Here is a 46,877-nt window from a genome sequence, read left to right on the forward strand (position 1 = left end):
CGGTTGGATTGAACACGGCGCCATAGAGGACGATCGACGCCCCGGTGCTGGCCCGCGATCCCTCGGTCGCGACCGGGCGGATCCTGCGCGTCTCGGCGGCCCTGACCGATACGGAGGTCCAGGTCGACTCGGGCTTCACCGGGGCGTCGATCGTCCTCTATGGCGCCGTGTTCAATCCAACCGATACCCCGGCGGATGTGGTCGTGGTGGTGCGCGGCCCGGACGCGCCGGTGCGACTGGTGCGCAAGTCGCAGACGGCGGGGGTGTGGCTGAACAGCCGGCCCGTCCTGTTCGAGGGGGCGCCGGGCTTCTACATGACGTCCTCGACGCGGCCGCTCAGCGACATCGCCAATTTCGGCCAGCTGCGACGTCTGGGCGTGGGGCTGGACCACCTGCGCATTGCCGCTCCCGAGGAACGCAGCACGGTGACGCGCTATGGCGTGCGCGATGTGGTCGTCAGCCGTCTGGGAGAGGACTATCTGGACTGGCGCCGCGCCGTGATCCGGCTGCGCGAAAAGGAAGGCCTGTACGCCGCCGATCCGCAGGGCGTGCGCTTCGTCGACGATGGTCTGTTCCGGGCCGAGGTGGTCCTGCCGACCAGCGCGCCGACCGGCACCTACCAGGCCGAGGTCTGGCTGTTCCAGGACGGCGAACCCGTCTCCAGCGCCGAGCTGGAACTGACCGTAGAGAAGGTCGGCATCGAACGGGGCATCTATGAATTCGCCCAGACCCGGCCGTGGACCTACGGCATCCTCTGCGTGATCCTGGCCGCCTTCACCGGCTGGACGGCGTCACGGGTGTTCAGGCGGAACTAGGCCCTATCCGCAGCCGCCGCGGCTGTTCACCGGGCCGATCTCGTGGCGGGCGCTGGTCGCGTAGGCCGACTGGTAGCCGATGACGCTGGTCTGACCCGGCGGGACCATCACCCAGGACTGTCCGACGACGCGCGCGCAGATGGTCTGATTGTGGGGATTATAGGCCCGGTGCACGATCTGGGGGTTGCCGAGCACGGCATCCTCTTCCCGGTCGGTCATAATCGCGACGCCCTGCATTTCATAATAGTCGAGCCGCTCGGACATCATGGTGGCTTCGCAGCCGGTCAGAAGCCCACAAGCCGCCACGAAGGCCGCTAGGTACACGCGCTTGATCATTGCCCATCTCCCCGCAATATCCTGAGTTTACGCGGCAAACCGGGGCCGGCAAGACCTTGGCGCCTACCGCCGGAAGGCGTTGGCGATGGCGGTGGGGTCGTTGCCCAGCACGCGGCCGCGCGGCGCGGCCCCATTGCAGGCGATATCGCGGATTTCGCCAGCCGGCGAGGTCGGGTCGACGGGGCCCCATTCCTCCTGGCCCGGCGTGTTTCCGGCGACCGTGCCGTCGGCATAGAAGCCCGTGCCATAGGTGATGCGGGTCGTGTTGTTGGCGCAATTGACCTCGGTGGCCATGGCCATGTGCGAGATATTCCCGGTCGTGGCCATCCGCTCGCTGGTGATGGCGATCAGCGAGGTCGCATAGGCGATGTCGCCGGACCGGCGGAACGAGCCGCTGGCCAGGAACAGCAGGCTCTCATTGTTTTCGCTCAGCACGGTGTAGGGCCCGCCGAGGGGCGGCGTCTCCTGCGCCTGGGCCGGGACGGCGGCGGCGAGGCAGGTGCCGAGGGCGATCAGGCTGAGGCAGGCAGAACGGCGCATGGATAGCTCTCCGGATAAGCGGTCCGGGAAGGCTAGCCAGCCCGCCGGGCGCGGGCCAGACCCTGACCCACAGCGGTCAGGTTCCGTCAGTCCTATCTTCAGGTCGCCGCGAACTCGCTGAGCGCATCCATGACGGCGCGGTTCTGGTCGTCGGTGCCAATGGTGATGCGGAGCGCCTCGGGCAGGCCGTAGCCGCCGACGGGGCGGACGATGATGCCCTTCGAGTTCAGATAGGCATTGGCGGCGTTGCACTGGTCCACATCCTTGAAGCGGACGAGGACGAAATTACCGGCGCTGGGCAGGACCTCGAAACCGAAGCCGCGAATGGCCTGGGTCAGGCGCGGACGCCAGGTGTGGATCAGCTCGCGCGAGGCCTGCTGGTGGGCCTCATCGCCGAGGGCTGCGACGGCCGCTTCGATCCCGGCGACCGAGACGTTGAAGGGCAGGCGGATGCGGTCGACCGCCTCGGCCACCTTCAGCGGGGCATAGCCGTAGCCGATGCGCAGGCCGCCGAGGCCATGGATCTTGGAGAAGGTGCGGGTGACGACGATGTTCTCGCTGTCGCGGGCCAGATCGAAACTGGTCTGCCAGTCGGACTCGGTGACGTATTCGGCATAGGCCTCGTCCACGACCAGAATGACGTCCGAGGGCAGGCCCGCGTGCAGCTGGCGGATTTCCTCGGCGGTGTTGTAGCTGCCGGTCGGGTTGGACGGGCTGGAGACATAGACGATGCGGGTGCGCTCATCGACCTGGGCCAGCAGGGCCTCGGGCGTCGCCTTGAAGTCGGGCTCGGGCGCCAGCTTGACCTCGGCCTGGTTCGCCTTTGCCGAGATCCGGTAGGCGAGGAAGCCGTACTGGCCCGAGACGATGTTGTCGCCGGGCGTCAGATAGGTCTGGTTCAGAAGCGCAAAGACCTCGTCCGAACCGTTGCCGAAGATCAGCCGCTCGGGCTCGAGACCCATCTTGTCGGCCACCGCAGTGCGCAGTTTCGCTGCCCGGCCGTCGGGATAGATGTGGATGCCGCTGACCGCATTGGCATAGGCCTCGCGGGCCTTCTCGCCAGCCCCCAGCATGTTCTCGTTGGACGACAGCTTCATCGGCTCGGCCACGCCGTCGATCTTCGACTTGCCGCCGACATAGGGGGCGATGTCCAGAATGCCGGGCTTGGGCGCGGGCGTCCGGGCGGGGTCCTGGGCGTCGGTCATGAAGTCCTCGCGGAAGGGAATCTCAAAAGAGGGGAGCGGCGCCGATCACGCCGGTCAGGGTGCCGGGCAGGCCAGCCAGCCGCCCGTCGTCGGCCTGCACATAGCCCGCGATCATCATCAGCTTCAAGCCGCCGGTCGCGATGAGGGGCGCCGCAGCCAGGCCGTTGAGGCCGAGCGTCTCGACCAGACGCGGCGCGGGCAGGGCGGAATCAGTGACCCAGAAGGTGCGGTCGTCGCCGGTCGGCTCGGGCTGGCCTCGCGCGATCATCAGCGACTGGGGCAAGAGGGCCGAACTGTCGGGCAGGGCGCCGACGACGCGGACGTCGGGCATGGCCAGCAGCCGACCCCACCAGGCTGTGACCCCGGACAGGTCCATCAGCACCCGGGCTCCGGCGGCAGCCTGCTTCAGCCCGTCCTCGGCCTTGTCCAGCCGCTGGAAGCCCAGGCCGAACCGGTCGGCGGCCAGCAGGGCCGAGAGCCCGCCATGGACATGCAGCGGACCGCGCGCCTCACCCTCCAGCCGCCCGAGCACGGCGTGCAACGCCGCGCGACGTGCCGGGGACAGGTCGGCCAGCCTGCGACGCAGGTCGGCCAGGGTCTCGCCGTCGCGGGACAGCGGCGCCTGTTCACTCAGGGCTTCGATCAGGCGGTCGAGGGAGGCTCGATCCATCAGAACAGGCGCGGCGCGGGCGCCAGGGTGAAGGGGCCCAGCCAGGTGCGACCGTCGCGGAACTCCAGCACCAGCGACACCGGCGCGCGTTCGGCCACGGCGGCGGCCCCGGCCGCGGCGGTGGCCTGGGCCCGGTCGACCATACTGTCCTCGGTGGTGGCCAGACCGGCAAGGGCGGGCGCCGCGCGCTCGGCCCGGACGCTCAGTCTGCCGGTCAGGCGACCGTTCTCATCCGCAGACAGGGGGCCACCGGTCAGCAGGGCGCGGCTGTCGCCCGACTGCATCTCGACCCGCACATTGGAGAAGCGTCCGCCCGCCTCTGTCCAGGCGTCGAACACCCCGCCCCGGTCCATGCCGGTCAGGGCACCGGCCCGTTCCAGGGTGACCTCGGTGCGCACGCTCAGGCGGCCCTGACCGGTCAGGCGATCAACGGGACCGTCCCGGCGACCGCGCCCGTCAACCATTTCGAACAGGACGTCGAGGTCGTCGGCGGCAGGCTCGGGGGCTGCGGCATCCGTCGGCCTGCGGGTGGCCGGGCGAGCCTCCAGCGACAGGCGTTCGGCGGCAGAGATGGGGAAGGGCTCACCCCCCTCTTCGGCCAGGAAGGTCGGTTTGATCAGTTCGACCGCCATCTGCGGCCAGGCCTCGGAGATGTCGCGCGCACTCATGCGGATGGCGTCGGCGCGCACGAAGACGCGGCCCTTGTCGCCGCGCAGCACGGTCAGGCCGTCGGTCGCGATCACCATCCAGTGGAGCGGGGCATAGGCATTGGCCTCGGCGATCAGCTCGGGGGCGCGGGCGCCATGGCCCGAGGGGGCGACCACTGTGACGTCCCGAATGTCCAGTCGGGCGCGGAAGGGCCAGCCGCTGATGCCGATCTTGCCGTGACGCACGTCCCAGCCGGATTCACGCAACACCTCGGCGCGGGCCAGCACCTCGCTTTCGATGCGCTGGGTCAGCACGAACCACCAGCCGGTCCAGGCGACCAGCAGGCCCAGCGCGATGAGCAGCGGCAGATAGAGACCCAGTCGGCTGTGCGACCGGGCAGGGGTGTCGGCGGTCATGCGGTCGTTCCGTGTTCGTCTGGTCCGAGGAACCGCGAAAGGGTGGCGACCGCTTCGGCCAGTTCCATACGCTCAACCTCTACACCGGGGGGCAGTCCGCCGAAAAGGCGGGTGGGGCAGGCGGCGTCGAGCATGACGAACACTCCCTTGTCATCGGCCCGCCGGATCAGTCGTCCGAACGCCTGGGCCATGCGCCCCCGCGCCAGGGCATCGTCATAGATGCGTCCTCCGCCAGAACCGTCCACCCGGGCGAACCGTTCCCGCCGGGCCCGGTGCAGCAGGTCGGGCCGGGGCCAGGGCACGCGGTCGAACACCAGCAGGCGCAGCGACCGGCCCGGTACGTCCACGCCGTCCCGGATGGCGTCGGTCCCGAGCAGGCAACTGTCCCGCTCGGTGCGGAACACATCGACGAGGGCGCCCACGTCCAGCGGATCGATGTGCTGGGCATAGAGGGGCAGGCCCGCGCGGCCCAGTTCCGGGCCCAGCAGGCCATAGACGGCCTTCAGCCGGCGGATGGCGGTGAACAGGCCCAGCGCCCCGCCGCCCGAGGCGAGGAACAGGGCGCGCATGGCGGCGGCCGTGCGGCGCGGATCGTCGCGCGGCACGTCGGTCACCACGATCACCTTCGACTGGGCGGCATAGTCAAAGGGGCTTTCGACCTTGAGCGTGCGGGCCGGCATGTCCAGCCGCCCCGTGGCCGAGCGCAGCCGCGCCAGATGGAAGGGGTCCTCGCCAAAGTCCGGATCGGTCAGGGTGGCCGAGGTCACCAGTACCCCGTGCGAGGGGCGGATCACGGTTGCCTCCAGCGGCTGGGTCGGGTCGACCCAGTGGCGGCGCAGGGAGACGTCGGACAGCCGGCCAAAGGCGCTCTCGGCCGCCAGCCAGTCGACGAACTCGGGGTCGCCCGCTGCGTCTCCCGAGGCCAGGTCGGTCAGCATGGCCCGCCACGAGGGCAGGGTCATGCGCGCGCGCCGGTCCAGACCGCGGAGGGCCCCCTCGATCCGCGCCCGGGCGCCGCCGTCCAGGGTCTCGGCCTCCTCGTCCAGCACATCCTCGAGATGGCGCGACAGGGCCAGCAGCGGCGCCTCGACCGCCGCCAGGGCCTCGGCGGCCCTGGCTGCAGCAGCGGCCAGTTCGGGAATGGCCGGGCGGGCGGCGCATTCCATCCCCTGCTCCTCGGCGCCGCCCCGCGGATCGGCCCGGGCACGCAGCTGCTCCAGCGCGATAGCGAGGAATTGTTCGACCGGACCGCTGGGGCCGCCAGAGTCCGCGCCCCTCAAGATACGCGTCTGGACGCCTTCGCCCGGCAGACGGCTGGCGGCGGCCAGCACATCGCCCAGCGCCTTGCGCGCGGGGCCGTCGTCGCCGATCAGATCGCCCAGCCGCTGTTCCAGCCCCCGTCCCCGGCGCGCGCGTGTTTCCGGCCCCCGGATCCAGCGGCGCAGCTCGGCCGCCTCCTGCCCCGACAGGCTGGCGGAAAAGGCACTGTCGGCCGCCTCGAACAGATGGTGGCCCTCGTCGAACACGATCCGCTTGAGGGCGGCGGTCTCGCTGTCGCCGGCGCCCGGACGGGCCGCGCGCGCGCCGTCGAAGGCGGCTTGCACCATGACCAGCGCGTGGTTGGCGATTACCACATCGGCGTGGCGTGCGGCCCGCACCGTCTTTTCGACGAAGCAGCGGCGATAGTGGGCACAGGCGGCGTGTATGCACTCGCCGCGCCGGTCGACCAGATTGGCGGGCCAGGGCTGGTGCGCGGCGGGGGCGGCATAGAGGCCGGGCAGCCAGGCCGGGAAGTCGCCCCCCGTCATGTCGCCATCGGCACAGGCCCCGGCCCAGCGCGCGACCAGTCCCAGACCGATCACATCGCCCGCGCCCAGCTGGGCCTGCTGCACCATCTCCTGCAGATTCAGCAGGCAGAGGTAGTTTTCGCGCCCCTTTCTGACCACTACCCGCCGCCGGGTCTGGCCGGGATGGTCGGGCAGGGCCAGGCCCTCGCGGGCGATCTGGCGCTGCAGGGCGCGGGTATAGGTCGAGACCCAGACGGTGCCGTGGTTGCGCTCGGCCCACAGACCGGCGGGCGCCAGATAACCCAGGGTCTTGCCGGTGCCGGTGCCCGCCTCGGCCAGCAGGGCGCGCGGCTGGTCCTTCTGGTCGCGCGGGGAGAAGGCAAAGGCGGCCTCGGCGGCGTAATCGGACTGGGTGGGGCGCGCCTCGTCGAGACCCAGCCCCTTAAGCATGTGGTCCAGCCGGATGCGGGCGCTTTCGCTGTCGACCGGGTGCGAGCCCGCCTCGCCGCGCGGCGCGACCTCCTCCCATTCCGACAGGCGGTTCCAGACGTCGAGCCCGGTGCCCGGCTCACGCCGGTCGCGCGGATTGCGCCCCGCAGCCACCAGCCCGGCACGCAGGGCCTGATCGACGCGCTCCCCCCAGCTCCAGCCCGCGCGGGAGAGGGTGCCATTCAGCGTCAGGGCCGCTTCAAGGTCCGGATAGTCCGCCGCCGACAGCTCGGCCAGCAGACGTCCGGCGACCGAGCGCAGGGCCGTGGCCTGGGCCACCGCCCCGACCGGTTCGTCCAGACCCAGCGCAATGGCCAGCCCCGTGGGGGTCGGCGCACAAAAGCGCGCGGGCCGCACGAAGACGAACAACTCCAGCACATCCAGCAGGTGCGCGGCCCGCGGCGGCGCCTCCAGCCCCAGCCGCCGCGCCGTCAGCCCGGCATGGGCGACCAGCACCGGCGCCGGACCACAGAACAGCCCCTCGGCCGCCCCTCGCCCGATCGCCCGCGCGCCCTCGGCATCCGCCACCGCCCCCGCACCCGGCGGCGTCGCCAGCGCAGGCGGCAGGTCGAGGACCAGCGACGAGGGAGGGGCAGCAACCGGGGACACCGCCCTTCCTTACCCCTGCCCGCGCGGAAACGGAACGGGAACGGGATACAGTTCTCGTCATCCTCTGCCTCGACCAGAGTATCGGTCGTGGCAGGCCCTTGCCGCACGAGGACCTCTGGCTCAGGCTGTCTGTATGGAGCCGAAAACACGACCCCCTCGCATGAGCCGACTCCTCTTCCTTGCAGGAGGGGGCGTCATCCTGATCGTCCTCACGCTGCTTTGGTGGTGGCCCGCTATCGGAGCATGGCTGGACGTGGACACTTGCCTCGACCGTGGCGGGCGATGGAATGAGGTCGAGCGGACATGCGAGGGTGTGCGTCCCTAACCCCTCGCCATCCGGGCATCGTCGATGTTGGCACAGTTGTCATCCCGGACGCCCCGGGAGGGGCGATCCGGGACGGCGGTCCGTGCACTCCATCCCTCCCGGAAATCGCCTTGGCGATTATCCGGGAGACGCTCTCGCCCGATCTTCCCGTCTCCCGGACAGACGTTCCGTCTTCCGGGAGCGGCGGTTCAACGCCCGACCGTCCCGGATAATCGCTGGAGCGATTTCCGGGATGACAACTCACAAATTTCACCCGCAGCGCCGCCCCCTCCGACCCGCCGCTTCGCGGCGCGCCACCTCCCCCATGAGGGGGGAGGAGATGAGAGGGCGACGCCGTCGATCTCCGCGCCCCCTCGCTGTGTCCTCCGTGGCTTTTCTTCGCTGTGTTCGCTGTGATGAACCTTGGACCGCCCGGCCCGGCACGCCCCCGTCCGTTTCTGACGCACCCGCGTGCCACCGTCGGCGCCATGATCACCCCCGCCCTCCCGGACGCCCCCGCCGACGACCTCTGGACGGTTGCGCGCGAGGCCTTTCAGGCCGGGGCGACGGCGCAGCGCGTGTGCCGCGAGCTGGGCATTTCGCCCACCACCTTCTGGAAGCGCGCCTCGCGCGAGGGCTGGCTGCGCCGCGACCAGCCATCCCCTCCACCCCCGATCGACCCGGGCCGCGCCGTCGATGATCTGGCCACGGCTATCAACAAGGTCTGGCGCCGGATCTGCATGGCCCTCGATGCCGGCGATGCCCTGGCGGCCGTCCGCTGGACCCGCATCCATAGCCAGCTGAAGGCCAACGCCCTGGCCGAGGCCCGCGCCGAGGCCGCCGACCGCCGCCACGCCGGCCACACCCTCAGCCTGAATGCCCTGCGCACCCGGCGCGAGCCACCCCGCGCGGCGGGCATCCCGGCCACCCCGGAGGCAAAAGTGGAGAAAGGGGAGTCTGTTTTTCCGAACTCTCTCTCCCCCGATCGCCCCCCAGGCCATGGCGGCGATCCCTGACCTCACCCCTTCAGCATCAGGGCGTCGTCGATCTCGCTGGCGCGGATGTAGGCGGGGCGCGCGCGGAGGCGTTCGGCGTAGGGAATGAAGGCCGCGCGCTCGGGCAGGGACTTGAACATCAGGCCCCAGTTGATCTGGGCCCCGACATAGACGTCGGCCGCGCTGAACCGGTCGCCGAGGATCCACGGGCCCGGACCCGAGACGGCGGTTTCAAGCGCATCGACCATGGCGTCATAGCTGCCGTAGCCCACGGTGCCGGCCTTGTCCGCAGGCGGCAGCAGGCCGAGTGAGTTGGCGGTGACGGCGGCCTCGAGCGGGCCGGCGGCGAAGAACATCCAGCGCAGGTATGTGCCGCGCCCGGCCTCCTGCGGACCCGGCGCCAGTCCGGCTTCCGGGAAGCGGTCGGCGAGGAAGGTGCAGATGGCGGCACATTCGGTGACCACCTCGCCGTCGCAGACGATGGCGGGCACCTTGCCCATCGGGTTGATCGCCAGATATTCGGGGGCTTTCATGGTGGTGCCATAGTCCAGCACCTCGGTCCGGTAGGGTCGGCCCACCTCCTCCAGCATCCAGCGCACGATGCGCCCACGCGACATGGGGTTGGTATAGAAAACGATCTCGTCGGCCATGGCGTCCTCCCGGGTTTTCGACAGCCTAGTCCGGGATTGGGGGGCGCGTCACGCAACCGTGGTTTCGCAATATGGCAAAGTCGGGGATAGTTGCGTCATGACTCGCCCTGACAGGCCACTGGCGCTCGGTCGCCTTGAAATCTGGCGCCATCCCTGGCCGGTGCGGGTGACCCACTGGGTCAATGTCGTCTGCGTGGTCTTCCTGCTGATGACGGGGCTGCAGATCCTGCGGGCGCATCCGTACCTGTACTGGGGCCTGGCCTCGACCTTTGACGATCCCTGGCTGAGCATCGGCACCATTCCCGGCTGGATGACCTTGCCCGGCTATCGCGATCTGGCGACCGGCCGGAACTGGCATTTCTTCTTCGCCTGGATCTTCGTCGCCAACGGCATGATCTATCTGTTGTACATCCTGTTCTCCGGGCGGCTGGCGCGGATGCTGGAGCCCAGCCGGGCCGAGCTGGCGCACCTGCCCGACAGTGTCGTGGAGCACGCCCGGCTGAAGTTTCCGGAAGGCGAGGCGGCCCGGACCTATAATGTCATCCAGAAGCTGACCTATCTGATCGTGCTGCTGGTGGTGCTGCCGATGATGCTGGTCACGGGGCTGGCCATGTCGCCGATGATGAATGCCGCCATCCCGGAGCTGCTGCCGATCCTGGGCGGGCGACAGTCGGCGCGGACCCTGCACTTCATCGCGGCCACGGGCATCACCACCTTTGCGGTCGTGCATGTGCTGCTGGTGTTCCTGAGCGGGCCGGTGAACAATCTCAGGGCCATGATCACCGGCTGGTATGTGATCCGCACCGATCCCGAACCTGAGACCGAAAGGGAGACGTCCGATGACCGCGATCCGTCCTGACCGTCGTCACCTGTTGCTGGCCGGCGGGGCGCTGGCCCTGTCCGGCTGTGACCGTCTGGTGCGGAATGCCGAGGCCCAATGCACGGTCAAGAAGGCCGAGCAGGTGTCAAAGCGTACCCAGCGCGCCCTGGCCCGCGACGCCCTGGCGCCGGAGTATCAGGAAAAGGACATCTCGAAGGACTTCCGCGCCAATGGCTCGGTCGATCCGGCCGATGCGGAATATGTGGCGCTCAAGGCCAATGGATTCCGCGACTATCGCCTGATCGTGGACGGGCTGGTGGAGACCCCGCTGGCCCTGTCGCTGACGGACCTGCGGCGCATGCCCTCGCGGACCCAGATCACCAAGCACGACTGCGTCGAGGGCTGGACCTCGATCGGCAAGTGGAAGGGCGCGCGCCTGTCAGCCGTGCTGGACCGCGCGCGTCTGAAGCCCGAGGCCAAGTTCGTGGTGTTCCACTGTTTCGATGCTCTCGATCAGACCGAGGACGGCGACCGCTACTACGAAAGCATCGACATTCCCGAGGCCTATCACGAGCAGTCGATCCTCGCCTATGAAATGAACGACGAGATCCTGCCCATCAGGCACGGCGCCCCGATCCGGCTGCGGCTGGAGCGTCAGCTGGGCTACAAGATGGCCAAATACATCAAGCGGATAGAGGCCGTCGAAAGCTTCGCCCACATCGGCCGGGGCAAGGGCGGCTATTGGGAGGACCGCGGCTATGAATGGTATGCGGGGATTTAGGGCCCGGGGCCTCCTTCTGGCGGGGCTGGTCGCCCTGTGGCCTACGGTGGCTCTGGCCCAGACTGCGACTGATGCGGCGCCCCGGCCCCCGCTGTGCGAGGGCGCCGTCACCCGTCTCGGGCCGCCCCCTCGCCCTGCGCCTGCTCTCGACGTCTGGCCTGCCTCCACCTTCGGGGTGACCGGGCGGGAAGACGATGCCCTGGACGATGTGCTCACGCGCGCCGCAGGTGCCATGGGGGCCGAGTCGATGGGGGCCGCCGTGCTGGACGCCGACGGCCTGTGGTCGGGTCGCACCGGGGCGGAGGACTCCCCCCTGTTCTGGTGGGCCAGCGCCGGCAAGCTGGCGGTCGCCGTTGCGGTGCTTCAGCTGGTCGAGGAGGGGGCGGTGGCGCTCGACGACCCGGTCTCGCGCTGGGTCGAGGAGGTGCCGCTGGGCGAGCGCATCACCCTCGGCATGCTGCTGGACCACACCTCGGGCCTCTACAGTTCCAACGAGGCGGCGTCGGTCCGGGCCGATCCCCGCTTCCGGACGCTCGACGAACTGGTCGCCGTCGCGCGCGACGAGGGCAGCCTGTTCTGTCCCGGGCAGGGATGGCGCTATTCCAACACCAACTACTGGCTGCTGGGCGCGGTACTGGAGGCGGTCGAGGGGCAGCCACTGGACCAGATCCTGACGCGCCGGATCGTCAACCGGGCCCGCCTGTCCGGCGTGCGGTTCGTGACACCGGATGATGCCCTGTCCGATATGCAGCCCCTTCCGCCGCCGGACGAGGCCCGGGGCGAGGTGGTGGTGCACCCGGCCTGGGTAGGGGCCGCCGGGCCCATGCTGGCGACGCCCGAGGGGGCCGTCAGCCTGCTGCAGGCGGTCCTGACCGGACAGCTGCTACCGCCGGAGCGGGTGCGGACCATGCTCGACCAGCCCTGGCCGATGTTCGATCAGCCGATGGCCTATGGGCGCGGCCTGATGATCTATGAGGTGCCCGAGCCCGGCCGGCCGCTGACCTGGGTCGGTCATTCCGGGGGCGCGAGCGGGGTCAAGGCCGCCATGGTCTGGTCGCCGGTGGATCAGGCCTATGCCGCGGTGGTGCTGACGGGACCGGGGTCGGCCGAGGCAGCGGCCAATGCCCTGTTGCGGACACGCGGCCGCCGCTGATCTCGCGTGCAAGCCGTTGCACGCGGAGCGGAATTCCCCTCTAGATGCGTCGTGCGATCGGGGGATCGCGAGGGGGTAACATGCGCAGGATCGGAACGCGGCTTGCCGTACTGGCGGGGGTGCTGGCCCTGACGGGGTGCAAGATGGGCCCCGACATCACGCCGGCGAAAATGGTCCAGATTCCGGACGCCGAAAAGATGCGGGCCGCCTATCCGACCTTCGCCCGGATCGCCGGGATCGAAGGCAAGGTCTGGATGCGCTGCGCCTATACGACGGCGGGCACGCTGGAACGCTGTCGCAAGCGCGGCGTCGCGCCCGAGGGGCTGAATTTCGACAAGGCGATTCCCTTCCTTCTGGCCGAGTATCTGGTCGAGCCGCAGACAATCGACGGCAAGATCGCGCCGGGCGAGATCGACTTCGTCATCCATTTCGCCCCGCCGTCCGCGCCGCCCGCCTGGACCGGCGATCCGGTGACGGACGACGAACTGCGCTCGGCCCGTCGGATCGTGGCGGCCCAGCTGGCGATGGTGGATCGCTACGGCGAACGGGGGAATGCACACCGGAGCGTGGCCATCGACCGCTATCAACCTGTGGCGGACATGCTGGATCGGGCTTTCACCGCAGAAGGGGATGCGCGCAATGACGCCATGGCCCGCGCCCTGGTGCAGGCCATGACCCCCGAGGAAAGGCGCAACTTCCGCCGCGGCGGATTTGGCGGGGCGTCGACCTATGAAATGGAGACGGTCAGTCCCGAGCTGTTCGCGGCCAATGCCCGTATCGCCGAGCGGATCCGCACCGAATACTGCGCGACCTATCCCTGCGCGGCGACCCGGCCGGGCACCTAGTCCTCGACCGTTTCCTTGCGGCGCTTGACCATCAGGTCGAAGCTGTCCCAAACGCCGTCGGCCCCGTGCCAGGATCCGCGGGTCGCGGCCTTGGAATATTCGGTGGCGCGGGCCTCGAAGAAGTTGGCGTGCTCCACACCCGACAGCAGGGACTGCAGCCAGGGCAGGGGGTTCTCGCGCCGGCCGCCGTACAGTTCGGGCAGCTGCAGCTGGCGCAGGCGCCAGTCAGCGATGAAGCGGATGTAGGCCTTGATGTCGTCCGGCGTCATGCCGTTCACCGGACCCATTTCGAAGGCCAGGTCGATGAACTTGTCCTCCATGTTCACGACCGTCTCGCAGCACTGCACGATGTCGTCGGCGACCGCCTTGGTGACCGCACCGGTTTCCTTGTTGAAGGCGTGGTACAGCTTGATGATGCCTTCGCAGTGGAGGCTCTCGTCACGCACCGACCAGCTGACAATCTGGCCCATGCCCTTCATCTTGTTCTGGCGCGGGAAGTTCATCAGCATGGCGAAGCTGGCGAACAGCTGAAGCCCTTCCGAGAAGCCGCCGAACATGGCGAGCGTCCGGGCGACGTCGGCGTCGGTCTCGACCCCGAACTGGCCCATATAGTCGTGCTTGTCCCGCATGGCCTCATATTCCATGAAGGCGCCGAACTCGCTCTCGGGCATGCCGATGGTCTCAAGGAGCAGGGCGTAGGCCGCGATATGGATCGTCTCCATATTGGCGAAGCTGGCCAGCATCATCTTGACCTCGGTCGGTTTGAACACCCGACCGTATTTCTCCATATAATTGTCCTGCACCTCGATGTCCGCCTGGGTGAAGAAGCGGAAGATCTGGGTGAGCAGGTTGCGCTCGGCGCTGTTGAGGTTGGCCGCCCAGTCCTTGCAGTCCTCGCCCAGCGGCACTTCCTCGGGCATCCAGTGGACCTGCTGCTGCTTCTTCCACATGTCGAAGGCCCACGGGTAGCGGAACGGCTTGTAGGCGGCCGAGGGTGTCAGCAGGCCGGGCAGGTCGTCGGCGGAGCGGGCGGGCGTGATCGGGCTGTGGGCGTTCATGCGCGTCTCGTGCACTGGAGGCAGGCGGAAGGATGAGTCCGCAGAATGCGCGGCCTCACGCGCCCTGCCAAGAGGGGTCGGGGGCGGATATTGTGATTGTGATCGCGGCAGCCCCCAAATCTTGTGGTTAACCGGCCCCGCCTGGGGATTGACGGGCATTTCCCGGCTTCGCGCCTTGAGCGAGAAATGTAAACAAGCCATCTGGACTAGAAATATGGCAAACCGCGGTTATAGTTCGCTCGTGGGGGGAATTGGGCGACGACTGAGGCTCGGCTCTTCCCGCGTTATGGACATTATGTCCGCACAGGGAGGCTAAACACATGAAAAAACTGAAGTTGCTGGCGCTCGGCGCCACCGTGGCCATGGGCCTGAATGCGGCGGCAACTGCGCCGGCGTTGGCCCAGGCCGAACCCATCCTCGGGCAGCTGACCCTGTTCGGCACCGACTGGTGTCCGCGCGGCTGGGCCAAGGCCAATGGCGCCCTGCTTCCCATCTCGCAGAACGCCGCACTGTTCTCGCTGCTCGGCACGACCTATGGCGGCAATGGACAGACAAACTTCGCCCTTCCGGATCTGCAGGGCCGTGCGCCGGTCAGCTACAGCACCAACATGCCGATCGGCCTGGCGACAGGCAGTTCTACGGTCACCCTGACGGTCAACCAGATGCCGGCCCACAACCACCTGGTCGCGGCCTCGTCCCAGGGCCCCTCTACCGGCAACCCGTCAGGCGGCAGTCTCGCCACCTTCCCGCCCGCTCAGCCGATCTATTCAAGTTCGGGGACGACCCCGAGTGTGCCGATGAATGCGCAGATCCTGTCGCATACGGGCGGCAGCCAGCCGATCAACGTCCAGAGCCCGATCCTGGCGATGAACTGGTGCATTGCCACCGTCGGCATTTTCCCCTCGCGGCCCTGAACAGGAGGTTGGCATGAACATCATGCTCAAGACGACGGTCGCGGCCATGATCGGTGCCGTGGCCGGGCTGTCGGCCCTGACCGGCCCGGCACGGGCCCAGGAGCCCATCCTGGGACAGCTCCAGCAGTTCGGCACCTACTGGTGCCCCGAAGGATGGATGCGGGCCAATGGGCAGCTTCTGGCCATCGCCGGGAATGAAGCCCTGTATTCCCTGCTCGGGACGACTTACGGAGGAAACGGTACGGTCACCTTCGCCCTGCCGGACCTGAGAGAGCGGGCCCCGGTTAGCCAAAACGGTCAACTGCCGATCGGCGCCATGACGGGTCACAGCCAGACGACCCTGATCTCGGTGAACCTTCCCAGCCATACGCACCAGATGCGGGCAGATGCGTCAGCGCCCGCGACCAGTGAACCGAACGGCTCGATGCTGGGCACATTCACTGTGCCTGTCTACGCTCCGTCCACGGCGCCGCTGGCGATGGTCATGCATCCGCTGATGGTTCAGCCGACGGGCGAAAATCAGTCTGTTTACACCCAGAGCCCGATCCTGGCGACCAACTGGTGTATTGCCATGGAAGGCATCTACCCGCAGCGCCCAGACTAGGCCCGCGCGAGTCCAACCTGACCCCGCCGGGCTGCCACCGGCGGGGTTTTTTCTAATCAAACAGCAGCACCGCCAGGCCGGTGAGGGCGAAGCCGAGGGCTGCGGCAATCCGGATCCATTTCAGGGGCAGCCGTTCGGCCGCCGTCTCGCCCAGCAGGACAGCGGGGGTGTTGGCCAGCATCATGCCAAGCGTCGAGCCGATTACCACCGGGATCAGGGCCTCGAACCGAACCGCCAGGGCGGCGGTCGCGATCTGGGTCTTGTCGCCCATCTCCAGAATGAAGAAGGCGGCGGTGGTGGTCAGGAAAATCCCGCGCCAGGTGGTCTCGTTCGGGGCCGGCCGTTCTTCAAGCGTGTCCGGGATCAGGGTCCAGGCGCCGAATGCGAGGAAGGTCAGGCCGATCACCCATTTGAGCCACGGTCCCTCGGCAAAGCTGGCCAGCACCGAGCCCGCTATCGCGGCCACGGCGTGGTTGGCGATGGTCGCGACGAGGATGCCGCACAGGATGGGGACAGGTCGTCGCCATGCGGCCGCCAGCAGGACGGCAAGCAGCATGGTCTTGTCGCCGATCTCGGCCAGGGCCACGAGGCCTGTTGATACGCCCAGCGCCTCCCAGAAGGGCGCTCCACTCAGCAAATGCATCGATCATCACTCATGCGGGGGCGACGGGCAGACCGACGGTCATCGCGGACGCCCCCGCATGGTGCGCCCCGCGATGCCAGCGGTCTTGTCAAACAGCTCCGCGACCTGAAGGTCCGCCGAAGCCCCGCACGCGCCATTCCCTCCGGGCGAGGGAAAGTGTGTTGACGCGCGCCCCACTGCGGTGTGGGCGACTACTCCCCGATGACGAGGCGGCTCCCTTACGCGTCCGCCTCCGAGTCTGCAAGCCGCGCCGCGCGACGGCGACCGTGCCGCTCCAGCGCCCAGGCCGCCAGCCACAGGCTCATGGCCCAGGCCCCGCCGACGCACCAGCCGGCCAGTACATCCGACAACCAGTGGGCGCCCAGATAGACCCGGGTAATCCCGACGATCAGCGCCAGGGTTACAGCCGAGCCCAGTACCCAGGCCTTCTCCCGGCGGCGTTTCAGGCCCTGGGCCACCAGCGTGCCGAGGCTGAGGTAGAAGACGGTCGACAGCAGGGCATGACCCGAGGGGAAGCTGGCATTCAGGGTCTCGACCACCTGATAGGTCGCCGGCGGGCGCTCGCGCTCGAACACGGCCTTCAGGCCTTCGCTGAGACCCACGGCGCCGATCAGGCCGACCACCAGCCGGAGGGCCGCGCCGCGATGCCGCTGCAGCAACAGATAGCTGACGGCCAGCAGCGTAAAGAGCGAGAGCACCGAAATGCCGCCAAGGGAGGTCAGGTCGACCGCGCCCTCCTGCACCCACCAGGGGCCGATCGGATCGTCGGGGTTGCCGGGCGCGCGCAGGGCGGACAGGACCCAGAGGTCCAGCGCATGGTCGCCTTCCTCGGACAGGTCCTCGGCCAGTTCGAGGAACATCAGGCTGCCCAGCGCGATGATCAGGAAGGCGCCGAGCGCCGCGGCCTCGGTGCGAGCCAGATGGAGGACACGGACGGCAAGCGGGGGCAGATGATCCGCCAGCCGGCGGCGCATATCGGACAGGGTCATCGTCGCCAAACGGCCAAGGTTGGGCGCTGTTCCGGCGACGCTTTGGGGTGATCACGATTTCGTGAATCTGGGGAGGCCGTCACCCGGCTGTCACGGGCCTTTCCACAGTCGCCGACAGCTTGCCCCCCGATTCGTGAAGAATGTGATCGTCAAGCCCGTTGACGGGTCGTTAGCTATATGTGCCCCATATGTGGCGTCAGGCCCTGCTTCGCACACTACATCGTGTGTCACCGCAGGGGGCGCTGTTGCATTGGCATTCGGGGATAGACAGACATCATGGCTGGCGGAGAAGCTTTGAAAGCGATGGAAATCCAGACGGTTGAACCGGGCCAGACGCCCGATCGGCCGCATCTGAAAGTGGTGCCGTCCATCGTTCTGGATCGCTCGCGCGACGCCCTGCTGACCGAATTCGGCAAGAAGACGCTGGAGGATCGCTATCTGCTGGCCGGAGAGAGCTATCAGGACATGTTCGCGCGGGTCGCCAATGCCTTCGCTGACGATGCCGAACACGCCCAGCGCATCTATGACTATATGAGCCAGCTGTGGTTCATGCCGGCGACGCCGGTGCTGTCGAACGGCGGCGCCAATCGCGGCCTGCCGATCTCCTGCTTCCTGAATGCGGTGGGCGACAGCCTGGACGGCATCCAGTCGGTGTGGAACGAGAACGTGGCCCTGGCCTCGAACGGCGGCGGCATCGGCACCTACTGGGGCGGCGTCCGCTCCATCGGCGAGAAGGTCAAGGGCGCGGGCCAGACCTCGGGCATCATCCCTTTCATCCGCGTGATGGACAGCCTGACGCTGGCGATCTCGCAGGGCTCGCTGCGCCGGGGCTCGGCCGCCGTCTATCTGGACGTGCACCACCCCGAGATCGAGGAGTTCCTCGAAATCCGCAAGCCGTCGGGTGACTTCAACCGCAAGTCCCTGAACCTGCACCACGGCATCAACATCACCGACGCCTTCATGGAGGCGGTCCGCGACGGCCGGACCTTCGACCTGATCTCGCCCAAGGACCAGGCGGTCATGAAGACCGTCGATGCCCGCGGCCTGTGGCAGAAGATCCTTGAGATCCGCCTGCAGACGGGCGAGCCCTATCTGATCTTCTCCGACACGGTGAACCGCCAGATGCCGCGTCACCAGCAGGAGCTGGGCCTGTCGGTCAAGCAGTCCAACCTGTGCTCGGAAATCATGCTGCACACCGGCCGCGACCATCTGGGCGTCGACCGGACGGCGGTCTGCTGCCTGTCGTCGGTCAATGCCGAGACCTTCCTCGAGTGGAAGGACGAGCCGCGCTTCATCGAGGACGTCATGCGCTTCCTCGACAATGTGCTGGAAGACTTCATCCGCCGCGCGCCGCCGGAAATGTCGGCCGCCGTCTATTCGGCCAAGCGCGAGCGTTCGGTGGGCCTCGGCCTGATGGGCTTCCACTCCTTCCTGCAGGCCCAGGGCGTGGCGTTCGAATCCGCCATGGCCAAGTCGTGGAACATGCGGCTGTTCAAGCACCTGCGCCGCGAGGCCGACAAGGCCAGCCGCCTGCTGGCCGAGGAAAAGGGCGCCTGCCCCGATGCCGAGGAGCGCGGCATCATGGAGCGCTTCAGCCACAAGCTGGCGATTGCCCCGACGGCCTCGATCTCGATCATCTGCGGTGGCACCTCGGCGGGCATCGAGCCGATCCCGGCCAACATCTACACCCACAAGACCCTGTCGGGCTCGTTCGCGGTCAAGAACCCCTATCTGGAAGAGGTTCTGGAGGCGAAGGGTCTGAACACGGATGCCGTCTGGAATTCGATCCTCGAGAACGAAGGCTCGGTCCAGCATCTGGACGCGCTGACCGAGGACGAGAAGGCCATCTTCAAGACCGCCTTTGAGCTGGACCAACGCTGGGTGGTCGAACTGGCCGCCGACCGTACGCCGGAAATCTGCCAGGCCCAGTCGGTCAACCTGTTCATCCCGGGCGACGTCGAGAAGTGGGACCTGCACATGCTGCACTGGTCGGCGTGGGAGCGGGGCCTGAAGTCGCTCTACTACCTGCGCTCCAAGTCGGTGCAACGGGCGGCCTTCGCCGGCTCCGAGGACAAGGCCGAGCAGGACGTGGATCCGAACCAGCCCGACCTGTTCTCCGTGGCGCGTACCGATTACGACGAGTGTCTGGCCTGTCAGTAGGGGGCCTCCGGCCCGTAGGGCGGGAACGCGAAGGCGTTCTTTTCCGTTAGGCTGACAGAAGGCCGTCGCCGAAAGATCATTTGTCGGGCGCGGTCAGATGTAGCATGCTCCCCTGCACCATTGCGGAGGGGCACGGTGAGGGGCCTGTGAAGCGATCGACGTCCATACTGGCGGGCATTGTCCTGGCCACCGGATTTGGAGGAACCGCCCTGGCTCAGGCGGCCCCTTCGACGACGGCGTCGCTCAACGCTACGGACCCGTGGGAAGACAGCTGGGAAGCCCAGCGCCGTGACCGCGAAATCACCACCCGCCTCAACTCCGATACAGCCTATACCGCCCGGGTTCAGACCGTGACCGCCGGTGCCTATGTGCCGGAGGCACGCGCCATCGACGTGCGCCCGCTCGAGATCGAGCGTGGATCGCCCTGGGTCGCCACCTCGCGCGAGGTCTGGCGTGAAACCGACAGCTATACCGAGAGCCTGCGGGTCGATAGCGCGGGCACATTGCGCCGGGCCGACGGCGGGCCGCTGCCTCCGGGTGCCGGCGATGCCGTGATGGTCGACGATGAGCGCTATGGCGTCAGCTACCGCCGGGGCTGGCCGTCGACGCTGGGCTATACCGCCTCCGGACTGGAAGTGACCCTGACCCCCCACGCCGGGGTCGGCATGACGCCGCTGGGTCCCATGGCCGAGGCGGGCGCGACCCTGTCGATCGGCTCGGACGTCGAGCGGATGGTGCCCGAAGGCCAGGAGGTCTTCGGTGATCGCGCCCGCTGGTATCTGTTCGCGGCGGGTTCTGGCCGGGCTGTTGGCTACAATTTCGCCCGGACGCGCGACGGCAACTTTGCCCGCTCGGGATACAGCCACGACTCGGGCGCCTTCCTGGGCGATGCCTCCATCGGCGTCGCTTACCGCCGCGGGGATCTGCACAGCTCGGTCGGACTGGTTTATCGCGAGATCGAGCCGGGTGGCATGCGCGACATGAGCGACGGCATCGAGGCCGATGTGTCCGAAGGCATGGTGGCCTTCCAGCTGTCGATCAAGCCCGACTGGTGATCCGCTAGCGGATCCTGCCTGCGATCACGCCCTCGCGCCGGTCGTCGGCTCCGCCGTCCCAGGCCCATCCCTCAGGCCCCAGCCGCCACACGCCGCCATGCAGGCCGGAATTCTCGCTGGCATTGGGCCGGAGCCGCAGCTCCTGCGCGGCCAGTGCGCTTTGGAGCTCGGGCGAGAACCGGTCCGTATCGGCGCCCAGACCGCTGCCCCGCGCCACCAGATTGGGCTGGTCGAAGGCGTCCTGGACCGGCAGGCCCCAGTCCAGAATGCCGATCAGGGCCTTGGCATTATAGGCCAGGATGGATGATCCGCCGGGTGAGCCGAGGCCGCCGACCAGTCGGCCCTCACGGTCCAGGATGATCACCGGCGCCATGGACGACCGGGGCCGCTTGCCGGGGGCCACCGCATTGGCGACGGGCCGGCCCAGATCGTCGACCGCCTCGAACGAGAAGTCGGTCAGCTGGTTGTTGAGGAAAAAGCCCCCGCTCATGCGGCCCGAGCCGAACACGCTTTCGACCGTGGTGGTCATGCTGACGGCATTGCCCCACTGATCGACGATAAAGAAGTGCGAGGTGCCGGCCGGCTCGGTGGTCGCATCGGCCCCGGTCGCTGTAACCCCGGGAGGCAGGCCCGGTTCGGCCACGCCCGTCAGGGTCGGCACCAGGGCCGCGCGTTCGGCCACATAGGCCGGATCCAGCAGACCCGCGACCGGCACGTGGACGAAGTCCGCATCGGCCACATAGCGATCCCGGTCTGCATACATCAGCCTCTGCAGGCGGGCGAAGGCGACCCAGGCGGGCGCCTGATCCGGTCCGGCGTCGATGTCCGGCACATGCTCGGCCATGGCCAGCAGCTGCAACAGGGCCACCCCGCTGGAGGGGGGCGGGGGTACGCAGATCACATAAATGCGGTAGGGGCGGCACAGAGGCTCGCGCACTTTCGGCTCATAGGCGGCCATGTCGGCCAGGGTCAGACCGCCGGGCCGGGGAGACGCAGCCACCGTCTTGACGATGCCCTCGGCGATCGGCCCTTCATACAGGGCGCGCGGCCCCTGATCGGCCAGTATGCGGACCGTTTCGGCATAGGACGGATTGACCAGCCGGTCGCCGGTCGTCAGGCGCTGCCCGTCCGGCCCGATAAAGTACGCATTGGCCCACTCGGTGCGGGCCTGTCCGCGCGTGGCTGCCATATAGCCGCCCAGCCGGGGACTGATGATGAAGCCCTCGCGTGCCAGACGCTCGGCATCTCCGAACAGGTCCTTCCACGCCAGACGCCCGTGGTCGGCATGGGCCACGCCCAGCATGGCCACCGCCCCGGGCACACCGGTCGAGCGCCCTGACATGACGGCATCGGGGAAGGGCAGGGGACGACCGTCCTGCCAGAACAGATCGGGCGTGGCCGAGGCCGGGGCCGTTTCGCGGCCGTCATAGGCAGTGACCGCGCCCGTCTCGGCATCGAACCACATCATGAAGGCCCCCCCGCCCAGGCCGGACGACTGGGGCTCCACCAGCCCCAGAACGGCCTGAACGGCCACGGCGGCGTCCGCGGCCGTGCCGCCTCGATCCAGCACCGCCATGCCTGCGGCGACCGCAAGGGGATTGGCGGCCGAGACAAAGGGCCCGACCGCGCGGGGCACTCCGGCGCTGACCGGCGCGACCGGCGTGACCTCGACCGGCGCCAGCGGCGCGCAGCCGGCAACTGTGGCCGCGACGAGAGCGCTCCCGGCGATGATCAGGGCGCGCAGGGTATTTACGGACGGGAACAGCGACATGGGCGCGGGCGATCCGGAACAGCCGCGGGAAAGGGGAGGTCCCCGCCTGATCCATTTCGGCCGCCTGCCCGACGGCGGCAACCCCCGGCGGTCAATTCTCCGGGCCGGACATGAGATCAGGGTCTTGCGTCCGCGAAACCGAGCGGCTAGAGAACCGCCCCTGTCCCGCAAGGGGCAGATGCGCACCCGTAGCTCAGCTGGATAGAGCACCAGACTACGAATCTGGGGGTCAGGAGTTCGAATCTCTTCGGGTGCGCCATTTTTCTCTGCCGGACGTCACAGTTTGTATGGACTCAGACGAGGGCGCTTCCCCACGAAGATCCGGAAGCTGCTCCATACGCGGTGCGCGACGTTCCGGATTGAGCAGCCGGGCTTCGGGAAGATCGACGACGGCGTTTCACGCCTGTGAGTGGCAACCTCAAGGCTTGAGCAGTCCGCCTCATCCCTGCGTGCCTTGGCCGAATAGGCGCAGTCGCGATACTGGCCGCGGCTGCGTCGTCGCCTCGCGTGAACCGGCTCTAGTCAGCATCAGTCTTGCGCTTCAGCTTGACGGAAATGCTGGCCGTCGCGCCCGCCTCGGCGATGAACAGCAACTCACCCTTGGCGCTCAAGGTGAACCCGATAGTGATCTCTTCGGCGGCCCACTCCCGAGCCTTCCCGCCGATGGTCGAACTGAGCGCCAGGAGGTGCTCAATGGTCGCCTCCCACTGCTCCATGACCTTGGTGCTGACCTTCTCGACCCGCCGCCCGGGAATCCACTGCAGCGCATGGTCCTCTAAATTCGGATCGTAGGGCCGGGCCGGCGTGGCCGACTCGGGCACGAAAAGCGAGATTTCCCAGTCTTTGTCATTCTCCACCATGCTTGCCTCCCTATCGATATGCTGTGACGCCGAGCGCGTAGAGCGCCTGCTCAAAGTTCAACGCCCTTCCCGCAAGACCGGTGGGGACTGCCGGTGTTGCGAGAGCGCCGAGATAGATGCCGACGGCCTCGTTCGTCGTCGTCTTCACCAGCGCGCCCGAGTCCCCATGGGAGAGTGCCTCATCCAGGAACACTTTAATGTCGTACGATCTGACGGAGACCATATGCATGTTGGTCTCTACCTCTGTCACCGTGCGCGGCTGCGAGCCACTCTTGCATTCGACCGTCACCCGATGGCCGGCCGCGGCGAAGCGTCGGGTGGATAACAGGGTGGGCGGCTGCGGCGGTGCATCGGTAAGGACGAATGCGCAGTCCACGTGAGGAAAGCAGGAACGCATGAGCCGACCCGCGGCACCATTCTCGAACGGCACAGTTCGACCCGGCCCCATCGTCCTCACGACATGACCAGCAGTCATCACGCCCCACAGACCCGTGGTGTCGCACCTCGCCCAAGCTGCCGACGTTCCGAGCGCCGGGTGTATCGGATGGTGATCTTCGTAAATGGCCTCACGGAACCTGAGTGGAACCGTAGTTCTCAGGCGTGGGAACCGGACCTCCGCGGCGTGCCCCCGGATCACCTCGGTTCCCGGCGGCAGGTGCAGCACCAGGCCGAAGCCCTTGTCCTCGGTGTCGGGATCGAACAGGCCGATCGCCAATGGATCGCGCAGAAGTTGCAGCGGATCATTGAAGGGCCAATAGGGATAGTGCCGCCAATCAACCTCGACCTGATTGAGCCGTAGCTCGTTGGCGATCGCGTATGTCCAGCGCGTACTACGCGCGATTAGCGCTTTACTTTCAATCTCATCGCGCTCAATCCAGCCCTTAATCTCCTCGTCGACTTCCGGCGGCACGTGTTCAGCGGGCGGCTCCTGCTCCGGCAGGACCCTGCGAAGATAGTCGTCTGAATAGTTCATGGCTCCTCCCCCCACCGCTCAGGAATGTAACCCAAGGTGAAGCCGCAGGGAATGGGCCGGTCCGGAGTGGCGCGACGGCGACTTAGGGACCTCAGCTTTATGGACATGGCCCGTCGTAGAACTGCTGCCTCCCCCGCCGTGGCAGTGTCAGGTGAACCGGTTCTTGATCAACGCGCCCACCTGAAGGTAGCTGAGTAATTCTCGGTATCACCTGCGGCGTCGCGCCATTTTCTCTCCGACATATCCGGTACCGCCACGACCCACATCCGTGGACGGAGCGCCACTCCGCCGAATTGATCCATCTCAATGCGTGGCCTGAGGCGAGGCGCGATGGGACGGGCATGGTCATCCAGCTCTCACCCGAACGGCTTGCGGCGCCCACGCCGCGCTACACCAGCTATCCGACGGCGGTGCAGTTCACGGAGGCGGTCGGCGCGGCCGAGAGCGGCGACTGGATCGCCGCCTTGCCCGAGGATGCCGACCTGTCGCTCTACGTGCACATTCCGTTCTGCGGCGCGCTCTGCTGGTACTGCGGGTGTTCGACGACGGTGGTGAATACGCCGGGGCCGATCGCGGGCTATCTGGACGCGCTCGAGGCGGAATTGCTGACCGTGGCCGACCGGCTGGGCGGGCGGCGACGGGTCGTGCACCTGCATTGGGGCGGGGGCTCGCCCAACAGTCTGTCGCCGGAGCAGATCGAGGATCTGGCCGCGCGCCAGCGGCTGCTGTTCGATGTGGCCGAGGGCGCCGAGTTCGCGGTCGAGATCGACCCGCGCTTCATGGATGCGGCGCGCGCGGCGGCGCTGGGCCGGGCCGGGGTCAACCGCGTCTCGATCGGGGTGCAGGACTTCAGCCCCGAGGTCCAGGCCGCCATCAACCGCCACCAGTCCTTCGCCACCACACGTCAGGTGGTCGACCAGCTGCGTCAGGCCGGGATCGGCGCCCTCAACATCGATCTGGTCTATGGCCTGCCCCACCAGACCGAGGCGCGGCTGGCCGAGACCCTGGAGCAGGCGCTGGCCCTGTCACCCGACCGGCTGGCGGTGTTCGGCTACGCCCACCTGCCGCAGCGCATCCGGCACCAGCGGCTGATCCCGGACGACACGCTGCCGGGGCATGAGGCGCGCCTGCGGCTGGCCGAACTGGCGACGGCGCGCCTGCTGGAGGCGGGCTATGTGCGGATCGGGCTGGATCATTTCGCGCGGCCGGACGACACGCTGGCCCGGGGCCCGGTGCACCGAAATTTCCAGGGCTATACGACCGACCCGTCTGATGCCCTTATCGGCTTTGGTGCCTCGGCCATCAGCCGCCTGCCGCAGGGCTATGCCCAGAATGCCACCGCAGTCGCCGACTACCGGCGCCGGATCGCCACCACGGGCCTGGCCACCGCGCGCGGCGTGGCCCTGAGCGAGGACGACCGGATGCGGGCCCATGTGATCGAACGGCTGATGTGCGACCTCACCTATTCCGCCGCTGACGTCCGCGACCGCTTCGGGCCAGCGGCCGACCGGTTGCTGCCGATCGTGCGGGGCATGGATGATCTCGAGGTCGAGGGGCTGATCGTGCGCACCGCCGATGGATTCCAGGTGCCGGAAGAAGCGGCCCCCTATGTCCGGATCGTCTGCGCCCGCTTTGACGCCTGGCTGGCCGCAACGACTGTGCGGCACGCTCCGGCGGTCTAGGCTGGACCTCTCGGCACGGCTGATCAGGTCCCGGGCTGGATGTAGGGGATGCGGGCGAACCATGCCCGCTCGGCGCCGCGGGGGTCGTTTTCCATCCGGGGCGGTCGGTCCAGCATCAGGGTCTCGCGTCGCTGGAGCGAATAGGGCGTCCAGTCCGGCAGACTGCCGCCGTTCGGATCGCCCGTCGCGGCATAGCGGGCGACCATCGCGCCCATGATGTCGGCCATGCCCTGGGCTTCCGGCCCGATCGCGCCAGAGCCCTCGGCGGCGAGGGTGTCGAATACCAGCGGAATGTCCGAGGTGTGAAAGGCACCGGTCCGCCCATTGGGCAGGCGTGCGGGCCAGTCCAGCTGATAGACATGCGCCGGTCGGCCCTGACGGGCGCGTTCCTCGGCCTCGATCACGGCGGCGCGCCAGGACCGGCCGGCCGTGGTGGCGCGGATCAGGACCTCGTCGGGCGACATCTGCGGATAGAGGTCGCGATAGAAGGCGATGACCTGCTCCGGGGCGACGTCGATGCGCAGCTGGGCCGGGGTCAGGCGCGCGGGCAGGCTGTCCCAGGTCAGGCCCTGATTGGCGGGGTCATTGCCGAGGAAGGCGAGGGTCTCCTCGCGCGTATTGCCGATGATCATGGGAATGTCGGCCGAGAGGGGCGGGGCGTCGGGATAGAAGGGATGGCGGGTCAGCACCCGGTCGTCCATCACGGGGCCGAAATAGAGGCCGCCGCCCAGAACGGGGTCCTCGGCCCGGGTGGCCTCGACCAGCTGCTCGACCGGCAGGGACCGCAGGCGCCGGATGTCGGTGGGGCGAAGATCAAGGGCGTCCAGCCAGGCCTCGGCCCGGCGCGTCGCGTTCAGGGGGCCCGAGGCTGTGACCTGCTGGCCGCTCATGGTCATGACCCGGTGGAACAGGCCGCGCGCCTGTGGCATGGCCATCAGGGTCGCGATCTTGGCGCCACCGCCCGACTGGCCGATCAGGGTCACGCGCGACGGGTCGCCGCCGAAGCCCGCGATAGCGTCGCGCACCCATTGCAGGGCCAGCACCAGATCCAGCTGACCCAGATTGCCGCTGTCCTCGAACCCGGCCAGCCCCTGGTCGGCGGCCAGACGCGCCAGATAGGCATAGCCCAGCGCATTCAGCCGGTGGTTCAGGGTGACGACGACCAGACCGTGCCGCCGGGCCAGCCTTGTGCCATCCGTCAGGGGACTGGACCCGGAGCCGTTCGAATAGGCGCCGCCGTGGATGTATACGATCACCGGCTTGGGCGGTCCGGCGTCGACCGGCGCCCAGACATTCAGGCGAAGGCAGTCTTCTGACATAGCCCCCGCGTCCGCCGCCCTCTGGGGCGCCGAGGGACCATAGGCGAAGGCCTCGAACGGGGTCGCCCAGGGCGTGGGCGCTACCGGGGACGCAAACCGGCGGGGGCCCGTGTCGGCGCCATAGGGAATGCCAAGGAAGGTCTGGAGCGCCTGATCAACAAACCCGCGCACCGGACCATGGGGTGTGGGAGCGACCGGGTGGCTTCCGAGGGCCCGGGCGTGGGGGAGGGGCGGGACCATGACGGCCGCACCCGCCCCGATCAGCAGGCCGCGTCGCGACGCGGACACCAGACGCTCAGACATGAAACCCTCCCGCACAGACGCCGTGCGGGAGGCTGTCACGCCGGGGGCAAAGCTTCAATGCGGATCAGTAGGCGTCGCAGGCCGCGCGGTTACCGGCTTCGCAGGCCGCGACCTGTTCCCGCCAGCGGGCGTTGCGGGCTTCCCACGCGGCGCGTTCGGCCCTGTACTCGGCCTGGGTGGTCTCCCAACGCGCGCGCTGACGGGCCGCTTCGGCCTCGGCTTCGGCGATGCGGGCCTGGCGGGCGCGCTCGGATGCCTCATATTCGGCACGGGCTCGGGCCTCCGCCGCATCTGCGGCCTCAAGACGGGCGAGGACCTCGGCGTTCAGGCGATGGGTCTCGGCATCGCCGCTGTCTTGCCGGGCAGGGTCCTGCAGGACGGGGTCCTGAAAGACGGGGCCGGACATCATCAGGGCGGCGGAAAGGGTCAGGGCGGAAATCATTGTATCCTCCGGTATGTCTTGCCCTTCAGAAACGGCCAAGCCTGTTAATGTTTCCCGATCCGGCTCAGGCGGCAAGGACCAGTTCGAACCGGGTGCCCTGCGGACCGGTCGAAACCAGTCGCAGACTGCCGCCCTGGGCCTCGGCCAGTTCTCGCGAAATGGTCAGGCCCAGACCCGAGCCTTCGCGTCCGGAGCCGGACACGAACGGCTTGAACAGCTGCTCCTCGATACGGGGCGGAATGCCGGGGCCGTTGTCCTCGAGCCGGATGCACACGCGCGGGCCGCGCACCTCGGCGCTGACCTCCAGCCGCGGGGGGCGGGTGCCGCTCAGGGCCTCGGGCGTATCGGTCAGGGCCTGACGGGCATTGCGCATCAGATTGACGAGGATGCGGTGCAACTGGTCCGGGTCGGCGGTCACCGACAGGCGGGCGGGCAGGTGGCGGACCAGTTTCAGCTCGCTGTGGTCCAGTCCGGCGTCCTGTGCGGCGGCCGTCAGGGCCGGGCCAAGGGCGACCCGTTTCAGCTGGGGCTCGGGCTCTTCGGTCTTGCCATAGTCCAGCACATTGCGGGTCAGGGCGGTGGCGCGGCCCAGCGCCCGCTCCAGCCGGGGCAGGGCCCGGGCCACGGCAGGGTCGGCCGAGTCGGCCATCCGGTCCGACGCGATCTGCGCGGCGCTCAGCATGTTGCGCAGGTCGTGATTGATCTTGGCCACCGCCTCGCCCAGCGCGGCCAGCCGGGCCCGGGAGCGCAGGGCCAGTCGCACCTCGCCCTGCATGCGGGCCAGCTCGCGCTCGACCTGCCCGATCTCGTCACGCCGGTCGGACGGGGGTTCCGGGTCTGACTCAGGATCGCCTGCGAACCGCTCGATCGAGCGGGTCACCCGGTTGAGCGGGCGCAGCACCAGGACGGCCAGGGCGGCATAGAGCATCAGACCCGCCAGACCTGCCACCAGCACGGCGGTCAGCAGGCTGTTCACGAGGGTGGCGCGCAGTTCCTGCTTGAGGGGTTCGGCGGGGGCGAGGATTTCGACATAGTCGCCCGAGCGGTAGCGAGGGCGCGCCTGAACCCGGATCGAGCGGTCCGGGTGGCCGAACAGGGTGCGCCACGGGTCGATCAGCCGCGTCCAGGTGCTGCGGCCCCTAAGGTCGATGACATCGGGCGCGCGCGGCAGGTTCGGGGCCTGAAGCAGCAGCCGCCGTACCCCCTGATCACCGACCACCACGGCCTGGACGCCGCCGATGGTCATCAGTTGCTCGGCCACCTCGTCGTCGACCATACTGTAGGGAAGGGCCTCGACGGCGGTGGAGGCCAGCTCGGCGGCCTGCAGCCGGTCGCGCAGCCAACGCTCGTGGAAGCCTGCCGCATTGGGCACGATGATCAGGGCGCCGACGGCAAAGGTGAAGATGACCGTCAGCAGCAGCAGGCGCAGCGCCAGCCCGGAGATCATGCGCGGCACGGGCTGGGCTCCGGCGGGTGCGCCGGCACGGTCCCTGAGCGCCGTCAGGGGCTTGATCGCCCAGTGGTAGACCCGGTGCGTGGCCGCCGTCATGCCATCCTCTTCCGGCGACGCTTGTACCACGTCTGGCCGCCCTTGATCAGCAGGGGCAGCAGGATCGACAGGAAGGCCACGCCCATCAACGGCCAGAAGAATTTCGAGACCAGCATGTTCAGGTCCGGCTGGACCCCCTGTTGCAACAGGTCACCGAGGCCCGACCCGATCCAGGTGTAGATATAGGTCGAGGGCAGCAGGCCGAGGAAGGTCGCAAGGATATACGGCCGCAGGGGGGCCGCGACCATGCCGGCCGTGGCGTTGATCAGGACGAAGGGCACGCTGGGGATCAGCCGCAGGGTCAGCAGGGTGACAAAGGCATTGCGGTCGATGCCGGTCGCGATCTTGTGCATCATGCCCGCGTCGGCCTCGAACTTGGCCCTCAGCCAGGTGCCGATGGCGCTTCGGTACAGAAGATAGATGGCGATGGACCCCAGGGTCGCCCCCGTCGCCTGCGCCAGCGCCCCGACCGCCGGGCCGAACATCATGCCGCCCAGCAGGGTCAGGAAAACAGGCCCGGGAATGGTGCTGGCCGTCGCCACGGCATAGACGGCGACGAAGATCACGAGCGCCAAAAGAAAGTTGTCGGCGGCAAAGGCCTGAAGATTCAGGCCATGCTCGCGCAGCATCTCCATCGACAGATATTTGTTCCAGCCCATGGCGAAGGCCAGGATCACCAGTGCGCCCAATGCGATTACGGGTGACAGGCGCAAGGCCCAGTCCTTTACCGACCGCGGCGCATGGCGTTTGGCGACCGTCCCGGCGTCGGGCTCAGGCTCGAGATCGGCAGGGGTCAGGGGCTGGGTCATGGCTCCACGGTCCGGTTCTGGGGGCGGTTGGCACGCCGACGGCGTTGACACCCGCGCCCCGGGGTCTTATACGCCCGCCCTCTTGCGGTGGACGCCTTCCTGTCTGCCGCCTCACCGCTAGATATATGGAGCCGACCGTGAAGCGGACCTATCAGCCGTCGCGACTCGTGCGCAAGCGCCGACACGGCTTCCGTTCGCGGATGGCCACCAAGAACGGTCAAAAGATCGTTGCGCGTCGTCGTGCCAAGGGCCGTAAGCGCCTGACGGCCTGATGCGTAGGGTCTCTCTTTTCGAGAGACCCCTGAGTGGCCATGACCCGCATTGAACGCCTTACTTCGCGGCCCCAGTTTCTGGCGGCCGCGAAAGGCATGTCTGAAGCCCGGGGCGGGGTGGTGATCCAGCGCCGCGACCGGGCCGACGCGATTTCGTCCATAGGCGTGGGTTTTACCGCGACGCGCAAGATCGGCGGCGCCGTGGTGCGCAACCGCGCCAAACGCCGCCTGCGCGAGGCCGCGAGGCTGCTGGTCCCCGACCTGGGCGTGCCCGGATCGGACTATGTGCTGATCGCGCGCATGGGCACGGTCGACCGCGACTGGTCACGTTTGCTTGACGATGTGAAATGGGCCCTTACAAGGCTCGCGACCCCGCGCCCGCCGCGGCCGGACAAGCCCGTCGGGCCTTCGGCCTCGCCCGCACCCTGATACATCTGCCAGACAGGCCAGGACCGCCGATCCATGAACAGCGACAACAATCGCAACACGATCATTTTCATCGTGGTCACGGTGATCTTCCTGTTCGCCTATCAGGCCTTTGTGCTGCAACCGCAGGCCGACCAGCGCAAGGCGGCCCAGAAGGCCCGCACTGAGGCCGTCGCCGAGCAGACGCAAGCGGGCCCGGCCCTGCCGACCGACTCCGCCGACATCCCCCCGGCGCCGACCGTGTTCGTCACCGACCGTCAGGCCGCGCTGGGCACCGCCAGCCGCGTCGCCATCGAGACCGACAAGCTGCGCGGCTCGCTGTCGCTGGAAGGCGGCAAGATCGATGACCTCTATCTGCTGGGCTATGACCAGACGCTGCACTCGGACCAGCCGGTCGAGCTGTTCCGCCCTCAGGGCATGGAGTACGCATATTTCGCCCAGTTCGGCTGGCTGGGGACCAATGTCGCCGGCGGCGTGCCCGGGCTGGATACGCCCTGGCGCCTGACCGACGGCGAGACCCTGACGCCGGCGACGCCGGTGACGCTGACCTGGGACAACGGCCAGGGCCTGCGCTTCACGCGCGTCATCTCGATCGACGACCAGTATCTGTTCACCATTACGGACACGGTCGCCAACTTCAGTGCGCAGCCGATCACCGTCGCCCCCTATGGCTCGGTCCGCCGTCAGGGCGTGCCGCCGACCCTGGGCCGCGAAATGATCTCGCACGAGGGGGCCATCGGCACCTTCGGCAAGGACGGCCGCTATTCGACCGATCAGGTCAAATACAAGGACTGGGCCAAGAAGCCGCCGATCCGCGAGGAATCGACCGGCGGCTGGCTGGGCATCACCGACAAATTCTGGCTGGCTGCCCTGATCCCCGATCAGGACGAGGCCATCGAGGCCGAGTTCCGCGTCCGCGAACAGGGCGCGGTCAAGTCGATGCAGGCCAATATGCTGGGCGAGGCCGTGACCATCCGCCCGGGCCGTCAGATCACCGAGACCCGCCACCTGTTCGCCGGGGCCAAGCGCAACGAGATCCTCAAGGCCTATGAGGACAGCCTCGGCCTGCCGCGCTTCATCTATGCAATCGACTGGGGGATGCTGTTCTTCCTGACCCGGCCGATCTTCATGATCGTCGAATTCTTCTACGGCCTTCTGGGCAATTTCGGTCTGGCCATCCTGGCCCTGACCGTGGTCGTCAAGCTGGTCATGTTCCCGCTGGCCAACAAGGCCTACGAGAGCATGTCCAAGATGCGCAAGCTCCAGCCCAAGATGGAGGAGATCAAGAAGAAGTACGAAGGAGACATGCAGAAGCAGCAGCAGGAAACGATGGCGCTGTATCAGCGCGAGAAGATCAATCCGCTGGCCGGCTGCATCCCGATCCTGATCCAGATCCCCGTCTTCTATGCCCTCTACAAGGTGCTGTTCGTCACCATCGAAATGCGCCACGCGCCCTTCTTCGGCTGGATCCAGGACCTGTCCTCGCGTGACCCCACGAACATCTGGACCCTGTTCGGGCTGATCCCGTGGGATCCGGGTAGCGTGCCGCTGATCGGCGGCCTGCTGGTCGGAACACTGGGGCTGGGCGTCCTGCCGATCTTCTATGGCCTGACCATGTGGCTGCAGATGGCGATGAACCCGCCGCCGCCGGACCCGATGCAACGCAAGATTTTCGGCTTCATGCCGTTCGTCTTCACCTTCATCATGGCGCCGTTCGCGGCCGGCCTGCTGGTCTACTGGGCGTGGAACAACATCCTGTCGATCATCCAGCAGTACATCATCATGCACCGCTTCAAGGCCGAGAACCCGATCGACACCTTCATCGATCGTATCCGGAAGAAGGCGGCGTGACCGACTTCACCGACGAGGAGCTGGAGGCCGCGCGGGTGCTGTTTGCGCGGCCCGCCACCTTCGTCATGGGCTGCGCCAAGATCGAGCAGCTGCCGCCGCCCGACTGGCCCGAGATCGCCTTTGCCGGACGGTCGAACGTCGGCAAGTCCAGCCTGATCAACGCCCTCGTGGGTATGAAGGGTCTGGCCCGCGCCTCGAACGAGCCGGGGCGTACGCGAGAGGTCAACTTCTTCGATCTGGACGGGCGGATGCGTCTGGTCGACCTGCCGGGCTATGGCTGGGCCAAGGCGTCCAGGGGCGAGGTCAAGCGGTTCCAGAACCTGGGCCGGGACTATCTGCGCGGGCGGGTGACGCTGAAGCGCGTCTATCTGCTGATCGACGGCCGCCACGGCCTGAAGTCGGTCGACAACGAGGCGCTGGACGCCCTCGATCTGGCGGCTGTCAGCTATCAGATCGTCCTGACCAAGGCGGACAAGCTGAAGGCGGGCGAGGGCGAGAAGCGCGTGGCCGAAACGCTCAAGGCCATTTCCAAACGCCCCGCCGCCTATCCCCAGGTGGCGCTGACCTCGTCCGAAAAGGGTTGGGGCATTCCCGAACTGCGTGCCTGGGCCATGGCTGCCGCCGAGGTCGCTCCCTAGTCGGCGGGAAGCGACAGGGCGAGGCCGATCATGGCCTCCAGCTCCCCGTCGGCCGTCTCCAGAGCCTGCTCCAGTCGCGCACAGGCCTGAAGGATGCGTGAGGCGTCGCGAACCTCCGGGTTCGCATGCTGTTCGCCCAGACGGTCGCGATCGAGGTAGCGCCAGCCGCTGTCGGCGGGATGGGCCCGGATCAGCTCCCAGCGGGCCTCGGCATCCAGATCATCGGCCAGCCGGGTCCAGCGCCGGGCCCGGGGGCCCTTGCGATAGAAACCCGCCTTCACCGGCAGATCATGGGCCCGATGGACCGCCAGGGCCCGGTCCCGCAGGACCGTCAGCCGCACCCGCGCCCCTGTGTCAGTCAAGGTTGAGGGCGCTGGTGACCGAGACATCATAGACCACCCGCGTGACGCTCTGGACCAGTTCGAAGAACTGCCGCAGTTCGGTCGAGCCCGAGCGCGGCACGAAGATCAGATCATCGGGGCGGATCTCGAAATCCGAGGCGACGAACAGGCCGTTGGGCCCAGACAGGTCGAGGCGGTACACAACAGGCACACCGCGCGGGGTGGGCGGCTGTACGAGGCCGAGCGCGCGGGCCGCTGACGGCGTCTCGAAGCGGAAGATCAGCACCGAACGGGCATTCGCCGTATCCGGATTGGGACCGCCGGCGCGGGCAAGGGCCGCAGCAAGGGTCAGCGGACCGGGCCCGATCTCGGCCTGGGATACGGCGCCTAGGGCTCCCATCACACTGTAGCGGCGCGGCTGGTACTCAAGCGTCACCCGGTCACCGGGGGCCAGCCGGACATTCTGGTCAAACCGGCGGGTCACGGTGGTGTAGGGCGCGCGCCAGGTCGCCTCGCCGCGGGACAGGACGACCTCGACCTCTTCCGGGGCGCGTGAGGTACCGCCGCTTGCGGCCACCGCATCCAGCAGCCGGTCCCGTCCGGTGGCCAGCGGCACGCGGCCCGGGGTGCGCACCTCTCCCAGCACGGTGACGCTGGTGGATGGGGCCTCGGCCAGGGTGACCGTCACCTGAGGATTGCCGACCCGCCCGATAAGGGCGCGACGGATGGCAGCGCCGGCCTCGGCCACGGTCAGTCCCTCCACCCGCACCGCTCCGGCGAACGGGATCTGGATGGCGCCCCCGCCATCCACGACGGCGGGCGGCAGGGTCTGGCTGGCCCCCTGTACCGTGCCACCACCGCCGCGCGACCCGAACAGGGCGCCGCTGGGCTCATAGATGGAGACCGACAGGGTGTCGCCCACCCCGATCCGGTCCAGCGGCACGACGCTCCCGGCGCCGGCGAGAGAGCCCCGTTCCTCCGTGGGCATGGCCCGAAGAATCTGGCTGGCCGTGGCGTCCAGATCGACCACGGCATAGGTCTGCGCTCCGGCAGTGGCGTCGACATCGCGCGCCGATGGCCCCTCGACCGGCAAGGTCGAACATCCTGCAACAGCACAGGTCAGGAAGACGGACAGCAGGGCGGAACGGGTCATGGCGCAGACTTACCGGCCTTTCCGGGGGGGCGCCAGTCGCTGCGTGATGCGCCGGGCGGTCAGATCCCCGGTCGCATCTGCAAGGCTTCGGCGACGATGTGGAAGTGATCGCTCCAGCTCGCCGCCTTGTACGGCACGGGCTTGAGGTCGCCCCGCGCGGCGCGCTCGATCGCCTTGTACCAGCCGGGACCGTCCAGCGGATCGATCAGCTTGGCCTTGGGCACCAGTTCGCGGTGGGCGGCAATGTCCGATGCGATCAGGGGCACGCCCATGGCCATGGCCTCGACCGCCGGCAGGTCAAAGCCTTCAACCTCCGAGGGCGCCAGCACGCCCCGCGACGCCCGCATCAGGCGCGACAGGGCCGCGTCGGGCAGCTCCGAGGCGTGATGCACCAGCCCTTGCAGCGGCGGGGATCGCTCGAGCAGGTCCATGACCGATTCATTCTCCCACCCGCTCCGGCCGATCAGCACGAGGGAGGGTGCGTGCACGCCCATATGCTCCTCAAGCCGCCGCCAGAGGGTAAGCAGGAAGGCCAGGTTCTTGCGGGCCTCGATGGTGCCCACGTGCACAAAATAGGGCCGCTCGGCCGGTCGCCAGTTGGGGTCGGAGAAGGGCGGTTCCAGTCCCAGATGAGCGACCACTGTGGTCGGGCACTCCAAGCCTTCGGCTTCGGCGAACGTCTTGAGGACTTTGGCTGTGGTCTCCGAATTGACCACCAGCACGGCGCCCTGACGCAAGGCCAGCCGGATGCGGGTGCGATGGCGGGCCGCCTCGCCCGGGCGGCAGTATTCCGGATGGGTGATGGGGATCAGGTCGTGAACCATCAGCACGGACCGCGCGCCCTCGGCGGCCAGATCCGACAGCAGGCGCGCACTGGTCAGGCCGCTGTGCCCGACGTTCACATACAGGCTGCCGCCCGGGATATCGGGCAGGGCGCGCGACTTCAGCAACCGCGTGACCGCCTCGCGCCGGGGCTCCCGGTCCGGTCGCCGCGCGCCGGCCACCGAGCGGTTGCCTCGCGGTCGGGCCAGAAGTTCGGTCAGGGCGCGCTCGGCCTCGCCGACCGTGTCGCCCGTCCAGCGGGTGCGCGTCGCGGCAACCAGCTCCGAGAACCATTTGCCGTCCAGCGCCAGCAGTCGGTCGCCGCGGCTGCGCACCGGCACGAAGCGGACATCGGGATGTCCCATCAGCCATTCGGCATAGGCCAGGCACACGCGATCCACCCCGGTGGGGGTGGTCCGGCCGCTGCGCTGCGCCAGCCGCCCGCCGTCGAACAGGACGGTGCGCGTCATGTTCAGGTCAGCTTGTCGTAGAGGGTGCGCAGGCGCGCCTGATAGGCCTCGGGGCTGAATTTCGCCGCCTGTATCCGGCCCCGCGCCGAAAGGTCGGCGCAGAGGTCCTCGTCCGAGGCCAGGGCCAGGATGTGCCGGGTCATGGCATGCACATCATAGGGATCGACCATCAGCGCCGCATCGCCCGCGACTTCGGGAAGGGACGAGACATTGGAGGTCAGAACGGGCGTGCCCAGACTCATGGATTCGAGCACGGGCAGGCCGAAGCCCTCATACAGGGACGGGAACAGCGTCCCGCGTGCCCCGCGGATGAGGGAGACCAGAACGGAGAAGGGCAGGTACTGGAAGAATTTCAGCTTCTTCTTGCGGATCTTCTTGTCCTGGCGCGCCTGGTGCATCAGCTGCACCTCGTCCTCTTCCAGCCAGGCCCGGCCGCCGACGATCACCAGCGGCATGTCGACATTGGCCGCCAGATAAGCCTCGACCACGCGCGCCAGATTCTTCTTCGGCTCCAGCGCGCCGAACCAGAGGAAATAGCCCTTCCACGGCAGGCGGAAGACGCCCTCCAGTTCGCGGGCCACCTCCTCGTCGGTGCGGGCGAGGTATTTGGGGGGCACCGAAACGGCCTGCCAGGTGTTGGTCACCCGGTCCTCGGGCACACCGAGAAGGGTGATGACGTCACGCCGCGTGGCCTCGGAAACGACCGCGATATGGTCGGCATGCCGGGCAATATCGCGGCTGATGCGCAGGAAGCGCCGCTTGTTGTCCAGGGTGGTGTGCGGCAGCTTGAGCGGGATCAGGTCGTGGATGGTGTACAGATTGGCCACGCCGCGCGCCCGCAGCGGCATCACTGTCGTCCAGTGCATGATGTCCGGCTCGCGCGTGTCACCCGAGCCCTTGAAACTGACCGGGGTGAAGCCCTTGGTCAGGCCCCACCATTGGTCCGCCCGGCCGAACAGGCGCGGCGCGCTCCAGAAATCCTGCACTTTTGGCCGACCACCCCCGCGAGCAGGCCAGACGACATTGTCCGAGATCGGCACCGGCCGGGCCGTGGCGCCGAGAGGGGTCATGACCAGTTCTCGCCGATCCCGCCACTTCTTGCCCTTGGCCGCGACCGGGTCGACGAGGGCGATCTCGTTCAGGATGGGCCGCTTCGCATAGTTGTGGCCGGGTCCGTACAGGATCTGGCTTTCGAAGCCCGCCCCGTTCAGGCCCTCAATCAGGTTGCGGCCGTAGGTGGCGATGCCCGACCCCTTGGCCAGGCCGATGTTCATGGCGTCGATACAGATACGGGTCATGTCAGGAGACGTAGCCTGCCTGCATCAGTTCGGCGAGGTGGATGATGGCCACCGGTCGTTCGTTTTCGACGACCAGCAGGGTCGAAATGCGGTTCTGGGTCAGCAGGTCGACGGCGTCGCTCATCCGGGCGTCGGGTGAGACCTGTTTGGGGTTGCGGCTCATGATGTCGGCGGCGGTCAGCCCCTTGAGCGAGGGCGGGTCCTCGCCGAAGGTGCGACGCACATCGCCGTCGGTGATGATCCCGGCCAGGCGACCGTCAGCATCGACCACGGCGGTCGCGCCCTTCATCCCCTCGGTGATGGCAGAGATGACGTCGGCAAAGGGCGTATCGAGTGCGACGGTGGCCACCTTGCGCGGGCGGTCCCCCATCCAGTCGCGCACGCTCTGCAGGCTCATGCCCAGCTTGCCGCCCGGGTGGTGCAGGCCAAAGGCCTCGGCCGAGAATCCCCGCCGCTCCATGAGCACCATGGCCAGGGCATCGCCCAGCGCGAGTGTCATCAAGGTCGAGGTGGTCGGTGCCAGATTGTTCGGGCAGGCCTCGGCCACCTGGGGCAGTTGCAACAGGACCGCGCTGTTGCGGCCAAGGAAGCTCTGCGGGCGCTGGGTCATGCCGATCACCGGAATCCCGCGCCGCTGGCAGAAGATCAGGGGGTCGCGCAGCTCGCGGCTCTCGCCCGAGTTCGAGATGGCCAGCAGGGTGCAGTCATCGCGCAGCATGCCGAGGTCGCCGTGGCTCATCTCGGCGGGGTGAACGAAAAAGGCATTGGTGCCGGTCGAGGCCAGGGTCGCCGCCAGCTTTCCGCCGATGTGGCCCGACTTGCCCATGCCGGTCACCACCAGATAGCCGGGACGCGACAGGATCACCGAACAGGCGCGCGCGACGCTGTCGTCAAGCCCGGCTTCCAGGGCCTCCAGGGCTTCCCGGTTCAGGCGGATCACCTGACGGGCGTGGTCGGTAATCGCCCGGGTCGTGTCGGCATCGAAGGGGGGCTGGGTCATGTCACCTGTGCCTTTGCGACCGTCGCCGGCCCGCAGTATTGAGGCGGCAGGGTGTGCCGCATCGCGCCTGTTTTCACAATGCCGAACCCGGTTCGCGAGCGCGGTTGACGTGCGTGTTTGACCCCACCGCCGATACGCGACAACCTTTGCCGCAACGGGGCGTTAGCAAGGCCACGACCCGACCCCGCCGTCCTCCTCCCCCTCCGGACGGCAATTTTCCGAGACAGTGGCCGGCGCCGTGCTGCGCCGCCCGATGGCATGACAAGGACCTGACCGCACCCTGATGACGGCCGCAATCGCCCAGACCGATCCCCGCGACATCGCACCGCCTCCGGCCCCCTCGGCCCTGACGGCCGCGCGCGACCCTGTTGCCCTGTTTCTGGATCTGGACGGCGTACTGGCGCCGATCGAGGCGCGTCCCGATGACGTCGTCCCCGACCCGCGCCGGACCCGGCTGCTGGATCGGCTGGTTGAGGCCCTCGACGGGCGGGTCGCTGTACTCAGCGGGCGGAGCATTTCCGACGTTGACCGGATTCTCGAGCGCCGGATCGCGGCGGTCGCCGGTGTGCACGGGCTGGAACGCCGGACCGCCGACGGCCAGATCGACAGTGTAGGGGCCGAGGCGGATGTCGCTCTGGCGGCCGAAAGCCTGACCGACGCACTCAGCAACGCCATCGCCGCCGGTGTCCAGCTCGAGAACAAGGGGGTCGGCGTCGCCATCCACTATCGGAACGCGCCGGACCGGGGACCGGAGGTCCGCCATGCGGCGACCGTCGAGGCGCGCGCGCGCGGGCTTCACCTGCAGCCGGGCCATATGGTGGTGGAGCTGAAGGGCGGCGACACGGACAAGGGCCGGGCGCTGGCCGCCTTCCTGACCGAGGCGCCCTTTGCCGGGGCCCGACCGGTCATGATCGGCGATGACCGCACCGACGAGGCCGCCTTTCGCGCCGCCGAGGCGGCGGGCGGGTTCGGCATTCTGGTCGATCCCCGCTGGGCCAGCGCCGCGCGCTACAGCCTGCCGGACACGGCGGCCGTCGCGGCCTGGTTGGCAGGATTTGCGGAGGGTGTCCGATGAAACCGTCGCTGGACCTCGCTCCCATCGGCAACTGTGCCGTCAGCGCCCTCATCGACCGTCAGGGGCGCTACGTCTGGGCCTGCGCGCCGCGCGTCGACGGCGATCCGCTGTTCTCCTCCCTGATGGACGGCTCCGACCCCGAGCATGGTTTCTGGGATGTGGTGCTGAAGGATCAGGTGCGCGCCGAGCAGGACTATCAGCGCAATACGCCGGTGCTGCGGACCGTCCTGCACGACGCAAACGGAGCCTCGGTCGAGATCATCGATTTCTGTCCCCGTCATGCGCACCAGCAACGCACCTATCGCCCGCTGGCCTTCGCGCGGTTGATCCGCCCGCTGTCCGGAACGCCGCGCATCGCCATCCGCCTGCGACCGGCGGCCGAGTGGGGCGCGCGCCCGGCGGATCGTACGCATGGCTCAAACCACATCCGCTATCTGTGCACCGGGGCGACCTTCCGGCTGACGACCGACTGTCCCGTCAGCCACATCCTGAATGAGCGCACATTCCGGCTGGAAAAGCCCTACGCCTTCTTCTTCGGTCCGGACGAGGTCTACGACCAGGACGTCGGCCCCGGCGTCAGCGCGGCGCTCGACCGCACGCTCGGCTACTGGCGCGACTGGGTGCGCAAGCTCTATCTGCCGCTCGATTGGCAGGAAGCGGTGATCCGCTCGGCCATTACCCTCAAACTGTGCGCCTATGAGGAGACGGGGGCCATCGTCGCCGCCCTGACGACCTCGGTGCCAGAGTTCCCGGGCAGCGGCCGCAACTGGGACTATCGGTACTGCTGGATCCGCGACGCCTATTACACGGTGCGAGCGCTCAACCGGCTGGGCGCCGTCGACATCCTCGAAAACTATCTGGTCTATCTGCGCAATCTGGTCGACCAGGCCGACGGAGGGCATGTCCAGCCCGTCTATGGCGTGGGGCTTGAGCCGGCCATCACCGAGACCATCGTCGATACGGTTGAGGGCTATCACGGCATGAAGCCCGTGCGGGTCGGCAACCAGGCGCACGAGCATCTGCAGCATGATGTGTACGGACAGATCGTCCTGCCGCTCGTCCAGGCCTTCTACGACCAGCGCATGATCCGGCCGGGCACGCTGGAGGACTTCGAAGCGCTGGAGCGGGTGGGGCAGCGCGCCTTCGAGATGCATGACCAGCCCGATGCGGGTCTGTGGGAGTTCCGGACATTTGCCCGGGTCCACACCTATTCCTCGGTGATGTGCTGGGCCGCGTGCGACCGCCTGGCCAAGGCAGCCCTGCATCTGGGGCTGAAGGATCGCGCGGCGGACTGGGCCCGGAAGGCGCGGACCATCCGCACCCGGATCGAGGCCGAGACCTATCGCGAGGAGGAGGGCCACTTCGCCGCAAGCTTTGGCGGCGACGAGCTGGACGCTTCCCTGCTCCAGCTGACCGACGTCGGCTTCCTGCCGGCCAACGACCGCCGGATGGCGCGCACCTTCGAGGTGATCGAGCGCGATCTGAAGAAGGGGCCCTTCCTGTTCCGCTATGTGGAGCCGGACGACTTCGGCGAGCCCGAGACGGCCTTCAACTTCTGCACCTTCTGGTTCATCGAGGCCCTGCACCAGAACGGCCGCGACGAGGAAGCCCGCGCCATCTTCGAGGAAATGCTGGCGCGGCGTACCCATGCCGGCCTGCTCAGCGAGGACATCGCCGTAGAGAGCGGCGAGCTGTGGGGCAACTATCCGCAGACCTATTCGCTGGTGGGTATCATCAACTGCGCCATCCTTCTCAGCCGCTCGTGGACGGATGTGCGATGAGCCGCCTTATCGTCGTTTCGAACCGCGTGTCCGCCCCCACCGATCCGTCTGCGGGGTCGGCGGGCGGGCTGGCGATGGCCCTGTCGGCTGCGCTCCGGAAATACGACGGCCTGTGGTTTGGCTGGTCGGGGAAGACCACGCCCGAGTGGAAGCCCGAGGCCCAGATCGAGGACCGTGCGGGCGTCACCGTCGCTCTGGTCGATCTGGAGCCGCAGGACGTTGAGGAATATTACAACGGCTATGCCAACAAGACGCTGTGGCCGCTGTTCCACCACCGCGTCGACCTGTCGGCCTATGAGCGTTCGTTCGGCGAGGGCTATGAGCGCACAAATGCCCGGTTCGCCGAGGCGCTGGCCCCGCTGATCCAGCCCGACGACCTGATCTGGATCCACGACTATCACATGATCCCGCTGGCCCGGGACCTGCGCCGGCGCGGGATCCGCAACCGGATCGGCTTCTTCCTGCACACACCCTGGCCGGTGCGACAACTGCTGGTCACGCTGCCCTATCACCGGCGGCTGGTGGAATCGCTGTTCGACTTCGACCTGCTGGGCTTCCACACCCGCGAGTGGCTGGACCTGTTTCGTGACTATGTGGCCTCAGAGCCGGGCATCCACGGGCGCCTGCTGCCCAACGATGCCCTGATGGCGTTCGGCAAGACCGTGCAGACGGGTGTCTTCCCGATCGGTATCGATGTGGACGCCTTCCTCGAAGCGCGCAACTCGGTGCTCGGCGTGCGCACCTATGACCGCATGGCCGCCTCGGCCGCCTTCCGGTCCATGATCGTGGGCGTGGACCGGCTGGACTATTCCAAAGGACTGGAACAGCGGCTGCTGGGCTATGAGCAGTTCCTTGAGGACCAGCCGGACCAGCGGGGCAAGGTCTTCCTGCTACAGGTCACGCCCTTGTCTCGCGACGACGTCGACACCTATCAGGACATTCGCGGCCGCCTCGACAGCCTGGCGGGTCACGTCAACGGGACCTATGGCGATGTGGACTGGCAGCCCGTGCGCTACCTGAACCGCACCTATCGCCGCGACCAGCTGGCCGGCATCTATCGCGCCGCGCGCGTCGGCCTCGTTACGCCGCTTCGCGACGGGATGAATCTGGTCGCCAAGGAATATGTGGCGGCCCAGGACCCCGACGACCCGGGCGTGCTGATCCTGTCGCGTTTCGCCGGCGCGGCCGAGGAGATGACCGAGGCCCTGCTGATCAATCCCTTCAGCCGCGAGGAAATCTCTGACGCCCTCAGCCGCGCGCTGGCCATGCCGCTGGCCGAGCGCAAGGACCGCTGGCAAGCGTTGATGAAAGTCGTGCGCGACTCGGACGTCTCCCTCTGGCGCGACCTGTTCGTCTCGACCCTGAGGTCGATCCCGGCCGGGGGAGGGCCCGTGCCCGAGGTCTGATGCCTCAGTCGAGGGCGCCGCTCAGCCAGTGGAGCACATTGAGGACGAACTGCTCGTCGTCATGCCCCTCGGTGGTCAGGCCGAACCGAAAGTCCTCGCGTTGTTCCTCGGGTGGAAAGCGGATCAGCTGGGCGGTCAGCATGCCGGCCTCGCCCAGCACCACCACCCGGCCGCGGCCGTGCTCGAATGCCAACCCCTGCGCGGGCAGGGCAGGGGTCGACAGCTCGGCTAGAACGGCTTCGCGGTCATCGCCCGCTTCCAAGCGGTCACGGATCACGCCGAGAACGTCCCGATCGACCGCCTCCCGGTCACCGGGCAGGGTCGCCAGCAGTACGACGGCCCCGGGCGGCCCCGACAAGGACTGGCCAGTAAAGCTGCGGACCACGGCCACGGTCTCTTCAGGTCGGCGGCCCCGGAGGATCAGATGATCCCCAAGGGTGTCACCTTCGAACAGCAGATTGGTCGTCAGCCCGCCGTCGGCGACGCGGAAGGCGTAACCTGTCCCCATCTCCACGCCCAGCCGGGTGGCCAGCGCCTGTGCCGCCGACCCGTGAGGCGCGTGGTCCGCCGCCAGCAGAAGCGCCCCGCCATTGCGGACCCAGGCGTCGATGGCCACGATCTCGGCCTCGGTGAAGGCTGAAGGCTCGGTTGAGGAACGGGCTGCAGCATTGGAAATTACCAGCACATCGACCCCGTCCAACGCGCCGGGCGTGTCGAAGCTTAGCGTGCCGGCCACGACCTCGTAGCCGTCGGCCCGGGCGAGGGCTGTGAATCCCATGTACCGCCCATCGATCGTCTGAACGCTGCCATGGGCCGCATCCAACAGGATCCTTGGCCCGCCAGAGGGATAGGCGGGGCTCGCCACGACGGGACGGTAGTCCGGGTCACCCCTCTGTTCCTGGGCCAGCGCAGGGTTCGCCCCGAGCAGTGCCAGCCCCGCGAGGATGCCGATCAGACGTCGCACGGTGCCCTCAGTAAATCTCGAACAGGCCCGCCGCGCCCATGCCGCCGCCGACGCACATGGTGACGACGCCGTATTTGGCGCCGCGTCGCTTGCCCTCGATCAGCACATGGCCGGTCATGCGCGCGCCCGACATGCCATAGGGGTGACCAATCGAAATGGCTCCGCCCGACACGTTCAGCCGATCATTCGGAATGCCCAGCCGGTCGCGGCAATAGATGACCTGCACGGCAAAGGCCTCGTTCAGCTCCCAGATGCCGATGTCGTCGACGGTCAGCCCATGGCGCTCCAGCAGTTTGGGCACGGCGAACACCGGGCCGATCCCCATCTCGTCGGGCTCGCAGCCCGCGACGGCCATGCCGCGATAGGCGCCAAGCGGGGTCAGGCCGCGCTTCTCGGCCTCCTTGGCGTCCATGATGACCGAGGCCGAGGCGCCGTCCGACAGCTGGCTGGCATTGCCGGCCGTGATGAACCGGCCCTGCTCGATCTTCTCGCCGCCGCCGAAGACGGGCTTGAGCGACGACAGACCCTCCAGCGTGGTCTCCGGCCGGTTGCCCTCGTCCTTCGACAGGGTGACCTCCTTAGAGGACGTCTGACCGGTGGCCTTGTCCATCACCTGCATGGTGGTGGTCATGGGCACGATCTCGGCATCCAGGTGCCCCGCGGCCTGGGCGGCGGCGGTGCGCTGCTGGGACTGCAGGGCGTATTCGTCCTGGGCCTCGCGTGAAATGCCATAGCGGTCGGCCACGACCTCGGCGGTCTCCAGCATCGACATATAGATGTGCGGCGCCTTCTTCAGCAGGGCCTCATCCTTGAACCGGTAGAGGTTCATGTGCTGGTTCTGGACCAGCGAGATGCTCTCCAGTCCGCCGCCCACGGCAACCACCTGTCTGTCGACCATCACCTGCTTGGCCGCGGTGGCGATGGCCATCAGGCCCGAGGCGCACTGGCGGTCGAGGCTCATGCCCGCCACGGTGGAGGGCAGGCCGGCTGCCAGCGCGATCTGGCGCGCCACATTGGTCGAGGTCGAGCCCTGCTGCAGGGCCGCGCCCATCACCACATCCTCGATCTCGGCCGGATCGACGCCCGAGCGCTCGACGGCATGGCGCACGGCGTGGGCGCCCAGCTGCTGGGCCTGGGTGTCGTTAAAGGCCCCGCGATAGGCGCGCCCGATCGGGGTGCGGGCGGTCGAGACGATGACGGCTTCACGGGACATGTGTTTCTCTCCTGATGATTGGGCGCAGCTAAGCGCGTGACCCCGCGTCAAGGCAAGGGTCATTCACGCGCGCGAGAGGGTGTCGGTGCCCGCCCTTCAGGATCAGCCTTTCAGGGCTGCCTGCAGCTTGCCCAGTTCGATCATCCCCTGGGCGGCGCCCATCTCGGGCACGATCTCGTCCGAGCGGTCGGAGATGTCGCCAAAACGGGCGGCCACCTGTTCGCGGGCGTCGGCGCCCGTGGCCCGGATGCCCTGGGTCAGGGTGACATAGGCCCGCTCGAACCCGCCGGCGCCTGCGGCCAGGATGCAGCGATTGGGGGCATCCTCGGCGACCAGATGAACCAGACCCGGCGAAACCAGCTCCGGGCCCAGCTGGTCCAGCGGCAGGGCCGCGCCCAAATCCTCGGTCATGCGGGTGTGGGCGGTGGGTGCCAGACAGTTTACGCGGATATCGTTCTTCTGCCCCTCGATCGACAGGGTCTGCATCAGGCCGACCAGCGCCATCTTGGCGGCGCCATAGTTGGACTGGCCGAAATTCCCGTACAGGCCGGACGACGAGGTCGTCATGACGATCCGGCCGTAGTTCTGCTGTCGCATAATCTCCCACACGGCCTTGGTGCAGTTGACCGCCCCCATCAGGTGGACGTCCACGACAAAGCGGAAGTCGTCTAGATCCATCTTGGCGAAGGTCTTGTCGCGCAGCACACCGGCGTTGTTGACCAGGATGTCCACGCGCCCCCACCGCTCCATGGTTTCCGCGACCATCGACTCGACCGCACCGTAGTCCGTCACCGACGCGCCGTTGGCCATCGCCTCGCCGCCGAGGGCCTCGATCTCCTTGACCACGGCCTCCGCGGCGGTCGCCGATCCCCCCGTTCCGTCGCGGGCGCCGCCCAGGTCGTTGACTACGACCTTTGCGCCCCGTTCGGCCAGCGCAAGCGCATGGCAGCGGCCCAGTCCACCGCCCGCTCCGGTGACAATGGCGACCCGTCCGTCAAACTCCTGCCGCATGAGCGACCCTCCTGTGATGGTTAAAATGCGCTCCAGACGGGAGCCAAACGCCCGCCCGGGGGGATTTGTGTTGGAATCCGGCCACAGTTGTCCCCCAGATGCGTCAATTCCGGAACCTCAATTGCACAATGCCGTTCGAGGCTGGGAGCCGCACGTGTAAGCACGAGCATACTGTCTGAATTTGACGACTAGAGTTTTCAAGAGGGATGAGCATGAAGGTGAAACTTCTCGCCAGCGTCGCCGCCGCCGGCATCTTCGCCGCCGGCGCTGCGTCGGCAGAGCCGAATGGCTGGTACGGCGCGGTTGACGCGGGCTGGCACACGGTCAACGACGTTTACGGCGTGGATTCGGCGGCCGGCAACGGCTGGGACTTCGAGGTTGAGGACGGCTGGGCGGCGTTTGGCCGTCTGGGCTACCGGTTCGACCAGAACTGGCGTGTGGAGCTGGAAGGCGGCTATCGCGAAGGCGAGCTGGCCGAAGTGACCCGCACGGCCCCGGTGCCGCTGGAAACCGGCATCTGCCAACCGTCGACCACCGGTGCCTGCGGCGTGCCCGCCGGTCACATGCAGGTGGCGAGCCTGATGGCCAATGTCATCTATGATTTCGGTGACGCCTCGTGGTCGCTGCGTCCGTTCATCGGCATGGGTGCCGGTGTGGCGCGCGTCGACACCGAGTTCCTGGGCGCCATCGGTGGCAACCGCACGGTCGGCATCGCCGCCGACGACGCCAACACCGCCCTGGCGGCCCAGTTCCTGGGCGGCGTCTCGTGGGCCATCGGTAACCGGGCCAACCTGGACCTGACCTATCGCTATTTCCGCACCGACTTCGAGTTCGACACCCAGGTGTCGAACACCCTGTATCCGGTCGGTCAGATCGAGGGCGACTACAACGACAGCCACGCGGTGACCCTGGGTCTGCGCTATGCGTTCGGTGCCGATGCGCCGCCGCCGCCGCCTCCCCCG

At 67.9% G+C, this 46,877-nt stretch carries 44 protein-coding genes, 1 tRNA gene and 1 riboswitch; of the genes, 20 read left to right on the top strand and 25 right to left on the bottom strand.

The genetic code is table 11. The features are described from left to right. Nucleotides 1-44: 44 nt before the first annotated feature. Nucleotides 45-815: a TIGR02186 family protein gene (locus tag J7346_RS12475; protein WP_348521507.1), complete on the top strand. Its 771-nt coding sequence runs from the start codon at nucleotides 45-47 to the stop codon at nucleotides 813-815. A 3-nt stretch (nucleotides 816-818) separates the two neighbouring features. On the opposite strand, the gene J7346_RS12480 is transcribed toward J7346_RS12475, so the two are convergent. The 6 genes from J7346_RS12480 to J7346_RS12505 form a co-directional block, all read right to left on the bottom strand. Beyond that, entirely contained in the window at nucleotides 819-1,151 is a 333-nt protein-coding gene (locus tag J7346_RS12480; RefSeq protein ID WP_209120304.1) for a hypothetical protein, read from the bottom strand. Between the two features lie 63 nt (nucleotides 1,152-1,214). Next, entirely contained in the window at nucleotides 1,215-1,691 is a 477-nt protein-coding gene (locus J7346_RS12485; protein ID WP_209120305.1) for a surface-adhesin E family protein, read from the bottom strand. A 98-nt stretch (nucleotides 1,692-1,789) separates the two neighbouring features. Further along, nucleotides 1,790-2,896 (bottom strand): histidinol-phosphate transaminase, encoded by a 1,107-nt coding sequence (gene hisC, locus J7346_RS12490; RefSeq protein WP_209120306.1) that lies wholly within the window; start codon nucleotides 2,894-2,896, stop codon nucleotides 1,790-1,792. Between the two features lie 22 nt (nucleotides 2,897-2,918). Then, nucleotides 2,919-3,566 (bottom strand): hypothetical protein, encoded by a 648-nt coding sequence (locus J7346_RS12495; RefSeq protein ID WP_209120307.1) that lies wholly within the window; start codon nucleotides 3,564-3,566, stop codon nucleotides 2,919-2,921. After that, nucleotides 3,566-4,630, bottom strand: coding sequence for a DUF2125 domain-containing protein (locus tag J7346_RS12500; RefSeq protein ID WP_209120308.1), 1,065 nt, complete (start codon nucleotides 4,628-4,630; stop codon nucleotides 3,566-3,568). The genes J7346_RS12495 and J7346_RS12500 overlap by 1 nt, the downstream gene beginning before the upstream one ends. After that, nucleotides 4,627-7,515 carry an ATP-dependent DNA helicase gene (locus J7346_RS12505; protein ID WP_348521508.1) on the bottom strand — a complete coding sequence of 963 codons (2,889 nt, stop codon included), beginning with the start codon at nucleotides 7,513-7,515 and terminating at the stop codon, nucleotides 4,627-4,629. Before J7346_RS12505 ends, J7346_RS12500 begins: the two co-directional genes overlap by 4 nt. 792 nt (nucleotides 7,516-8,307) lie before the next feature. On the opposite strand from J7346_RS12505, the gene J7346_RS12510 reads away from it, so the two are divergent. Further along, a complete protein-coding gene (locus J7346_RS12510; protein WP_209120309.1) occupies nucleotides 8,308-8,835 on the top strand; it encodes a transposase in 528 nt (175 codons plus the stop codon). Between the two features lie 2 nt (nucleotides 8,836-8,837). On the opposite strand, the gene J7346_RS12515 is transcribed toward J7346_RS12510, so the two are convergent. Continuing rightward, nucleotides 8,838-9,464, bottom strand: a complete 627-nt coding sequence (locus tag J7346_RS12515) for a glutathione S-transferase family protein (protein ID WP_209120310.1) — start codon at nucleotides 9,462-9,464, stop codon at nucleotides 8,838-8,840. A gap of 97 nt (nucleotides 9,465-9,561) precedes the next feature. On the opposite strand from J7346_RS12515, the gene J7346_RS12520 reads away from it, so the two are divergent. The 4 genes from J7346_RS12520 (at nucleotide 9,562) to J7346_RS12535 (ending at nucleotide 13,063) form a co-directional block, all read left to right on the top strand. Next, nucleotides 9,562-10,323, top strand: a complete 762-nt coding sequence (locus J7346_RS12520) for a cytochrome b/b6 domain-containing protein (protein ID WP_209120311.1) — start codon at nucleotides 9,562-9,564, stop codon at nucleotides 10,321-10,323. Next, the gene (locus J7346_RS12525) at nucleotides 10,304-11,065 is read left to right on the top strand and encodes a molybdopterin-dependent oxidoreductase (RefSeq protein WP_209120312.1); all 762 of its coding nucleotides are present in this window, start codon (nucleotides 10,304-10,306) and stop codon (nucleotides 11,063-11,065) included. Before J7346_RS12520 ends, J7346_RS12525 begins: the two co-directional genes overlap by 20 nt. After that, complete coding sequence (locus J7346_RS12530) at nucleotides 11,043-12,218, top strand: serine hydrolase domain-containing protein (RefSeq protein ID WP_209120313.1); 1,176 nt, start codon at nucleotides 11,043-11,045, stop codon at nucleotides 12,216-12,218. The genes J7346_RS12525 and J7346_RS12530 overlap by 23 nt, the downstream gene beginning before the upstream one ends. 80 nt (nucleotides 12,219-12,298) lie before the next feature. Next, complete coding sequence (locus J7346_RS12535) at nucleotides 12,299-13,063, top strand: hypothetical protein (protein ID WP_209120314.1); 765 nt, start codon at nucleotides 12,299-12,301, stop codon at nucleotides 13,061-13,063. Here J7346_RS12535 and J7346_RS12540 read toward each other — a convergent pair. Beyond that, nucleotides 13,060-14,121 carry a ribonucleotide-diphosphate reductase subunit beta gene (locus tag J7346_RS12540; protein ID WP_209120315.1) on the bottom strand — a complete coding sequence of 354 codons (1,062 nt, stop codon included), beginning with the start codon at nucleotides 14,119-14,121 and terminating at the stop codon, nucleotides 13,060-13,062. The two genes, J7346_RS12535 and J7346_RS12540, sit on opposite strands and share 4 nt — an antisense overlap. 320 nt (nucleotides 14,122-14,441) lie before the next feature. On the opposite strand from J7346_RS12540, the gene J7346_RS12545 reads away from it, so the two are divergent. Both J7346_RS12545 and J7346_RS12550 read left to right on the top strand, forming a co-directional pair. After that, entirely contained in the window at nucleotides 14,442-15,035 is a 594-nt protein-coding gene (locus J7346_RS12545; RefSeq protein WP_209120316.1) for a tail fiber protein, read from the top strand. 13 nt (nucleotides 15,036-15,048) lie between these two features. Then, nucleotides 15,049-15,639, top strand: a complete 591-nt coding sequence (locus tag J7346_RS12550; RefSeq protein ID WP_209120317.1) for a tail fiber protein — start codon at nucleotides 15,049-15,051, stop codon at nucleotides 15,637-15,639. Between the two features lie 52 nt (nucleotides 15,640-15,691). Here J7346_RS12550 and J7346_RS12555 read toward each other — a convergent pair whose 3' ends face one another. Both J7346_RS12555 and J7346_RS12560 read right to left on the bottom strand, forming a co-directional pair. Beyond that, on the bottom strand, nucleotides 15,692-16,282 hold the full coding sequence (locus J7346_RS12555) for a TMEM165/GDT1 family protein (protein ID WP_209120318.1): 591 nt from the start codon (nucleotides 16,280-16,282) through the stop codon (nucleotides 15,692-15,694). A gap of 94 nt (nucleotides 16,283-16,376) precedes the next feature. Further along, nucleotides 16,377-16,494, bottom strand: a riboswitch (yybP-ykoY riboswitch). 6 nt (nucleotides 16,495-16,500) lie between these two features. Further along, the gene (locus tag J7346_RS12560) at nucleotides 16,501-17,271 is read right to left on the bottom strand and encodes a phosphatase PAP2 family protein (protein WP_245157851.1); all 771 of its coding nucleotides are present in this window, start codon (nucleotides 17,269-17,271) and stop codon (nucleotides 16,501-16,503) included. Nucleotides 17,272-17,547: 276 nt separating this feature from the next. Here J7346_RS12560 and J7346_RS12565 point away from each other — a divergent pair, with 276 nt between their 5' ends. Together J7346_RS12565 and J7346_RS12570 are read left to right on the top strand one after the other, a co-directional pair. Continuing rightward, a complete protein-coding gene (locus J7346_RS12565) occupies nucleotides 17,548-19,431 on the top strand; it encodes a ribonucleoside-diphosphate reductase subunit alpha (RefSeq protein WP_209120319.1) in 1,884 nt (627 codons plus the stop codon). Between the two features lie 146 nt (nucleotides 19,432-19,577). Continuing rightward, entirely contained in the window at nucleotides 19,578-20,486 is a 909-nt protein-coding gene (locus J7346_RS12570; protein ID WP_348521509.1) for a lipid A-modifier LpxR family protein, read from the top strand. 4 nt (nucleotides 20,487-20,490) lie between these two features. On the opposite strand, the gene J7346_RS12575 is transcribed toward J7346_RS12570, so the two are convergent. Continuing rightward, nucleotides 20,491-22,257, bottom strand: coding sequence for a gamma-glutamyltransferase family protein (locus tag J7346_RS12575; RefSeq protein ID WP_209120321.1), 1,767 nt, complete (start codon nucleotides 22,255-22,257; stop codon nucleotides 20,491-20,493). A gap of 182 nt (nucleotides 22,258-22,439) precedes the next feature. Between J7346_RS12575 and J7346_RS12580 the strand changes: the two genes are divergently transcribed. Next, nucleotides 22,440-22,516: transfer RNA gene (locus J7346_RS12580), tRNA-Arg, on the top strand. Nucleotides 22,517-22,775: 259 nt separating this feature from the next. On the opposite strand, the gene J7346_RS12585 is transcribed toward J7346_RS12580, so the two are convergent. Both J7346_RS12585 and J7346_RS12590 read right to left on the bottom strand, forming a co-directional pair. Beyond that, nucleotides 22,776-23,117, bottom strand: a complete 342-nt coding sequence (locus J7346_RS12585) for a hypothetical protein (RefSeq protein WP_209120322.1) — start codon at nucleotides 23,115-23,117, stop codon at nucleotides 22,776-22,778. A 10-nt stretch (nucleotides 23,118-23,127) separates the two neighbouring features. Next, the gene (locus J7346_RS12590) at nucleotides 23,128-24,090 is read right to left on the bottom strand and encodes a hypothetical protein (RefSeq protein ID WP_209120323.1); all 963 of its coding nucleotides are present in this window, start codon (nucleotides 24,088-24,090) and stop codon (nucleotides 23,128-23,130) included. 341 nt (nucleotides 24,091-24,431) lie between these two features. On the opposite strand from J7346_RS12590, the gene hemN reads away from it, so the two are divergent. After that, entirely contained in the window at nucleotides 24,432-25,772 is a 1,341-nt protein-coding gene (hemN, locus tag J7346_RS12595; RefSeq protein ID WP_209120324.1) for an oxygen-independent coproporphyrinogen III oxidase, read from the top strand. Nucleotides 25,773-25,795: 23 nt separating this feature from the next. Here the strand turns inward: hemN and J7346_RS12600 are convergent, their stop codons facing one another. From J7346_RS12600 to J7346_RS12615, 4 genes are all read right to left on the bottom strand, one after another. After that, a complete protein-coding gene (locus J7346_RS12600) occupies nucleotides 25,796-27,394 on the bottom strand; it encodes a carboxylesterase/lipase family protein (protein ID WP_209120325.1) in 1,599 nt (532 codons plus the stop codon). Between the two features lie 64 nt (nucleotides 27,395-27,458). Continuing rightward, nucleotides 27,459-27,836 carry a hypothetical protein gene (locus tag J7346_RS12605; RefSeq protein ID WP_209120326.1) on the bottom strand — a complete coding sequence of 126 codons (378 nt, stop codon included), beginning with the start codon at nucleotides 27,834-27,836 and terminating at the stop codon, nucleotides 27,459-27,461. A 64-nt stretch (nucleotides 27,837-27,900) separates the two neighbouring features. Further along, nucleotides 27,901-29,385: a HAMP domain-containing sensor histidine kinase gene (locus J7346_RS12610; RefSeq protein WP_245157852.1), complete on the bottom strand. Its 1,485-nt coding sequence runs from the start codon at nucleotides 29,383-29,385 to the stop codon at nucleotides 27,901-27,903. Next, nucleotides 29,382-30,194: a TVP38/TMEM64 family protein gene (locus J7346_RS12615; RefSeq protein WP_209120327.1), complete on the bottom strand. Its 813-nt coding sequence runs from the start codon at nucleotides 30,192-30,194 to the stop codon at nucleotides 29,382-29,384. Before J7346_RS12615 ends, J7346_RS12610 begins: the two co-directional genes overlap by 4 nt. A gap of 137 nt (nucleotides 30,195-30,331) precedes the next feature. On the opposite strand from J7346_RS12615, the gene rpmH reads away from it, so the two are divergent. From rpmH to yihA, 4 genes are read left to right on the top strand one after another with little or no spacing between them, the layout of a single operon-like run. Continuing rightward, a complete protein-coding gene (rpmH, locus tag J7346_RS12620; RefSeq protein ID WP_003164000.1) occupies nucleotides 30,332-30,466 on the top strand; it encodes a 50S ribosomal protein L34 in 135 nt (44 codons plus the stop codon). A 39-nt stretch (nucleotides 30,467-30,505) separates the two neighbouring features. Continuing rightward, nucleotides 30,506-30,895 (top strand): ribonuclease P protein component, encoded by a 390-nt coding sequence (gene rnpA, locus J7346_RS12625; RefSeq protein WP_209120328.1) that lies wholly within the window; start codon nucleotides 30,506-30,508, stop codon nucleotides 30,893-30,895. A 33-nt stretch (nucleotides 30,896-30,928) separates the two neighbouring features. Next, on the top strand, nucleotides 30,929-32,743 hold the full coding sequence (yidC, locus tag J7346_RS12630) for a membrane protein insertase YidC (protein WP_209120329.1): 1,815 nt from the start codon (nucleotides 30,929-30,931) through the stop codon (nucleotides 32,741-32,743). Beyond that, nucleotides 32,740-33,381, top strand: coding sequence for a ribosome biogenesis GTP-binding protein YihA/YsxC (gene yihA / locus J7346_RS12635; protein ID WP_209120330.1), 642 nt, complete (start codon nucleotides 32,740-32,742; stop codon nucleotides 33,379-33,381). The genes yidC and yihA overlap by 4 nt, the downstream gene beginning before the upstream one ends. Here yihA and J7346_RS12640 read toward each other — a convergent pair. From J7346_RS12640 to J7346_RS12660, 5 genes are read right to left on the bottom strand one after another with little or no spacing between them, the layout of a single operon-like run. Further along, nucleotides 33,378-33,743: a hypothetical protein gene (locus tag J7346_RS12640; RefSeq protein ID WP_209120331.1), complete on the bottom strand. Its 366-nt coding sequence runs from the start codon at nucleotides 33,741-33,743 to the stop codon at nucleotides 33,378-33,380. The genes yihA and J7346_RS12640 overlap by 4 nt on opposite strands. Then, nucleotides 33,736-34,875: a polysaccharide biosynthesis/export family protein gene (locus tag J7346_RS12645; protein ID WP_209120332.1), complete on the bottom strand. Its 1,140-nt coding sequence runs from the start codon at nucleotides 34,873-34,875 to the stop codon at nucleotides 33,736-33,738. The genes J7346_RS12640 and J7346_RS12645 overlap by 8 nt, the downstream gene beginning before the upstream one ends. A gap of 59 nt (nucleotides 34,876-34,934) precedes the next feature. Then, on the bottom strand, nucleotides 34,935-36,167 hold the full coding sequence (locus J7346_RS12650; protein WP_209120333.1) for a glycosyltransferase family 1 protein: 1,233 nt from the start codon (nucleotides 36,165-36,167) through the stop codon (nucleotides 34,935-34,937). Between the two features lie 2 nt (nucleotides 36,168-36,169). Then, on the bottom strand, nucleotides 36,170-37,465 hold the full coding sequence (locus J7346_RS12655; RefSeq protein ID WP_209120334.1) for a glycosyltransferase family 1 protein: 1,296 nt from the start codon (nucleotides 37,463-37,465) through the stop codon (nucleotides 36,170-36,172). Nucleotide 37,466: 1 nt separating this feature from the next. After that, the gene (locus tag J7346_RS12660; protein ID WP_209120335.1) at nucleotides 37,467-38,465 is read right to left on the bottom strand and encodes a KpsF/GutQ family sugar-phosphate isomerase; all 999 of its coding nucleotides are present in this window, start codon (nucleotides 38,463-38,465) and stop codon (nucleotides 37,467-37,469) included. A gap of 283 nt (nucleotides 38,466-38,748) precedes the next feature. On the opposite strand from J7346_RS12660, the gene otsB reads away from it, so the two are divergent. From otsB to J7346_RS12675, 3 genes are read left to right on the top strand one after another with little or no spacing between them, the layout of a single operon-like run. Then, entirely contained in the window at nucleotides 38,749-39,540 is a 792-nt protein-coding gene (gene otsB, locus J7346_RS12665; protein ID WP_209120336.1) for a trehalose-phosphatase, read from the top strand. After that, nucleotides 39,537-41,321: a glycoside hydrolase family 15 protein gene (locus tag J7346_RS12670; RefSeq protein WP_209120337.1), complete on the top strand. Its 1,785-nt coding sequence runs from the start codon at nucleotides 39,537-39,539 to the stop codon at nucleotides 41,319-41,321. Before otsB ends, J7346_RS12670 begins: the two co-directional genes overlap by 4 nt. Then, entirely contained in the window at nucleotides 41,318-42,727 is a 1,410-nt protein-coding gene (locus J7346_RS12675) for a trehalose-6-phosphate synthase (RefSeq protein ID WP_209120338.1), read from the top strand. The genes J7346_RS12670 and J7346_RS12675 overlap by 4 nt, the downstream gene beginning before the upstream one ends. A gap of 4 nt (nucleotides 42,728-42,731) precedes the next feature. Here the strand turns inward: J7346_RS12675 and J7346_RS12680 are convergent, their stop codons facing one another. The 3 genes from J7346_RS12680 to J7346_RS12690 all read right to left on the bottom strand — a co-directional run bounded on the left by J7346_RS12680 (nucleotide 42,732) and on the right by J7346_RS12690 (nucleotide 45,915). Then, a complete protein-coding gene (locus J7346_RS12680) occupies nucleotides 42,732-43,691 on the bottom strand; it encodes a DUF4350 domain-containing protein (protein ID WP_209120339.1) in 960 nt (319 codons plus the stop codon). Between the two features lie 7 nt (nucleotides 43,692-43,698). Continuing rightward, on the bottom strand, nucleotides 43,699-44,904 hold the full coding sequence (locus J7346_RS12685) for an acetyl-CoA C-acyltransferase (protein WP_209120340.1): 1,206 nt from the start codon (nucleotides 44,902-44,904) through the stop codon (nucleotides 43,699-43,701). Nucleotides 44,905-45,006: 102 nt separating this feature from the next. Further along, complete coding sequence (locus tag J7346_RS12690) at nucleotides 45,007-45,915, bottom strand: SDR family NAD(P)-dependent oxidoreductase (RefSeq protein ID WP_209120341.1); 909 nt, start codon at nucleotides 45,913-45,915, stop codon at nucleotides 45,007-45,009. Between the two features lie 212 nt (nucleotides 45,916-46,127). On the opposite strand from J7346_RS12690, the gene J7346_RS12695 reads away from it, so the two are divergent. Continuing rightward, nucleotides 46,128-46,877 (top strand): outer membrane beta-barrel protein (locus tag J7346_RS12695; RefSeq protein WP_209120342.1); only part of this gene is annotated, 750 nt, incomplete at its 3' end.

Source organism: Brevundimonas sp. A19_0 (genome assembly GCF_017744255.1).
Classification (GTDB): domain Bacteria; phylum Pseudomonadota; class Alphaproteobacteria; order Caulobacterales; family Caulobacteraceae; genus Brevundimonas.

What these genes read in the sequence shown, in the direction of transcription:
- J7346_RS12675 (WP_209120338.1), top strand. Translation starts at nt 41,318, where the DNA reads ATGAGCCGCCTTATCGTCGTTTCGAACCGCGTGTCCGCCCCCACCGAT.
- J7346_RS12645 (WP_209120332.1), bottom strand. Translation starts at nt 34,875, where the DNA reads ATGACCCGTTCCGCCCTGCTGTCCGTCTTCCTGACCTGTGCTGTTGCA.
- J7346_RS12545 (WP_209120316.1), top strand. Translation starts at nt 14,442, where the DNA reads ATGAAAAAACTGAAGTTGCTGGCGCTCGGCGCCACCGTGGCCATGGGC.
- J7346_RS12670 (WP_209120337.1), top strand. Translation starts at nt 39,537, where the DNA reads ATGAAACCGTCGCTGGACCTCGCTCCCATCGGCAACTGTGCCGTCAGC.
- J7346_RS12660 (WP_209120335.1), bottom strand. Translation starts at nt 38,465, where the DNA reads ATGACCCAGCCCCCCTTCGATGCCGACACGACCCGGGCGATTACCGAC.
- J7346_RS12605 (WP_209120326.1), bottom strand. Translation starts at nt 27,836, where the DNA reads ATGATTTCCGCCCTGACCCTTTCCGCCGCCCTGATGATGTCCGGCCCC.
- J7346_RS12535 (WP_209120314.1), top strand. Translation starts at nt 12,299, where the DNA reads ATGCGCAGGATCGGAACGCGGCTTGCCGTACTGGCGGGGGTGCTGGCC.
- J7346_RS12485 (WP_209120305.1), bottom strand. Translation starts at nt 1,691, where the DNA reads ATGCGCCGTTCTGCCTGCCTCAGCCTGATCGCCCTCGGCACCTGCCTC.
- J7346_RS12610 (WP_245157852.1), bottom strand. Translation starts at nt 29,385, where the DNA reads ATGACGGCGGCCACGCACCGGGTCTACCACTGGGCGATCAAGCCCCTG.
- J7346_RS12575 (WP_209120321.1), bottom strand. Translation starts at nt 22,257, where the DNA reads ATGTCGCTGTTCCCGTCCGTAAATACCCTGCGCGCCCTGATCATCGCC.
- yidC (WP_209120329.1), top strand. Translation starts at nt 30,929, where the DNA reads ATGAACAGCGACAACAATCGCAACACGATCATTTTCATCGTGGTCACG.
- J7346_RS12550 (WP_209120317.1), top strand. Translation starts at nt 15,049, where the DNA reads ATGAACATCATGCTCAAGACGACGGTCGCGGCCATGATCGGTGCCGTG.
- J7346_RS12585 (WP_209120322.1), bottom strand. Translation starts at nt 23,117, where the DNA reads ATGGTGGAGAATGACAAAGACTGGGAAATCTCGCTTTTCGTGCCCGAG.
- J7346_RS12500 (WP_209120308.1), bottom strand. Translation starts at nt 4,630, where the DNA reads ATGACCGCCGACACCCCTGCCCGGTCGCACAGCCGACTGGGTCTCTAT.
- J7346_RS12590 (WP_209120323.1), bottom strand. Translation starts at nt 24,090, where the DNA reads ATGAACTATTCAGACGACTATCTTCGCAGGGTCCTGCCGGAGCAGGAG.
- rnpA (WP_209120328.1), top strand. Translation starts at nt 30,506, where the DNA reads ATGACCCGCATTGAACGCCTTACTTCGCGGCCCCAGTTTCTGGCGGCC.
- J7346_RS12510 (WP_209120309.1), top strand. Translation starts at nt 8,308, where the DNA reads ATGATCACCCCCGCCCTCCCGGACGCCCCCGCCGACGACCTCTGGACG.
- hisC (WP_209120306.1), bottom strand. Translation starts at nt 2,896, where the DNA reads ATGACCGACGCCCAGGACCCCGCCCGGACGCCCGCGCCCAAGCCCGGC.
- J7346_RS12560 (WP_245157851.1), bottom strand. Translation starts at nt 17,271, where the DNA reads ATGACCCTGTCCGATATGCGCCGCCGGCTGGCGGATCATCTGCCCCCG.
- otsB (WP_209120336.1), top strand. Translation starts at nt 38,749, where the DNA reads ATGACGGCCGCAATCGCCCAGACCGATCCCCGCGACATCGCACCGCCT.
- J7346_RS12655 (WP_209120334.1), bottom strand. Translation starts at nt 37,465, where the DNA reads ATGACCCGTATCTGTATCGACGCCATGAACATCGGCCTGGCCAAGGGG.
- J7346_RS12515 (WP_209120310.1), bottom strand. Translation starts at nt 9,464, where the DNA reads ATGGCCGACGAGATCGTTTTCTATACCAACCCCATGTCGCGTGGGCGC.
- J7346_RS12480 (WP_209120304.1), bottom strand. Translation starts at nt 1,151, where the DNA reads ATGATCAAGCGCGTGTACCTAGCGGCCTTCGTGGCGGCTTGTGGGCTT.
- J7346_RS12520 (WP_209120311.1), top strand. Translation starts at nt 9,562, where the DNA reads ATGACTCGCCCTGACAGGCCACTGGCGCTCGGTCGCCTTGAAATCTGG.
- J7346_RS12565 (WP_209120319.1), top strand. Translation starts at nt 17,548, where the DNA reads ATGGCTGGCGGAGAAGCTTTGAAAGCGATGGAAATCCAGACGGTTGAA.
- J7346_RS12600 (WP_209120325.1), bottom strand. Translation starts at nt 27,394, where the DNA reads ATGTCTGAGCGTCTGGTGTCCGCGTCGCGACGCGGCCTGCTGATCGGG.
- J7346_RS12650 (WP_209120333.1), bottom strand. Translation starts at nt 36,167, where the DNA reads ATGACGCGCACCGTCCTGTTCGACGGCGGGCGGCTGGCGCAGCGCAGC.
- J7346_RS12615 (WP_209120327.1), bottom strand. Translation starts at nt 30,194, where the DNA reads ATGACCCAGCCCCTGACCCCTGCCGATCTCGAGCCTGAGCCCGACGCC.
- J7346_RS12685 (WP_209120340.1), bottom strand. Translation starts at nt 44,904, where the DNA reads ATGTCCCGTGAAGCCGTCATCGTCTCGACCGCCCGCACCCCGATCGGG.
- hemN (WP_209120324.1), top strand. Translation starts at nt 24,432, where the DNA reads ATGGTCATCCAGCTCTCACCCGAACGGCTTGCGGCGCCCACGCCGCGC.
- J7346_RS12555 (WP_209120318.1), bottom strand. Translation starts at nt 16,282, where the DNA reads ATGCATTTGCTGAGTGGAGCGCCCTTCTGGGAGGCGCTGGGCGTATCA.
- J7346_RS12540 (WP_209120315.1), bottom strand. Translation starts at nt 14,121, where the DNA reads ATGAACGCCCACAGCCCGATCACGCCCGCCCGCTCCGCCGACGACCTG.
- J7346_RS12690 (WP_209120341.1), bottom strand. Translation starts at nt 45,915, where the DNA reads ATGCGGCAGGAGTTTGACGGACGGGTCGCCATTGTCACCGGAGCGGGC.
- J7346_RS12525 (WP_209120312.1), top strand. Translation starts at nt 10,304, where the DNA reads ATGACCGCGATCCGTCCTGACCGTCGTCACCTGTTGCTGGCCGGCGGG.
- J7346_RS12530 (WP_209120313.1), top strand. Translation starts at nt 11,043, where the DNA reads ATGAATGGTATGCGGGGATTTAGGGCCCGGGGCCTCCTTCTGGCGGGG.
- J7346_RS12495 (WP_209120307.1), bottom strand. Translation starts at nt 3,566, where the DNA reads ATGGATCGAGCCTCCCTCGACCGCCTGATCGAAGCCCTGAGTGAACAG.